General features: G+C 35.8%; 46 protein-coding genes, 3 other RNA genes and 1 riboswitch. Of the genes, 40 read left to right on the top strand and 9 right to left on the bottom strand.

The window, feature by feature from the left end:
* The first annotated feature begins 180 nt into the window (after nucleotides 1-180).
* The gene (locus tag G9F74_RS25535) at nucleotides 181-822 is read left to right on the top strand and encodes a uracil-DNA glycosylase (RefSeq protein ID WP_000456302.1); all 642 of its coding nucleotides are present in this window, start codon (nucleotides 181-183) and stop codon (nucleotides 820-822) included.
* A gap of 28 nt (nucleotides 823-850) precedes the next feature.
* On the opposite strand, the gene G9F74_RS25530 is transcribed toward G9F74_RS25535, so the two are convergent.
* Complete coding sequence (locus G9F74_RS25530) at nucleotides 851-1,732, bottom strand: YitT family protein (RefSeq protein WP_000204285.1); 882 nt, start codon at nucleotides 1,730-1,732, stop codon at nucleotides 851-853.
* A 270-nt stretch (nucleotides 1,733-2,002) separates the two neighbouring features.
* On the opposite strand from G9F74_RS25530, the gene G9F74_RS25525 reads away from it, so the two are divergent.
* From G9F74_RS25525 to G9F74_RS25495, 7 genes are read left to right on the top strand one after another with little or no spacing between them, the layout of a single operon-like run.
* A complete protein-coding gene (locus G9F74_RS25525; protein WP_044810165.1) occupies nucleotides 2,003-2,344 on the top strand; it encodes a nucleotide pyrophosphohydrolase in 342 nt (113 codons plus the stop codon).
* Complete coding sequence (dapB, locus tag G9F74_RS25520; protein WP_000658795.1) at nucleotides 2,344-3,144, top strand: dihydrodipicolinate reductase; 801 nt, start codon at nucleotides 2,344-2,346, stop codon at nucleotides 3,142-3,144. Before G9F74_RS25525 ends, dapB begins: the two co-directional genes overlap by 1 nt.
* A 15-nt stretch (nucleotides 3,145-3,159) precedes the next feature.
* On the top strand, nucleotides 3,160-3,555 hold the full coding sequence (locus G9F74_RS25515) for a methylglyoxal synthase (RefSeq protein ID WP_000684758.1): 396 nt from the start codon (nucleotides 3,160-3,162) through the stop codon (nucleotides 3,553-3,555).
* Nucleotides 3,556-3,566: 11 nt separating this feature from the next.
* Nucleotides 3,567-4,271, top strand: coding sequence for a bacillithiol biosynthesis deacetylase BshB1 (gene bshB1 / locus G9F74_RS25510; protein ID WP_000015658.1), 705 nt, complete (start codon nucleotides 3,567-3,569; stop codon nucleotides 4,269-4,271).
* A complete protein-coding gene (bshA, locus tag G9F74_RS25505) occupies nucleotides 4,268-5,413 on the top strand; it encodes an N-acetyl-alpha-D-glucosaminyl L-malate synthase BshA (protein WP_016108083.1) in 1,146 nt (381 codons plus the stop codon). Before bshB1 ends, bshA begins: the two co-directional genes overlap by 4 nt.
* Nucleotides 5,400-6,593, top strand: a complete 1,194-nt coding sequence (locus G9F74_RS25500) for a CCA tRNA nucleotidyltransferase (protein WP_131202358.1) — start codon at nucleotides 5,400-5,402, stop codon at nucleotides 6,591-6,593. Before bshA ends, G9F74_RS25500 begins: the two co-directional genes overlap by 14 nt.
* On the top strand, nucleotides 6,578-7,558 hold the full coding sequence (locus tag G9F74_RS25495) for a biotin--[acetyl-CoA-carboxylase] ligase (protein ID WP_016108085.1): 981 nt from the start codon (nucleotides 6,578-6,580) through the stop codon (nucleotides 7,556-7,558). The genes G9F74_RS25500 and G9F74_RS25495 overlap by 16 nt, the downstream gene beginning before the upstream one ends.
* Nucleotides 7,559-7,680: 122 nt before the next feature.
* Here the strand turns inward: G9F74_RS25495 and G9F74_RS25490 are convergent, their stop codons facing one another.
* Entirely contained in the window at nucleotides 7,681-8,070 is a 390-nt protein-coding gene (locus tag G9F74_RS25490) for a cupredoxin domain-containing protein (protein WP_000062349.1), read from the bottom strand.
* Nucleotides 8,071-8,596: 526 nt separating this feature from the next.
* Here G9F74_RS25490 and panB point away from each other — a divergent pair.
* The 10 genes from panB (at nucleotide 8,597) to G9F74_RS25440 (ending at nucleotide 17,784) form a co-directional block, all read left to right on the top strand.
* Nucleotides 8,597-9,433 (top strand): 3-methyl-2-oxobutanoate hydroxymethyltransferase, encoded by an 837-nt coding sequence (gene panB / locus G9F74_RS25485; protein ID WP_000851101.1) that lies wholly within the window; start codon nucleotides 8,597-8,599, stop codon nucleotides 9,431-9,433.
* Complete coding sequence (gene panC / locus G9F74_RS25480) at nucleotides 9,433-10,281, top strand: pantoate--beta-alanine ligase (RefSeq protein ID WP_000692376.1); 849 nt, start codon at nucleotides 9,433-9,435, stop codon at nucleotides 10,279-10,281. The genes panB and panC overlap by 1 nt, the downstream gene beginning before the upstream one ends.
* A gap of 12 nt (nucleotides 10,282-10,293) precedes the next feature.
* Nucleotides 10,294-10,677: an aspartate 1-decarboxylase gene (gene panD / locus G9F74_RS25475; protein WP_000490175.1), complete on the top strand. Its 384-nt coding sequence runs from the start codon at nucleotides 10,294-10,296 to the stop codon at nucleotides 10,675-10,677.
* 133 nt (nucleotides 10,678-10,810) lie between these two features.
* Nucleotides 10,811-13,615, top strand: coding sequence for an ATP-dependent DNA helicase DinG (gene dinG / locus G9F74_RS25470; RefSeq protein ID WP_016108086.1), 2,805 nt, complete (start codon nucleotides 10,811-10,813; stop codon nucleotides 13,613-13,615).
* Nucleotides 13,616-13,866: 251 nt separating this feature from the next.
* Nucleotides 13,867-14,037 carry a YpmA family protein gene (locus G9F74_RS25465; RefSeq protein ID WP_000412179.1) on the top strand — a complete coding sequence of 57 codons (171 nt, stop codon included), beginning with the start codon at nucleotides 13,867-13,869 and terminating at the stop codon, nucleotides 14,035-14,037.
* 7 nt (nucleotides 14,038-14,044) lie between these two features.
* Entirely contained in the window at nucleotides 14,045-14,566 is a 522-nt protein-coding gene (locus tag G9F74_RS25460; protein WP_000758736.1) for a cell wall elongation regulator TseB-like domain-containing protein, read from the top strand.
* Nucleotides 14,567-14,584: 18 nt separating this feature from the next.
* Entirely contained in the window at nucleotides 14,585-15,772 is a 1,188-nt protein-coding gene (gene aspB, locus G9F74_RS25455; RefSeq protein WP_000761566.1) for an aspartate transaminase AspB, read from the top strand.
* A 119-nt stretch (nucleotides 15,773-15,891) separates the two neighbouring features.
* Nucleotides 15,892-16,599 (top strand): DNA replication protein DnaD, encoded by a 708-nt coding sequence (gene dnaD / locus G9F74_RS25450; protein ID WP_000728536.1) that lies wholly within the window; start codon nucleotides 15,892-15,894, stop codon nucleotides 16,597-16,599.
* Between the two features lie 15 nt (nucleotides 16,600-16,614).
* Complete coding sequence (gene nth, locus G9F74_RS25445) at nucleotides 16,615-17,262, top strand: endonuclease III (RefSeq protein WP_016108087.1); 648 nt, start codon at nucleotides 16,615-16,617, stop codon at nucleotides 17,260-17,262.
* Nucleotides 17,263-17,265: 3 nt separating this feature from the next.
* Entirely contained in the window at nucleotides 17,266-17,784 is a 519-nt protein-coding gene (locus tag G9F74_RS25440) for a YpoC family protein (protein ID WP_000442696.1), read from the top strand.
* 23 nt (nucleotides 17,785-17,807) lie between these two features.
* On the opposite strand, the gene G9F74_RS25435 is transcribed toward G9F74_RS25440, so the two are convergent.
* Both G9F74_RS25435 and recU read right to left on the bottom strand, forming a co-directional pair.
* Nucleotides 17,808-20,483, bottom strand: a complete 2,676-nt coding sequence (locus tag G9F74_RS25435) for a PBP1A family penicillin-binding protein (RefSeq protein ID WP_016108088.1) — start codon at nucleotides 20,481-20,483, stop codon at nucleotides 17,808-17,810.
* 66 nt (nucleotides 20,484-20,549) lie between these two features.
* Nucleotides 20,550-21,152: a Holliday junction resolvase RecU gene (recU, locus tag G9F74_RS25430; protein WP_000155587.1), complete on the bottom strand. Its 603-nt coding sequence runs from the start codon at nucleotides 21,150-21,152 to the stop codon at nucleotides 20,550-20,552.
* A gap of 103 nt (nucleotides 21,153-21,255) precedes the next feature.
* Here recU and G9F74_RS25425 point away from each other — a divergent pair, with 103 nt between their 5' ends.
* The 3 genes from G9F74_RS25425 (at nucleotide 21,256) to G9F74_RS25415 (ending at nucleotide 23,313) form a co-directional block, all read left to right on the top strand.
* Nucleotides 21,256-22,281: a DUF2515 domain-containing protein gene (locus G9F74_RS25425; RefSeq protein ID WP_016108089.1), complete on the top strand. Its 1,026-nt coding sequence runs from the start codon at nucleotides 21,256-21,258 to the stop codon at nucleotides 22,279-22,281.
* 429 nt (nucleotides 22,282-22,710) lie between these two features.
* Nucleotides 22,711-22,953, top strand: a complete 243-nt coding sequence (locus G9F74_RS25420) for a hypothetical protein (RefSeq protein ID WP_001252045.1) — start codon at nucleotides 22,711-22,713, stop codon at nucleotides 22,951-22,953.
* 15 nt (nucleotides 22,954-22,968) lie between these two features.
* Nucleotides 22,969-23,313 carry a YppE family protein gene (locus G9F74_RS25415; RefSeq protein WP_000455491.1) on the top strand — a complete coding sequence of 115 codons (345 nt, stop codon included), beginning with the start codon at nucleotides 22,969-22,971 and terminating at the stop codon, nucleotides 23,311-23,313.
* A 25-nt stretch (nucleotides 23,314-23,338) separates the two neighbouring features.
* Here G9F74_RS25415 and G9F74_RS25410 read toward each other — a convergent pair whose 3' ends face one another.
* Nucleotides 23,339-23,530: a YppF family protein gene (locus G9F74_RS25410; protein WP_000242658.1), complete on the bottom strand. Its 192-nt coding sequence runs from the start codon at nucleotides 23,528-23,530 to the stop codon at nucleotides 23,339-23,341.
* 177 nt (nucleotides 23,531-23,707) lie between these two features.
* On the opposite strand from G9F74_RS25410, the gene G9F74_RS25405 reads away from it, so the two are divergent.
* The 10 genes from G9F74_RS25405 to G9F74_RS25360 all read left to right on the top strand — a co-directional run bounded on the left by G9F74_RS25405 (nucleotide 23,708) and on the right by G9F74_RS25360 (nucleotide 32,150).
* Nucleotides 23,708-24,220 carry a YppG family protein gene (locus G9F74_RS25405; protein ID WP_016108090.1) on the top strand — a complete coding sequence of 171 codons (513 nt, stop codon included), beginning with the start codon at nucleotides 23,708-23,710 and terminating at the stop codon, nucleotides 24,218-24,220.
* Nucleotides 24,221-24,377: 157 nt separating this feature from the next.
* Nucleotides 24,378-24,848 (top strand): spore coat protein, encoded by a 471-nt coding sequence (locus tag G9F74_RS25400; RefSeq protein ID WP_016108091.1) that lies wholly within the window; start codon nucleotides 24,378-24,380, stop codon nucleotides 24,846-24,848.
* A gap of 56 nt (nucleotides 24,849-24,904) precedes the next feature.
* Entirely contained in the window at nucleotides 24,905-25,459 is a 555-nt protein-coding gene (locus tag G9F74_RS25395) for an SLOG family protein (RefSeq protein ID WP_000869384.1), read from the top strand.
* Between the two features lie 97 nt (nucleotides 25,460-25,556).
* A complete protein-coding gene (gene gpsB / locus G9F74_RS25390) occupies nucleotides 25,557-25,892 on the top strand; it encodes a cell division regulator GpsB (protein ID WP_000622427.1) in 336 nt (111 codons plus the stop codon).
* Between the two features lie 87 nt (nucleotides 25,893-25,979).
* An RNA gene (gene rnpB / locus G9F74_RS25385) (RNase P RNA component class B) lies at nucleotides 25,980-26,371 on the top strand.
* Between the two features lie 180 nt (nucleotides 26,372-26,551).
* Nucleotides 26,552-27,691 carry a THUMP domain-containing class I SAM-dependent RNA methyltransferase gene (locus G9F74_RS25380; protein ID WP_000521231.1) on the top strand — a complete coding sequence of 380 codons (1,140 nt, stop codon included), beginning with the start codon at nucleotides 26,552-26,554 and terminating at the stop codon, nucleotides 27,689-27,691.
* Between the two features lie 61 nt (nucleotides 27,692-27,752).
* Nucleotides 27,753-27,935 carry a DUF3921 domain-containing protein gene (locus G9F74_RS25375; RefSeq protein WP_000376898.1) on the top strand — a complete coding sequence of 61 codons (183 nt, stop codon included), beginning with the start codon at nucleotides 27,753-27,755 and terminating at the stop codon, nucleotides 27,933-27,935.
* Between the two features lie 138 nt (nucleotides 27,936-28,073).
* Nucleotides 28,074-30,011, top strand: coding sequence for an ATP-dependent DNA helicase (locus G9F74_RS25370; protein ID WP_016108092.1), 1,938 nt, complete (start codon nucleotides 28,074-28,076; stop codon nucleotides 30,009-30,011).
* 101 nt (nucleotides 30,012-30,112) lie between these two features.
* The gene (gene ypwA, locus G9F74_RS25365) at nucleotides 30,113-31,630 is read left to right on the top strand and encodes a carboxypeptidase (protein ID WP_000215061.1); all 1,518 of its coding nucleotides are present in this window, start codon (nucleotides 30,113-30,115) and stop codon (nucleotides 31,628-31,630) included.
* Between the two features lie 46 nt (nucleotides 31,631-31,676).
* On the top strand, nucleotides 31,677-32,150 hold the full coding sequence (locus tag G9F74_RS25360; protein ID WP_000386699.1) for a GNAT family N-acetyltransferase: 474 nt from the start codon (nucleotides 31,677-31,679) through the stop codon (nucleotides 32,148-32,150).
* 54 nt (nucleotides 32,151-32,204) lie between these two features.
* Here the strand turns inward: G9F74_RS25360 and mphL are convergent, their stop codons facing one another.
* A complete protein-coding gene (mphL, locus tag G9F74_RS25355; protein WP_016108093.1) occupies nucleotides 32,205-33,101 on the bottom strand; it encodes a macrolide 2'-phosphotransferase MphL in 897 nt (298 codons plus the stop codon).
* 597 nt (nucleotides 33,102-33,698) lie between these two features.
* On the opposite strand from mphL, the gene G9F74_RS25350 reads away from it, so the two are divergent.
* From G9F74_RS25350 to pbuX, 3 genes are all read left to right on the top strand, one after another.
* The gene (locus G9F74_RS25350; RefSeq protein ID WP_016108094.1) at nucleotides 33,699-34,445 is read left to right on the top strand and encodes a type I methionyl aminopeptidase; all 747 of its coding nucleotides are present in this window, start codon (nucleotides 33,699-33,701) and stop codon (nucleotides 34,443-34,445) included.
* Nucleotides 34,446-34,561: 116 nt separating this feature from the next.
* Nucleotides 34,562-34,663, top strand: a riboswitch (purine riboswitch).
* 107 nt (nucleotides 34,664-34,770) lie between these two features.
* Nucleotides 34,771-35,364: a xanthine phosphoribosyltransferase gene (locus G9F74_RS25340; RefSeq protein ID WP_000866492.1), complete on the top strand. Its 594-nt coding sequence runs from the start codon at nucleotides 34,771-34,773 to the stop codon at nucleotides 35,362-35,364.
* A gap of 3 nt (nucleotides 35,365-35,367) precedes the next feature.
* Nucleotides 35,368-36,690: a xanthine permease PbuX gene (pbuX, locus tag G9F74_RS25335; RefSeq protein ID WP_000809217.1), complete on the top strand. Its 1,323-nt coding sequence runs from the start codon at nucleotides 35,368-35,370 to the stop codon at nucleotides 36,688-36,690.
* Nucleotides 36,691-36,705: 15 nt separating this feature from the next.
* Here pbuX and G9F74_RS25330 read toward each other — a convergent pair whose 3' ends face one another.
* Nucleotides 36,706-37,869 carry a DUF418 domain-containing protein gene (locus G9F74_RS25330; RefSeq protein ID WP_016108095.1) on the bottom strand — a complete coding sequence of 388 codons (1,164 nt, stop codon included), beginning with the start codon at nucleotides 37,867-37,869 and terminating at the stop codon, nucleotides 36,706-36,708.
* A 553-nt stretch (nucleotides 37,870-38,422) separates the two neighbouring features.
* On the opposite strand from G9F74_RS25330, the gene G9F74_RS25325 reads away from it, so the two are divergent.
* Nucleotides 38,423-42,082: a dynamin family protein gene (locus G9F74_RS25325; RefSeq protein ID WP_016108096.1), complete on the top strand. Its 3,660-nt coding sequence runs from the start codon at nucleotides 38,423-38,425 to the stop codon at nucleotides 42,080-42,082.
* Nucleotides 42,083-42,085: 3 nt separating this feature from the next.
* Here the strand turns inward: G9F74_RS25325 and G9F74_RS25320 are convergent, their stop codons facing one another.
* Entirely contained in the window at nucleotides 42,086-42,340 is a 255-nt protein-coding gene (locus tag G9F74_RS25320; protein ID WP_000369740.1) for a DUF3931 domain-containing protein, read from the bottom strand.
* A gap of 72 nt (nucleotides 42,341-42,412) precedes the next feature.
* On the opposite strand from G9F74_RS25320, the gene G9F74_RS25315 reads away from it, so the two are divergent.
* From G9F74_RS25315 to ssrS (G9F74_RS25295), 5 genes are all read left to right on the top strand, one after another.
* Nucleotides 42,413-42,871, top strand: a complete 459-nt coding sequence (locus G9F74_RS25315; RefSeq protein ID WP_000011414.1) for a GNAT family N-acetyltransferase — start codon at nucleotides 42,413-42,415, stop codon at nucleotides 42,869-42,871.
* A 30-nt stretch (nucleotides 42,872-42,901) separates the two neighbouring features.
* Nucleotides 42,902-43,174 carry a YpbS family protein gene (locus G9F74_RS25310; protein WP_000451820.1) on the top strand — a complete coding sequence of 91 codons (273 nt, stop codon included), beginning with the start codon at nucleotides 42,902-42,904 and terminating at the stop codon, nucleotides 43,172-43,174.
* A 2-nt stretch (nucleotides 43,175-43,176) separates the two neighbouring features.
* Nucleotides 43,177-44,010, top strand: a complete 834-nt coding sequence (locus G9F74_RS25305) for a sulfurtransferase (protein ID WP_016108097.1) — start codon at nucleotides 43,177-43,179, stop codon at nucleotides 44,008-44,010.
* Nucleotides 44,011-44,126: 116 nt separating this feature from the next.
* A non-coding RNA gene (gene ssrS / locus G9F74_RS25300) (6S RNA) lies at nucleotides 44,127-44,309 on the top strand.
* Between the two features lie 21 nt (nucleotides 44,310-44,330).
* Nucleotides 44,331-44,514, top strand: a non-coding RNA gene (gene ssrS / locus G9F74_RS25295) — 6S RNA.
* Nucleotides 44,515-44,568: 54 nt separating this feature from the next.
* Here ssrS (G9F74_RS25295) and G9F74_RS25290 read toward each other — a convergent pair.
* Entirely contained in the window at nucleotides 44,569-45,018 is a 450-nt protein-coding gene (locus G9F74_RS25290) for a hypothetical protein (RefSeq protein WP_001235522.1), read from the bottom strand.
* Nucleotides 45,019-45,100: the final 82 nt, after the last annotated feature.

The raw sequence follows: 45,100 nt of genomic DNA, 5'->3' as shown, positions 1-45,100 counted from the left end.
TTGTCCCCTGTGCAATACAGAGTTCAATCCTTAGTAGCTGCTTAATATATTTGTCTAATTTTTTGGGTTCAGTTCAATTTTGATAGTCTTTTTTTATTATCTGTAATAAATGGACAGGATAAAATGAAAGAAATATTGTAGGGAAATCATCATTAAGTAGCATACGATGAGGGGGAGATAATGGAATATCCAGACCATATAGTAAAGCAAGTGAAAGAGCGTAGTACTTCGTATCAGCTAGAAGGTTTTCTAAGTGGACAAGGCCCTGGAAACCCAAAAATTATGCTCGTTGGTGAAGCACCTGGTGAAACAGAAATTCATAATGGGATTCCGTTTAGCGGTAGAGCTGGAAAACATTTAATGGAGTTTTTAGAACGTATTCATGTTACAAGGGAAGAAGTATATATTACGAGTGCGGTCCGGAGTAGGCCATATAAATGGCGAGAGAAAAAAGAACGAAATGGCGAAAAAATACAGAAAAAGTATAATAGAACACCAAATCAAGGAGAAATACTTGCTCATGCACCTTTATTAGATTATGAGTTGGAACATATAGACCCTCCTGTTATCGTTACGCTTGGTAATATTGCATTACAGCGTTTAGTCGGTAAAAATCATAAAATTACAGATGTTCATGGAGAATTGTTAAAACAACCCGTGCAACAATTGAAAGATAGTTGCTGTACAGAATTTGTATGGACAGAAAAAGAATATTCTATTTTTCCGACCTTTCATCCAGCTTCTATTTTTTATAATCGGAGTTTGTTGGAGCTTATTTATGAGGATTGGGAGAAGCTTAAAAGATATGTAATAAAAAACTAGAAAAGCTAAAGAGCTTTTCTAGTTGAATTTAATTATGTAACGGATTTTTATTTTCATCTAATGTAAAACCTTCACCAACTACATCATGTACGTCACTTACAGCAACAAAGGCATGAGGATCTACAGAAGTAATAATATTTTTTAATTTCACGATTTCATTTTTAGCGACAACGCAATACAATACGTTCCGTTCCACTTTCGTATACGATCCAACAGCTTTTAAAAAGGTTGCTCCGCGCTCCATGTCAGATAAAATTTGGGCAGCAATTTCATCGTTTTTATCTGAGATAATAGTTGCTCCTTTTGCCGCATAGGCTCCTTCTTGCATAAAGTCAATGACTTTCGCTCCGATAAAAACAGCAACTAACGTATACATGCCTTCGCGGTATGATAAATAGGTAAGAATAGAGACGATAATGACGATAGCATCAAACATAAACATTGTTTTCCCCATACTCCAGCCAACATATTTATGAGCGAGTCTTGCGATAATATCTACACCGCCAGTAGTCCCCCCATATTTAAATATTATGCCAAGACCGATACCGATAAATGCCCCGGCGAATAAAGCCGCGAGTGTCATATCATTTTGTAAGTTTAAATGTAAGTTAAGAACGTCGTAACGCTGAAAAATCCATAGAAATAAAGATACGCTGAATGTGCCGATTAGTGTATAGATAAATGTCGTTCTTCCAAGTAACTTCCAACCAATAAAAAATATAGGGATATTTAAAATTAAGTTTGAATAAGAAGGGTCAAACTTAAATAGAAAATACAATAATAGTGTAATACCGGTAAATCCACCTTCTGCAAGGTGATTTTCAATATTGATATTCACAATACCGAAAGAAAAAATAGCGGAACCGATTAAAATGAAAATGATATTTCGAATCTTCAAACTTGATGTCATATAGAAATCCCCCTAATTATGTAGATTGCATTGCTCCGCTGAAACGGTAAAACATAATGATAAGTAATTTCTAGTTGTTAATAAAAATAGTGAAGGCTATAAAAAAACAATTGATTTTAGCTGATCTTTTGCCAAAACCGCAAAAGAAAGTTTCACTTCATTATAGTCTATCCAAAAAAGGGTCGCAAATAGGTGTTTGGCGGGGAATAATATTTGTCAAATCGCGATGAATTGGCTAACATGAAAGAGGAAGGATTAGAGGTGATTAGTATGGAAGCAAAAACGATGAAAGATATGCAGAAAGAAGTAGATGCATATATTGGTCAGTTTAAAGAAGGTTATTTCAGTCCGCTTGCAATGATGGCTCGTTTAACGGAAGAAATGGGAGAGCTTGCGAGGGAAGTAAACCATTACTATGGTGAGAAACCGAAGAAAACAACTGAAACAGAACGTAGTATTGAAGAAGAGCTTGGAGATGTATTGTTTGTTATGATTTGTATGGCAAATAGTTTAAATATTGATTTAGAAACAGCGCATAACATTGTAATGGAAAAATTTAATACACGTGATAAAGATCGCTGGACACGCATTGATGAGGGAGAGAAAGAATAATGAAAGAAATTAAAGTAATTATCGCTGGACCAAGAGGACGTATGGGACATGAAGCAGTCCTTCTTATGGAAAGAACAGAACATTTCAATTTAGTAGCAGCAGTAGACTATAAGCACGCTGGAGAAAAGATTTCAGACTTACCTGGTATGCCGATGTTAGATACACCGATTTACGCAGATTTACATACTTGTTTAGATGAAGTGGAAGCAGATGTATTATTAGATTTAACAACACCAGAAGTTGGAAAGAAACATGTGACACTTGCAGTTGAACGTGGACTTCGATCTGTTATTGGTACAACTGGATTTACGGAAGAAGAACTAAAGCAATTAACAGAAAATGCAAAAGAAAATAAAGTAGGAACAATTATCGCTCCAAACTTTGCAATTGGTGCAGTTCTTATGATGAAATTTTCACAAATGGCAGCGAAGTACTTCCAAGACGTTGAAGTAATTGAATTACACCATGATCAAAAATTAGATGCACCATCTGGTACAGCTGTCAAAACAGTAGAATTAATTCGTCAAAATCGTGAATCAAAGCAGCAAGGTCATCCAAACGAAGTAGAGCAACTAGAAGGTGCTCGTGGTGCAAATGTAGACGGTATTCACATTCATAGTGTACGTTTACCAGGACTTATTGCACACCAAGAAGTAATGTTCGGCGGGGATGGACAAATGTTAACGGTTCGCCACGATTCATTCAATCGTGCATCATTTATGTCAGGTGTAAAACTATCAATTGAAACAGTAATGAACATTGATCATCTTGTGTACGGTTTAGAAAACATTATCGACTAAAGGGGAGAAAAACGGATGAAAATTGCCTTAATCGCACATGACAAAAAGAAAAATGACATGGTTTCGTTTGCGTACGCATATAAACCGATTTTTGAAAAACATGAATTATTTGCAACAGGAACGACAGGACTTCGCATTATGGAGGCAACTGGCTTAGATGTAACAAGATATCAGTCGGGTCCTCTTGGTGGCGATCAAGAAATCGGTGCCATGATTGCAAAAAACGATATGGATATGGTGATTTTTTTCCGAGATCCACTAACTGCTCAGCCGCATGAACCAGATGTAAATGCATTACTTCGTTTATGTGATGTATATGCGATTCCACTTGCAACGAACATGGCAAGTGCTGAAATGTTAATGCACGCATTAGAACGAGGGGATTTAGATTATCGCAAGTTAAGAAAATGAGGGGAACAATTATGAGTGGATTACATATATTAGCGTTTGGTGCTCATGCCGATGATGTTGAAATCGGTATGGCGGGTACCATTGCAAAATATACGAAGCAAGGGTTTGAAGTAGGTATTTGTGATTTAACAGAAGCTGACCTTTCTTCAAATGGAACGATAGAGTTGAGAAAAGAAGAAGCAAAGACCGCAGCTCGTATAATGGGAGTAAAAACGAGACTGAATTTAGCGATGCCAGATCGTGGCTTGTATATGAAAGAAGAGTTTATACGTGAAATTGTAAAGGTAATCCGTACATATAAACCAAAACTCGTTTTTGCACCATATTATGAAGATCGTCATCCAGATCATGCAAATTGTGCAAAGCTTGTGGAAGAGGCTATTTTTTCAGCAGGAATCCGTAAATATATGCCAGAACTTCCACCACATCGTGTGGAGTCTTTTTATAATTATATGATTAATGGTTTTCATAAACCGAATTTTTGTATAGATATTAGTGAGTACCTATCGCAAAAAGTGGAAGCATTAGAAGCGTATGAAAGTCAGTTTTCAACAGGGAGTGATGGTGTTAAGACGCCGTTAACAGAGGGTTACGTTGAAACTGTGGTCGCTCGTGAGAAGATGTTTGGGAAAGAAGTTGGAGTCTTGTATGCCGAAGGATTTATGAGTAAGAAACCGGTTTTATTACATGCTGATTTAATAGGGGGATGTAAATGAAATTAAAAATAGGTATTACATGTTATCCTTCTGTAGGTGGTTCTGGAGTTGTTGGAACAGAATTAGGAAAGCAATTGGCGGAACGCGGGCATGAAATTCATTTTATTACATCGGGTTTACCATTTCGATTAAATAAAGTGTATCCAAACATTTATTTTCATGAAGTGACGGTGAATCAATACTCTGTATTTCAATATCCACCATATGATTTAGCATTAGCGAGTAAAATGGCAGAGGTTGCACAAAGAGAAAGTCTTGATATTTTACATGTGCATTACGCAATACCACATGCAATTTGTGCTTATTTAGCGAAACAAATGATTGGAGAGCGTATTAAAATTGTTACAACCTTGCATGGAACAGATATTACTGTGTTAGGTTCCGACCCTTCGTTAAATAATTTAATTCGTTTTGGTATTGAGCAGTCTGATGTTGTTACTGCTGTCTCGCATTCATTAATTGACGAAACGCATGAGCTTGTAAAACCAAATAAAGACATTCAAACGGTATATAACTTTATAGACGAACGTGTATATTTCAAGCGTAATATGTCTCAATTAAAGAAAGAATACGGTATAAGTGAGAGTGAAAAGGTACTTATTCACATTTCAAATTTCCGTAAAGTGAAACGTGTGCAGGATGTTGTTCAGGCATTTGCTAAAGTTGCTAAAGAAGTTGATGCGAAATTGCTTCTTGTTGGAGACGGACCAGAATTTTGTACAATTTTACAGATAGTGAAGAATTTACATATTGAAGATCGCGTTTTATTCCTAGGGAAGCAAGATAATGTTGCAGAACTGCTTGCGATGAGTGATTTAATGTTGCTTCTATCAGAGAAGGAAAGTTTTGGTCTTGTTTTATTAGAAGCGATGGCGTGTGGTGTACCTTGTATCGGAACAAGGGTTGGAGGTATTCCAGAAGTCATTCAACATGGTGAAACAGGATATTTATGTGAAGTTGGCGATACAACAGGTGTGGCCAATCAAGCCATTCAGCTATTAAAGAATGAAGAGCTTCACCGTAATATGGGAGAGCGAGCAAGAGAAAGTGTTTATGAGCAGTTCCGCTCAGAAAAAATCGTCTCACAATATGAAGCAATTTACTATGACATACTAAGGGATGAAAAAAATGGAAAGATTTAAAAAAGCTAGTTCTATTATTGAGATATTAAAACAACAAGGACATGAGGCTTATTTTGTTGGTGGGAGCGTACGAGATCTTATTATCAATAGGCCGATTGGAGATATTGATATTGCGACATCTGCTTTACCAGAAGAAGTAATGGATATATTCCCAAGACATGTTCCTGTTGGTCTTGAGCATGGAACTGTAATTGTTGTAGAAAATGGTGAACCTTATGAGGTAACCACTTTTCGAACAGAAAGCGAATATGAAGATTTTCGAAGACCTAGTAGTGTTCAATTTGTTCGTTCATTAGAAGAGGATTTAAAACGTCGTGATTTCACAATGAATGCGATTGCCATGACAGAAGAAGGCGAAATGGTGGATTTATTTGCTGGGCAGGAAGCGATTCAAAAGAGAGAAATTGTGACAGTTGGAAATGCAGCGAATCGTTTTCAAGAAGACGCACTAAGAATGATGCGTGGCATTCGGTTTGTAAGTACGTTAGGGTTTTCTTTAGAAACGAAAACGAAGCAAGCGATTGAAACGTATGGACACTTGCTAGAACATATAGCAATTGAGCGCATCACAGTAGAGTTTGAGAAACTGTTAACTGGTACCTATTGTGTGAAGGGCCTCAAAGAATTAGTAGAGACGAAGTTATTTTCTCATTTGCCCTATTTACAAATGTCAGAAGAGAGACTGTTAAAAGCTACGCAGTATAAATGGGATTCTTTTGAAACAGACATTGAGGCATGGGCATTTTTCTTATATTGTATCGGAGAAGAGCATCCATCTGTATTTTTACGTCAATGGAAGTTTTCGAATAAAAAAATAAAAGATATTGTCGCAGTTTTATTAACAATTCGTACGAGAAAGGAGAAGGATTGGGATACAGTCCTTCTTTATAAAACGGGAATTCATATCGCTGAAATGGCAGAGAGAGTATATGAAGCGATGATTGAAAACTATAACCCTACATCTGTTAAACGAGTACAATCAATATTTCATGCATTGCCAATCAAGGGTCGTCAAGAAATGAATGTAAGTGGGAATGATCTATTAAACTGGGCGAATAAAAAGCCTGGTCCGTGGGTTGCTGAAATGCTTCAAAAAATCGAAGAAGCGATCGTACAAGGAAATGTAGTTAATGAGAAAGAGAGTATAAGGGAGTGGCTGCAAAGATGCAATCTACTATAAGAAAGCAGTTGTTGCAAGTTTTTTCTGAAGCGGATGGAGAGTTTGTATCTGGCCAAACGATTAGTGATAAACTTGGTTGTTCAAGAACCGCTGTGTGGAAACATATGGAGGACCTTCGGAATGAGGGATATGAACTTGAAGCTGTGCGTCGATTAGGTTACCGCATTGCGGGTAAGCCAGACAAAGTAACTGCTAATGAAATTCAGTTAGGATTACAAACAGAGCGTATCGGTAGAACGGTTTATTTTGAAGAATCAGTTGAATCTACTCAGTATATTGCAGCAAAACTTGCTTATGAAGGAGTAGAAGAGGGAACAATTGTCGTTGCGGAAGAGCAAACTGCAGGTAGAGGCCGTTTAAGTAGAAAGTGGCATTCGCCAAAAGGAACAGGAATTTGGATGAGTATTATTTTGCGTCCATCGATCCCGGTTCATCATGCCCCGCAGCTCACTCTGCTAGCGGCTGTTAGCGTTGCACAAGCAATTGAAAAATGCACAGGTGTAAATGTAGGAATTAAATGGCCGAATGATATTTTAATTCAAGGTAAAAAGGCTGTAGGTATATTAACAGAAATGCAAGCGGATCCTGATAAAATCAATGCTGTCATTATGGGAATTGGTATTAATGCGAATCAAAAACAAGAACATTTTGATGAGGAAATTCAGCAAATTGCCACTTCTTTAGCGATTGAATCAGGTAAGCCAATTGTTCGTGCGGAACTTATGCAACAAATCTTTTTACAACTAGAAAAACTATATGAAGAGTATTTACAAAATGGTTTCTCTGTAATTAAAATTCTTTGGGAAAGTTACGCTGTGAGCATCGGGAAAGAAATTACTGCCCGAACGATGAGACAGACGATTACGGGGCTAGCAAAAGGGATTACAGAAGAGGGTGTATTGCTTCTGGAGGACCATGAAGGGAAAATACATCATATTCATTCTGCGGATATCGAAATGAAGTAAAAGAAGTTCCTTTTTTGGAACTTCTTTTTTATTTCAACATTTTTGAGTAGGCTTTGTAATGTGACAATACACTTTTTACAACTTAAGTTGTATGTAGAGTAACGTTCGATTAGCGCTGCTTATTATTTGATTATTACTTTTCCTTCCATTCCTTTAAGGAGATGGTATCTACATATTAATTCATATGTACCAGTATTTTTAGGTTTTACGGTAATGTTTTTTTCTTTTCCTGACTCAACTACGACGTCAATTCCGAGTTTTTTCACTGTAAAGGTGTGCTCGTTCTTACCTTTATTTTTTAATAACAATGTTGTTGTTTCTTCAATCGGAATAGTGATGACATTCGGATTAAAGTAATCATCGTTAAGTTCGACTTCAATCACTTTCGTTGACTCAATAGGTTGTGTTACGACGTTAGCTGAGGCAACTACGTTGATGGAATCTAAAGTTATCACACTCACAATCATTACAAACAAACCGAGTAATGGAAATAACCACTTGTTCATAGACATTCGCAATTCTCCTTTTCTAAGTGCTTTTCTTCAATTAACCTGCATCATTAGTTTTAGGCTTATACTATACAGTCAAATAAAATATCAGTATCTTTAAATCAATTTTTTGCATTTAAATGGATTACAAAAGAAATTAACTTGGAGTTGTAAGGTATGTAGGGGAAACACACCCACTTATTTTTTAGGACTGAATTCTCTGTAAAAACTATATAGCATATACACTATCTAGTTAAATTTCACATACCGTAATGGAAATAAAAAATTATTTTTTCAAAAAAATGTAGTAATTTCTTTTTGTACTTTGCTATAATTAGTTCGAATGTGGGCAGTATCAGAGCGAACTGCACCATGATTCGAAGCAGTACAAAAAATAATAACTTGGATTCTGCCTTGATCCAATAACGGACTGGGACAGAGGGATGAATAATGCCGACTAACACACAACCCTTCTGCCCTTTTATGGCCAGAGGGGTTTTTTATATGATTTCGGCCATCGCCTCTCTCCTGTATAAAGGAGGAGTAGTTTTTGAAAACAAAAACAGATTTTTTGAAGATGAAAGAGCAAGGTGAGCCGATTACGATGCTAACGGCGTATGATTATCCTTCTGCTAAATTAGCAGAAGAAGCTGAAGTCGATATGATTTTAGTTGGAGATTCTCTTGGGATGGTTGTACTCGGATATGATTCAACAGTACCTGTAACAGTAGAGGATATGATTCATCATACGAAAGCTGTACGCCGCGGAGCGAAAGAAACATTTATTGTAACTGATATGCCGTTTATGTCTTATCACATATCGTTACAAGAAACGATGGTGAATGCACGCCGCATCGTTCAAGAGAGCGGAGCACATGCACTAAAAGTAGAAGGTGCTGGAGAAGTTATATCAACGATTCATTATTTAACGAATGCAGGAATTCCTGTCGTAGCGCATTTAGGTTTAACTCCTCAATCTGTGGGAGTATTGGGTGGATATAAAGTGCAAGGAAAAGATGCTGAAAGTGCAAAGAAATTAATAGACGATGCAAAGAAATGTGAGGAAGCTGGTGCGATAGCACTTGTGTTAGAATGTGTGCCAATGCAGTTAGCAGAATTAATTTCGAAGCAATTAACAATTCCAATAATAGGGATTGGAGCGGGACAAAAAGTAGATGGGCAAGTTCTTGTATATCATGATCTCATCTCATATGGGGTAAATCGTGTTCCGAAATTCGTAAAACAGTATACGTCTGTTCAAGAGGAAATTGTACGTGGGATTTCTCAATATGTTGCTGAAGTGAAGACAGGGCAATTTCCTGAAGAGAAACATTCGTTCACAATGAAAGAAGAAGAATGCTTAGCGTTATACGGGGGAAAACAGTAATGAAAATCATAACTACAGTGCAAGAGATGCAGCAAATTACGAGCGAACTTCGTACAAGTGGAAAGAATATTGGTTTTGTTCCAACGATGGGGTATTTACATGAAGGGCATGCTACTTTATTACGCAAGGCAAGAGAAGAAAATGAAATTGTAGTTTTAAGTGTGTTTGTAAACCCACTACAGTTTGGGCCGAACGAAGATTTAGAGCGATACCCTCGTGATATTGAGAGAGATGAAAGTGTAGCAAAAGAAAACGGTGTGGATTATTTATTTTATCCGAGTGTAGAAGAAATGTATCCGGCAGAACAAACAACAACAGTAGAAGTTGTAAAGCGTACTGACGTATTATGTGGAAAACAAAGACCTGGTCACTTTTCTGGAGTTGCGACTGTACTAATGAAATTATTTAATATTGTAATGCCAAATCGTGCTTATTTCGGTATGAAAGATGCACAACAAGTTGCTGTAATTGAAGGATTTGTAACTGATTTCAATATTCCAGTAACGATCGTACCAGTTGATATTGTAAGAGAAGAAGATGGATTAGCAAAAAGTTCTCGTAATGTGTATTTATCACAAGAAGAACGTGAAGAGGCTTCTCATTTATACCGCAGTCTATGTATAGCGAAAGAAAGAATTGAGGCAGGCGAACGTAATTCAGAAATCATTACAAATCTTGTGAAAGAACATATTGAGACGTATACGAAAGGTACTGTAGATTATGCGGATTTATATGCATATCCGTCATTGGCAATAGTAGGGGAAATGGAAGGAAGAATCATTTTAGCTATTGCAGTTAAGTTTGAAAATGTAAGATTAATTGACAATATAACATTAACGGTTAAATAAGGGGGAGCATCTATGTTTCGCACAATGATGAGAGCAAAGTTACATCGTGCAACTGTAACGGAGGCAAATTTAAACTATGTAGGTAGTATTACAATAGATGAAGATTTAATGGATGCAGTAAATATTGTAGAGAACGAAAAAGTTCAAATTGTAAATAATAATAACGGTGCGCGCTTAGAGACATATGTTATTAAAGGCGAACGCGGTAGCGGTGTTATTTGTTTAAACGGTGCTGCAGCAAGGCTTGTACAACCGGGAGATAAAGTAATTATAATTTGTTATGGCTTAGTTACGGAAGAAGAGGTTCATAAACAAGAACCAAAAATTGCAGTGTTAGACGATCAAAATCAAATTGTTGAAATGTTAGGTGCTGAAAAGGCTGGTACAATATTATAAAAGAGGAAAGCTATCTCTATATCAGGAGATAGCTTTTTTGTGCATCTTTTCATTAAGATGAGATAAAACGTGGTATAGTAACATTATATGAATTATTGTTGTTTGAAAGGTAAGAAATTGAGGTGTTACATATATGAGTAAACGTTATGTCGTTGTTGATTTAGAGACGACAGGAAACTCCTGGAAAGACGGGAAAGATAAAATTACCCAAATTGCAGCTGTTGTAGTAGAAGATGGAGAGATATTGGAAATTTTTTCATCTTTTGTTAACCCAAAGAGAGAGATTCCCGTATTTATTACAGAATTAACAGGGATTGATGAAAGTCTTGTAAAACAAGCCCCGTTATTTCAAGATGTAGCCCCGATGATTGTTGAGCTATTACAAGGTGCCGCTTTCGTTGCGCATAATGTTCACTTTGATTGGAATTTTTTAAACGAAGAATTAAGGCAGGCTGGATATACAGAAATACATTGTCCTAAAATCGATACGGTTGAATTGGCACAAATTCTTTTGCCAACAGCCGATAGTTATAAATTACGTGATTTAGCTAAGAAACATGAACTCGAACACGATCAACCACATCGTGCGGATAGTGATGCTCTTGCGACAGCAGAGTTGTTTTTACAATTTTTAAATGAAATTGAAAAATTACCACTTGTTACATTACAATCACTTTATGAATTGAGTGATGTTTTCCAAAGTGATATAGCTGATGTGCTTTCTGAAAATATTTTAAAGAAAGTAATGCATGGTAAAGAAATAAAAGCGGAATATGAAGTGTATCGCAATATTGCACTGAGAAAACGGAACTATTCCTTAAGTCTTGGAGAAACATATTCATTAAAATTTGATGCTTTCTTGAATAAAACGATGGATAAACTGGAATTACATATGCCGAAGTTTGAAAGAAGAGAAAGTCAGCAAATGATGATGAAAGAGATATATACGGCGTTAAGAGATTCTCGTTTTTCTCTTATTGAAGCAGGTACAGGGACGGGAAAGACTCTTGCTTATTTACTTCCTAGTCTTTATTTTGCGAATAAAAAAGAAGAACCTGTCGTTATCAGTACACAAACGGTACAACTTCAACAACAAATACTTGAAAAAGAAATTCCGTTATTGCAAAAAATAATGCCATTTTCATTTGAGACAGCTCTTCTAAAAGGGAGAAAGCATTATCTTTGCTTACATAAATTTGAATATGCTTTGCAAGAGGAAGAAAAAAATTACGATATGGCACTTACGAAGGCGAAAATTTTAGTTTGGTTATTAAAAACTGAAACAGGTGACCGAGATGAATTAAATATTCCAGAGGGCGGAAAGTTACTTTGGAATCGTATTTGTAGTGATGCGTATAGTCCGGGCGGTATGCAAAGTAATTGGTTTAGTCGATGCTTTTATCAGCGAGTGAAAAATAAAGCTTTATTTGCAGATATCGTTATTACAAATCATGCATTATTATTTCAAGATTTTTCAAGTGAAGAACCACTGTTTTCTTCATGTGAACATATAATTTTTGATGAAGCTCATCATATTGAAGAAGCTGCGAGTAGAACACTAGGTGAGCAGTTCTCTTGTATGTATTTTCAATTGATTTTATCTCGACTTGGTACACTAGAAACGGATGATGTGCTTTCTAAAGTATATAAAATGATGAAAAAATCAGAGCAAGCATCTCGTTCTACTTTCCGTATGATAAGCCATAGTTTGAAGGAACTTAAATTTGATGCGGATGAACTATTCCAAATGTTACGTACTTTTATATTTAAACAAACAAAGCAAGAACAAGGAACAAACAATATGCCGCTCATTTATCGATATAACACGGAAGTAGAGCAAGGTAAGTTGTGGGATAGTATTGTTGAGTTAACAAATCGTTTTGTATATGAATTAAGAAGAATAGTGACCATATTTGAGAAACAAGTAGATATATTGCAAAGTAAGTTAGAGTGGGAAATGCATGTTGTTACGGGTGAATTTATGCATTTAAGTGGGTTACTGAGAAAGATGGCAGAATCATTACAGTTGCTCATATTGGAAAAAAATGCATATGTAACTTGGATGGAGACGGAGACGAAAGGAACGATTCATTCAACCATTTTATACGCGCAACCAGTTCATATTGGAGAAAGGTTTGCTGATGAATTTTTAACAGAAAAAAAGAGTGTTATCTTTACATCTGCAACATTAACAGTTAACGATACATTTGACTATATAAAAGAAGAGCTTGGCTTACATGATTTTGCTCCAAATACTTTACAGGTTCAATCGCCATTCCATTATGAGAAACAAATGAAATTAATGGTTTCAACGGATGTACCGTTTATTAAGCGAGTAAGTAATGAGGAATATATTGAATCTGTATCGGAACATATTGCCAAGATAGCAAAAGTTACAAAAGGGAGAATGCTCGTTTTATTCACTTCGTATGAAATGCTGAAAGAAGCGTATGCGAATTTGAAAAGTAATGATGAATTAGAAGGCTATCTATTATTAACACAAAGTGTAAACAATAGGAGTCGAAGTCGCTTAATTCGAAAGTTTCAAGAGTTCGACAAGTCAATATTGTTAGGCACGAGCAGTTTTTGGGAAGGAATCGATATTCCAGGAGATGCCTTGAGTTGCCTTGTCATTGTCCGTCTTCCTTTTACACCTCCTCATCAGCCGATGATGGAAGCGAAAGGTGAATGGCTAAAAAATCAAGGTGAGGACGTATTCGCAAAATTAGCGCTCCCGCAAGCAATATTACGTTTCAAACAAGGATTTGGGCGTTTAATTCGAACGAATACTGATACGGGGACGGTAGTAGTGTTAGACCGTCGATTGACGAGTTCTTCCTATGGAAAAAGATTTTTACAATCAATTCCTAATGTACCTCTTTATGAAGGACCGTTAGAAGAGTTGTTGGTGCAATTAGAAGAACCGTCAAATGAATAAAAATTGGAAGAAAAATACGCCTGGAGTACTTATGAACTTCAGGCGTAAAAAATGTGGGTAGGAGGAATTTTATTTTTCTTACTTCTTGTATACAAAATGTATTGGTTTTCGACTTGAAACCTTTTTTTGCTGTACATGTCCTGCTATAATAGATGGGTGATGAAGCAGGGGTTGTAAAGAATGTACTCTTATTGTAACCGCATTGCGTTCTTCTATAATTAGAAATTTTTGTGTAACGGAGGAGTTTTTTCATGGAGAAGAAAATCGAAGTACTATCAACGACGCGTATTAAATATTCGTCAGATTTGTATAAAATTGTTGATAGTTTGAATCGTACGTTAAAAGAGCAGGACCTCATGTTCGGATTAGCATTAGACGAAAAAGACAAAGAAACAGCTGTATTTACGATTTACAGAACGTAGTGATACAATGAAAAAGTGGATCTTTGCAATCATTATCGTTATCGTTGCTAGCGGAATATATGGGGCGTATGTTTATAATAAAGCGATGGATAAGAAAATTCCCAAAGAGTCGAAATCTGTAGAAATTGCTAAAGAAAAAGCAAAGCTTACAAAAGTGACATCTGTTGATTATTACAACGGAAAAGCTGCATATACAGTCGTACAGGGTACAGATGAAAAGGGAGAACATCTTATCGTTTGGGTGCCTGAGAAAAAAGGGGATACCGTAGTAAGGAAAAAGAGTGAAGGTATTTCCGAAAAAGAGGCTATACAAAGAACAATAGAACAAGTCGGCGATAAAGAATCAAAAAGAAAGCCGAAAGAAATTCTGAAAGTGAAATTAGGCTTTGAAAAAGGTATTAGAGATGGTGTACCAGTAGAAGTACCATTATGGGAAGTTACATATATTGATTATGACAATCGTTATAATTACTACTATCTTGAATTTAAAGATGGGTCGTTTTTAAGACGATATAGCGCTCAAAAATAGATGTAGGGGGAACTACAAATGAAATTAGCAAAGCGAGTAGCTGCTTTAACACCGTCTTCAACTTTAGAAATTACAGCAAAGGCACAAGCGTTAAAGGCAGAAGGTCATGATGTAATTGCATTAGGGGCAGGAGAACCTGACTTTAATACACCAGAGCATATTATGGAAGCTGCGCATAAAGCGATGTTAGAAGGACATACGAAATATACGCCAACAGGTGGATTACAATCGTTAAAACAAGAAATTGTGAAGAAATTTACGCGCGATCAAGGAATTCAGTATGATCCATCTGAAATTATTGTATGTAATGGTGCAAAACATGCATTATATACATTATTCCAAGTGTTGCTTGATGAAGGAGATGAAGTTATCATCCCAACTCCTTACTGGGTAAGCTATCCAGAACAAGTAAAGCTTGCTGGCGGTAATCCGGTTTATGTAGAAGGTTTAGAAGACAATGAGTACAAAATTACAGCAAAGCAGTTGCGTGAGGCAATTACAGAGAAAACGAAAGCAGTTATTATTAATTCACCGAGCAATCCAACAGGAATGATTTATAGCAAAGAAGAATTACAACAGCTTGGAGAAGTATGTTTAGAACATAACATTTTAATCGTTTCAGATGAAATTTATGAGAAGTTAATTTATGGTGGTGCGGAATATACTTCAATTGCCCAGCTTTCTAATGCATTAAAAGAACAAACCCTAATTATTAATGGTGTATCTAAATCTCATTCTATGACAGGATGGCGTATTGGATATGCAGCTGGAAATAAGCAGCTGATTAAAGCGATGACGAACTTAGCGAGTCATAGTACGTCAAACCCTACTTCAATTGCTCAATACGGCGCAATCGCGGCATATGCAGGCTCACAACAACCTGTAGAAACAATGCGCCAAGCATTTGAAGAGAGATTAAACATTATTTATGATAAATTAATTCAAATCCCTGGGTTTACTTGTATTAAACCGCAAGGCGCCTTTTACTTATTTCCTAATGTAAAAGAGGCTGTAGCTTTATCAGGATATGATACAGTTGATGAGTGGGCGAAAGCTTTATTAGAAGAGGAAAAAGTTGCTCTTGTGCCGGGTACAGGATTTGGGGCTCCAAATAACGTTCGTTTATCATATGCGACATCTCTTGAACAAGTAGAGAAAGCATTAGAACGCATTCATACGTTTATGAAAAGTAAAGTGAAAGCTTAATTGTATATTTCGTTAATAGAATAAAAAACCTCTCTATATAATAGGGAGGTTTTTTTGACGAATTGTGGCAAAAAGAAATAGCGAAAGGTGTGTTATACTAGAGAACGAGGTGTTTGGTGATGAAAAAGAAAATGATGTTACAGTGGTTTGAACAGGGAAGCATTGCGATTCCAAAATTACTTATGATGCATTATAAAAAATTAGGGTTAAATGAAACGGAATTTATGGTTTTACTTCATGTGCATACATTTTTAGAATCGGGAAATTCGTTTCCGACTCCGTCGGAGATTTCCGAACGAATGACAATAGCGGAAATGAAATGTATGGAAGTAATTCAAACATTGATTCAAAAAGGTTTTTTATCACTAGAAGGTGGACAAAGATCAGAAGCGATGATGTGTGAAAGTTATTCTTTACAACCGCTATGGGAAAAAATATTGCATTTCTTAATGAATGAATCAATAGAGGAAGAACAAAAAGAAAAAAAACAACTGCAAGTAAATTTATATACAGTATTTGAAAAAGAATTCGGAAGACCACTTTCTCCATTTGAATGTGAAACATTAGGAATGTGGGAGGATCAAGATCAACATCATCCGAATTTAATTCAAGCGGCTCTACGAGAAGCTGTGATGAGCGGTAAGCTGAACTTCCGATATATTGATCGTATTTTATTTGAGTGGAAAAAGAATGGAATTAAAACAGTAGATCAAGCTCAAAATCAAGGACGGAAATTTAGAGCAAATCAGCAACGAGCGCAACAAGTAACAACACAAGAGACGAAATTTACTGGGAAAGTGCCTTTTTATAATTGGTTGGAGCAGTAATGTAGGAGGAAGTATATGTTAAATAAAACGCAAATTCGTTATTGTTTAGACACAATGGCGGATATGTATCCAGAAGCACATTGTGAATTGATTCATGATAATCCATTCGAACTTGTAATTGCAGTGGCATTATCTGCACAATGTACAGATGCACTTGTAAATAAAGTGACGAAAAATTTATTTCAAAAATATAAAACACCAGAAGATTATTTAAGTGTTTCTCTAGAAGAGTTACAACAAGATATACGTTCTATTGGATTGTATAGAAATAAAGCAAAAAATATTCAAAAATTGTGCCGAATGTTATTAGATGATTACAATGGAGAAGTGCCGAAAGATCGAGATGAGCTTACGAAGTTACCTGGTGTAGGACGGAAGACAGCAAATGTTGTAGTATCGGTAGCATTTGGGATACCGGCAATTGCTGTCGATACGCATGTAGAGCGGGTGAGCAAACGATTAGCGATTTGTAGATGGAAAGACTCTGTATTAGAAGTCGAAAAAACATTAATGAAGAAAATTCCGATGGATGAATGGGGCGTTACACATCACCTTTTGATTTTCTTTGGACGTTATCACTGTAAAGCGCAGCGACCACAATGTGAAGAGTGTCGATTGCTAGAAGTGTGTCGCGAAGGAAAGAAGCGAATGAAGGGGAAATAAAGGATGGAGCGAGTTATAGGAGTACCGAAAGAATTTCGGTACTTACCATTTTTTCAAAAAAACGCAAATTCGATTAAGTATCATACAGACCAATCTTTTGAAGAAATCATACAAAATACTTACTTTATATTTGATATAGAAAGACAATATGAGCCGTGGAATGAAATTGAAAACAGTATTCCGGTAATGTTGAATGTATGGAAAAATAAGCATGAAGACATTGCCACATTATTTCGAAACAGAAAGAAACAAGAAGCTGAAGGCCCGATGATTCTTTTTGCAGCACATTTATTATCAATTGTATATTGGCTAAATGAGCAACCTGTTCATAGTTTGAATGAAATGGAAGATTACACGAGTGAATTGGAAGTACAACCAGTTAATTTTATGGAGCGATATTCGTTCATTATAAAGAAACCAAATAATTATCATTCTTATATTCAGTTAGCACAGTTGTATATTGAAATAGAAAAGTTATATGTAAAGAAAATGATAACAAAAAAGAAGTCCTTTCCTCGTTAAGAGAAAGGACTTCTTTTTTTGTATTAAGACTCTGTTGTAACAACATTTCCGTCTGCGTGAGGTGTATCTTCACCTGTATTTTGTTGTTTCTTAGCCTCTTCTTCAGCTTTCTTTTGAGCCTCTTCTTCAGCTTTTTTCTTAGCTTCTTCTTCGGCTTTTTTCTTAGCTTCTTCTTCGGCTTTTTTCTTAGCTTCTTCTTCAGCTTTCTTTTGAGCCTCTTCTTGTTGTTTACGTTGTTGTTCTTGCTCTTGTTGTTTACGCTGTTCTTCAGCAGCCTTTTTCTGAGCTTCTTCTTGTTTTAGTTTATCTTCATTAGCTTTTTTCTGAGCTTCCTCATCAGCTTTTTTCTGAGCTTCTTCTTCGGCTTTCTTTTGGGCTGCCTCTTCCTCAGCTTTCTTAGCGTCTGGAGTTCCACCAGGGGCAGTGAAGGATGCACCAACTGCAGGACTTGTTCCAGTACCTTTTTTCGCTACTACAGAGAAGCTGTAAGTAACACCAGGCTTAATACCACCAAGAGTAGCTGTTGTACCGCTAACTGATAAGCTACCGCTAGAACCGTCTGTAGCTTTATAAGTTGCCGCATAAGCATCAACTGCTGTTGGGCCAGACCAGTTTAGTGTAACTGTACTAGCGCCATCGAAAGCGACATTAAGGCCACTAGGTGGATCTACTTTAATTTCTTTAATTGCATCTTTTTTCGCACCTTTTACGTATAACTCGCCGTTTATTTCTTGTACAGAAGAAGGGCGTTCGAAACGAGATTTATCTGTAGCGAATTTGCTCATCATTACTTGGAACATTTGTTGCGCAATTTTAGTATAACGATCGCTAATGTAATTTTCTGGCCCATTCTTTTCGTAACCAGTCCACACAGCCATCGTATATTGTGGTGTATATCCAGCGAACCAGCTATCTCTGTTAGCATCAGCTGGGATGCCATATTTTTTTATATCTTTTGCATCAAAGTTTTGTGTTCCTGTTTTACCAGCAACGTCAAAGCCAGAAACATATGCTGTTGGCCCCGTACCGCCGGAACCAGGTTTTACTACGTCACGAAGAACGTCAGTAACCATGTAAGCTGTATGGTCGTGCATTGCACGTTGTTCTTTCGGTTTAAAGCTTTTCTTTTTTCCGTCTGGGAAAATAACTTCTTTAACGAAATGAGGTTTATTGTATACACCGTCATTTCCAAATGCTGCATAAGCCCCAGCGACATCTAACGGAGAGCTTTCATTACTACCGATTGCAGTAGATTCATGTGCTATCCCATCTTTAAACGTCATGCCTAAACCTTCAGCAAACTCTTTTGCCTTAGGAATACCGACTGCTTGAGCTGTTTTTAAAGCCGGGATGTTTAATGACTTCTTCAATGCTTCACGAAGTGAAACGTCACCTTTAAAATTACCGGTAGCATTTTTAATCTTTGTGCCATCAGAGTAAGTATATTCAGAGTCATTTAATTGATGATAAGTAGACCATTGAAGGTTTTCAATTGCAGGACCATAATCGAAAATTGGTTTCATTGTTGAACCAACTTGGCGTTTTAAATCAACAGCCATATTATGACCTTTGAAAGTAGACTTACTTTCTTTACGCCCAGCACCAATTGCTCGAACTTCTCCAGACTGTGTATCCATAAATACAAATGATCCTTGGAACTGATCGTTTGGATACTTAATGAGGTTGCCATCCATAATTTGTTCAGCGTACTCTTGAGCATCTCGATCAAGGGTTGTATGAATCGTTAAACCATCTGAACCGATATTTACATCAGGGTATTCTTTTTCAACTTCTTTTACGACAGCATCTAAAAATGCTTGAAACTTCATTTCAGTTAGTTCTGATTTTTTTAGACCCTCAGTTACAGGAATCTTTATTGCGTTATTCATTTCTTCTTTTGTTATATAGCCGTGTCGATTCATTAATGTTAATACAATATTACGACGATTTGTTGCTCGTTCAACATTTTCTGGTTTTGTTGGATCATAAATGTTAGGACCTTGAGGTAAGCCAGCGAGCATCGCAGCTTCATGTAATTGTAAGTCCTTTAAATCTTTTTGATAATATTTTTGAGCCGCTGTTGCAATACCGTAAGAGCGATTACCTAGATTAATCTTATTTAAGTACATTTCTAAAATCTCATGTTTAGAGTATTGTTGCTCTAATTTGTAAGATAAGTACCATTCTTGCACTTTTCGTTTTGCGGTTTTTTCCATCGTTAGAAAATAGTTTTTTACTACTTGTTGTGTAATCGTACTACCACCTTGGGAACCGAAACCACCAGTGACATTTTCCATAACTGCTTTTGTGGTTCGTTTAAAATCAATTCCATTATGGTCATAGAAACGTGAATCCTCAGTTGCAAGGAATGCATTTTCAACTACTTTTGGAATTTGATCGTAAGTAACATGGGTTCGTTTTTCCGCACCGTATTCATAGAAAAACTTCCCATCCTTATCAAGAAACTTTGTTGATAAAGGATTGACAAGTTTTGATTTGTCTAATTTTGGAGCATCCTTTACCATAACAAAGAAAGCGGAAACGCCAGCTACGAGACCAACGATACCAAGAAGTAGACAACCTATAAGGAACTTCTTGAAAAAGGAGCCTTTTTTCTTTGGTTTTTTTTCTTTATTTGTTTCTTCCGTTTGATTTTTCGCATGATTTCGTTCTGTACGAGAACGATAATTATCTGACATTATACTTTCTCCTACCTTTCATTCTCTCCCTCAAAAGTCGAAAAAAGAGCCTTAGTGATGACTCTATCACGAAAAATAAACCGTGTCTAGTACACGGATATAATCAATCCGAGGGTGATAACCGCATGATAACAATGATCCATGCGCTTCTATTTCTTCTTTAGTAATTGACTTACGCCCACCATTATTTTGACGGTTCCAAAATGCAATAATATGTTTCGCATCGAGTAAATAAAATTCATCAAAAAGTGTAAATTTAATAATAACAAATGCAACTCCATTATGAGCAATTACTTGCTTCATATGTTCAATTTGATGAAGGTGGAAGTTTTGAAGTGGGAAACTAGTTTTGTTTTTTGTTTCCTTCGCTTCAAAATCGATGTATTTCCCTTTGTATACACCGTTGTAATCCGTTGTAGAAGGTTGTTTAAAATACGCTTCTTTTACCACTGCAGCACTTCGAGCGGGGTAATCTACTTTTACAATTTGAAGAGGTGTAGGTTTTTTATGTACACATGCAATATTATGGGTTAAGTAATATTGATTTGTTTCATTTAATTCCTCTTCAAGGGACATACCTCTATTACTATAAGTATGTTTTTTTATTGGTGTTTTAGGAGGTAGTGAAGCTTGATTGTACCTTTTTCCATTTGGGTAACGAATGGTCATAGTGTGTCCACTCCCAACTTGTTAAGAATTACTTACAAAGGTGATTATATCAAAAAATGAAAAAAGATGTGACCTTTTTGAAGAAAGGCATGATGATTTATTTATGTTTACATGGAATGATTACGAAAAAATAAAACAATATCGTAAAAATATGGTTTGTACAAAGGAAGAAAAAGCAATCATTCACACTATTAAAAAGAAAACAGAAATAGCTAATATGGACAACATTTCTCGGACACAATCGTATCAAAAATTTTATGTAAGAAATAGTGAAATCAGGTGGTCTTTTTTAGCGAGTATGGTTTCGAGAAATGCAGGCTGGAATATGACTGATTTAGAAGGAAGATATTATGCTACTGTTTTGCCTCGATTAGTAAAAAAACATTTGTTTCTCATATATGAACAGGCTAATTGGATTATTTTCTTAGATGCATTTCCTCAGTTACTACTATATGAAGAAAGCAAGAGGAGACGTATACCTCTCTTTCATTTGTTGCAATTTTTCAACGTATCACTTTTCATGGAAAAAGAATGGACATTTTTCTGGGAGAAAAAAGATATGAATAGGCTTATGACAGCGCTTATTATAAATGAGCAAAATAAAATTCAAAAACCAGTTATTGAGAATAGCTACTTTAAAAAACATGTATTTCATACGGCGCTTTTTAAAGTTCAAGACATGTTGCATATTAGTGCAGTTATTTTTCCAACCATTGAAGGGGGGATGTATGGGTTTTCAGTTTATCAATTTGAAACGTTGCAAAAGCGTATAGAGCTTGGGAAAAAATTAGCGTGGTTATTGTTTCATCCGACTTATAAACGTTTATTTTATAATTTTGCACTACAAACTACACATACTGGCTCTAGAGAAGATTATGAATATTACTTAAGGGGAACTAGAAAATCCTATACACCTGCACTAAGAGATGTGTATTCTCTTGTTGCACATGAGGAAATAACAATGAGGGATTGGTTTTGTGAAGATTCGAAAATGAATGCATTGTTTTTATTTGAAGAACCGAAGGATGAAGTTAATATAAAGGAATGGTATAGAAGAAAGAGGGAGCAGATCTATGCTGTTTCTATCGTGAATCGTTTTGTTAAAAGAATAGACGAGTTCATGATATAATAAAAAAGAAGTCCCATCTTTATAAATGAAGATGGGACTTCTTAATGTGAAGAAATCCTGCTAAGTGTGTTAAGATTTTAATCTCAAAACTGAATGAAAGTAGAAGATTAAGGGGGATTTAGAAATTAGTAGTTTGGAAAAGCCCCATTAATTAAACTTTCACTTTATGTAGCAGGGAAGTTTGGGCCATCAAGCTTTGGATTACCAGTCTCGGGTTTATTTTGTTGTTTGTTTTGTTTTTTCTTTTTTTCGTTTTTGTTCTTTGCCATCTTCATACACCTCCTTTTTGTATTGTTACCATTTCTATAAATGACATTCAAAATGATTTCTTTGACGAATAACAACTAGTTTTGTCATGTGTGCAGGAGTGAAGAATTATCCGGCGAAATTACATGACAAAGGAAAAGCAAAGAAGGGGGCGTTTTGTATATGGCGATGGTTCAGAAAGTAGATGTAATGAAAAAAATGGATCAAATGTTAAGTTCTCTCGATTTGCTGGAAATGAATATAGGAATTAGAATAAATCATGCATTGAAGGATAAGAGCGAAAAAATATGTAATAAGATAGAAATAACAGAAATGCATATTGAGCATATGGAAAATAAATTAGTGCATCACGAAGAAAAAGGGAATTGGGTGAAGACGTTTCAAAACATCGTAGTGAGTGCATAATAAGGTGGGAATGAAATGGAGTATGAAGCATTAATACAGTCTTCAGAAAAACTCATGCAGTATAATAATGAAGCGAATGTAAAAAAAAGAGAAATAATTGAATATGACTTTTATAAGGATATGAAGCCGTTTGTAGACATAGTAGATGAGGAATTAAAGGTGTGGAAAGAATTAGCTTATACGTGGATTAAGGAAGAAAAACCGAAGTATATACATGTACAGCAAATTGATCAAGTGTACGATAATTTACAAACGAATGTGTTACAATGTTTTGTAAATAAAGGAAAAGGTAAACGTTTTTTTGAAACACATCAAGCCATTTCGTATACTTTGCAAAATATAGTTGAGCAATGTAAATAACAAGAGGGGAAACCCTCTTGTTTTTTTAAGCTTCTGTCATTGTTGTAGGTTTTGTTGCACCGTTTATTTCTAATTCTTTTATTAATGTTCGGTAATCCGATATACATATTTTTCCTTCGAGATAACAATGTCTCGCAAAGTCTAATAATTCATTTACATTCTCTGTGTAATACCCCTTCTTTTGAGAAAACGCTTGTTTTAAATCCCCTAATACCATGTTGATTCCTCCCCCATGAGAATCTTCTTCTTAATTATCATAGCATGGAAGGGTTTTCTTTTTTAATTTTTTAAAAATTTAAACTTCCGACAAAAATAGACAGATACTCCGTCACACAAATTATTTTACAAGTACATATTATATATGTAGAAACTTATGTGAAGGAGGAGAGAATGCATGTTTCAACAATCTAACGTATATCAGCAACCAAATCCATATGCACAGCAAAATATGTACCAATATAATAAGGATACATATTTACGGTATAATATGTATCCTTTCGAGCCTCATTATGGAAATCAAAATTATTACCAGCCATTTGAAGTATCGTTTATGAATCAACAGCAACAACAGCAGCAACCCTATATGAATCAATCGCAACAAGAGCAACAATCCTATATGAATCAGCAGCAAACTTATATGAACTCACAATATTATATGCCACCATCACCATCTCCCTATGGAAATCAACAAGCGATGTTTTATCCGCCAAAACAACCGTATCCGACGATGAATAAACAAAAGCAACAACAGCAACCAAGTCAGTTTTCGAGCTTTGTTTCCCAATTTAAAAATTCAGATGGTAACTATGATGTGAATAAAATGATGAATACAGCTGGACAAATGATGAATGCGATGAATCAAGTGACGGGGATTGTTAAGCAGGTTGGAGGGTTCTTTGGTAAGTGATGATGGATTGTTGTCCATAATGAAATAGCATGAATGAAGTGTAGCACTAGACAAATTTCCATGAAACAAATGGGTATATATAACAAACGGCTTCACCTCTTTTCTCATATTGTAAAGTGTAATCAGATTTTCTTAACGAGAGAGGAGAGAAAAAACTATGCATCATTGTCATCCTTGTTTTGGAGGGCATAAGCCTGTAGGACCTATTTGTACGACTGCTCCTGTCATTCATCCGACGAAACAGTGTGTAACACATTCTTTTTCAACAACGGTGGTGCCACACATTTTCCCAACGCATACGACACATGTACACCATCAACAAATTAAAAACCAAAACTTCTTCCCGCAAACAAACTCAAATGTAAATGTTGTAGATCCAATCGATCCAGGATTTGGCGGTGGATGTGGACCATGTGGTCATGGTCACCATCACCACGGTCATCAAATATCTCCATTTGGACCAGGGCCGAATGTATCTCCATTTGGACCAGGACCGAATGTATCTCCATTTGGACCAGGACCGAATGTATCTCCATTTGGACCAGGACCGAATGTATCCCCATTTGGACCAGGACCGAATGTAGGACCAAATGTTGGACCAAACGTTGGTGGAATATTTAAAAAGTAAATGATATGTTAGAACTAGCAAAATGCTAGTTCTTTTTTTGTAATTGGAGTGTTGATATGAAAGTTGTTGCTGTAACAGGATATAAGCCATTTGAACTTGGAATATTTAAAAAGGATCATCCAGGAGTAGACTGCATAAAAAAAGCGCTGCATCGTAAATTAACTGCTTTTGTAGAAGATGGTTTGGAGTGGGTTATTATAAGCGGCCAGCTAGGTGTAGAATTGTGGGCTGCTGAAGTTGTTTTTGAAATTCAAGTAGAATATCCAGATTTAAAATTAGCGGTATTTACTCCTTTTTTAGAACAAGAAGAAAATTGGAAAGAAGATAACCGTGAATATTACGAATTTATTCTTTCACAAGCAGATCACATTGATAGTATTACGAAACGGAAGTACGAAAGCCCAGAGCAATTTAAATTAAAGAATCAATTTTTTATTGAAAAAAGTGATGCTCTTTTAGCTGTATATGATGAAGAAAAGCCTGGGAGTCCTAAATATATTGTAGAAGTAGCTAAGAAAAAAGGAGAAATAGAAAATTATCACAGTTATTTCATTCTTTTTTCTGATTTACAAGATATAATAGAAGAGGAACAGTGGAATAATGCAGAGTAATATGTAATATTGTACTCGTATATATGATTGACAAAAGGCATTGTTTCTGAAAAAATTTAGTTAATGAAAGTTTTGGCAAAAATTTGAGGTGAAGAAAATGATTTCGGATAAAATTAAATTAACGGCGAAAGATATTTTGGAAAAAGAATTTAAAACAGGTATGAGAGGTTATCAACAAGAAGAAGTAGACAAGTTTCTTGATATGATTATTAAAGACTATGAAGCTTTCCACAAAGAATTTGATCAATTGAAGCAACAAAATGTTCGTTTAAAACGAGAATTAGAAGAACAAAAACTAGCTGCAACACAAGCTCCACAACAACCTGTACAAACACCAGTTGCACAACCGGTATATAACAACACGAATACGGATATTTTAAAACGTTTATCCAACTTAGAAAAAGCTGTATTTGGAAGTAAGTTATACGAATAAAATAAGGTGGAAACAAGGTTGAGGCATTGTACATAGAAAAAAACATTGCAAAATCTTTTTGTTTCCACTATACTAATGGATGTCATAACGTTTGGGCAATCGCTGCAACGCCAACGTTGTAGAGGAAAGTCCATGCTCGCACGGCCTGAGATGGCTGTAGTGTTCGTGCCTAGCCAATTCATAAGCTAGGGTATTCTGGCTGTAAGGCTGGTTTAACGGCAGGGAAAAAACCTAAGTCCTTTCGGATATGGTTTGACTACCTTTAAAGTGCCACAGTGACGAAGTCCTTGAAGAAATGATAGGAGTGGAACGAGGTAAACCCCACGAGCGAGAAACCCAAATAATGGTAGGGGAATCTTTTCCAAGGAAATGAACGACGGAAAAGGACAGGTTTTCATAACCTGTAGATAGATGATTGCTACCGGAGTACGAGGCGTGGGCCGTTTGCAGTACAAAGGAACAGAACATGGCTTACAGAACGTTATGAACCAACTATGAAATAACTCAGCTCTCCTTTGTTAGAGGAGGGCTTTTTATTTGTATGAAGTTATAAATTATGAGTTACAATGGTTAATGAGAAAAATTTTCGTAAAATGTAATGATTAATAGGACAAATTGCTATTAATTATTGTTTGAATATACATAAGAGGTGAATGCAAATGGGAAAAGTTACTTTAATTGCAACAGCGGCAATGGGTATTGAAGCGTTAGTTGCCCGAGAAGTTCGCGATCTTGGTTATGAATGTCAAGTAGAAAACAGCAAAGTAACATTTGAAGCAGATGAAAAGGCGATTTGTCGCACGAATTTATGGTTACGTACTGCGGACCGTGTGAAAATTAAAGTTGGTGAATTTAAAGCAACAACATTTGATGAGCTATTTGAAAAAACGAAAGCATTAAACTGGGGAGATTATATTCCAGAGAACGGAGAATTCCCTGTTATCGGTAAATCTCTAAAATCTGAGTTATTCAGTGTTTCGGATTGCCAACGTATCGTTAAAAAAGCTGTCGTTGAAAAATTAAAAACAACATATAAACGTACAACTTGGTTTGAAGAAGATGGTCCGTTATTCCGTATTGAGATTGCAATGTTGAAAGACATTGCAACATTAACAATCGATGCGAGTGGTGTTGGACTTCATAAACGTGGGTACCGCATGGATCAAGGGGAAGCTCCTTTAAAAGAAACATTAGCTGCGTCTCTAATTAAGTTAACGAACTGGAAGCCAGATCGTCCTTTCGTGGATCCTTTCTGTGGATCTGGAACAATTCCGATTGAAGCTGCATTAATTGGACAAAATATCGCACCAGGATTTAACCGAGGCTTTGCATCGGATGAATGGGGCTGGGTTGGTAAACAAAATTGGCGCGAAGCTCGTCAAGAAGCTGAAGATTTAGCAAATTATAATCAACCATTACAAATCATTGGATCTGATATTGACCATCGTATGATTCGAGTTGCACAAGAAAACGCAGAAGAAGTAGGTTTAGGTGATTTAATCACATTTAAGCAAATGCAAGTAAAAGATTTCACAACAAAAGAGGATTATGGCTACGTCGTAACGAATCCTCCATACGGAGAACGTTTAAGTGAAAAAGCACTCGTTGAACAACTGTATAAAGAAATGGGACAAGTATTTCGCCCATTAGATACGTGGTCAGCGTATGTATTAACAAGTTACGAAGCATTTGAGAAGTGTTATGGAAAAGATGCATCGAAGAAACGTAAACTATTTAACGGATTTATCCGTACAGATTACTACCAATACTTCGGAAAACGTCCACCGCGTAATTCATAGTATAAAACTCCTCCAGCACGCATATACTGGCTATTATGTAATGCGTAAAGGAGGCAGTGATATGGATAGTTTTCAATTATCGATGATTCAAAAAGCTATTCACCGTACGTATGATGAGCTCGGAAAAGAAGTGGATAGTCAAGGCGTAATTGTAGATGAAATACAAAAAGCGCAAGAAGAATATTTATCAGCTCTTTCACATGAAACAGCGATTGATAAACGGTATTTAAAGTCATTAATATAGAAGAAAATTTTCCTTTTTCGAAAGGAAAATTTTTTTTCGTGTATTTCTAAGTATTGCAACAGGGGAAAGTGGCTGCACACATATGAGTAGCAGTTACTATATCGTTTTATAGAAAAACTTTTTGGTTGGAGGCTAAGGATGTTTACAGAGAAGAGATTACCATTTGAAGTAGGAAAACAAGATAATTTTTATGATAAGTTGAATGAGTGGATTGGAGATGTATTTTACGACATCCTTCCGGAAAAAGGCTTTGAAGAGCGTGATGAACAAATCTTTATGGCGTTTCAATTAGAGCGTGCTTTCCAAGAGAAAAAAGTTATGTTTGCAGAAGCGGGTGTAGGAACAGGGAAAACGATTGTATACCTTTTATATGCAATTTGTTATGCGCGTTATACAGGAAAACCTGCTATTATCGCCTGTGCAGATGAAACATTAATTGAGCAGCTTGTGAAAGAAGAAGGGGACATTGCTAAGTTATCAGAAGCATTAGGACTATCTGTTGACGTAAGACTTGCGAAATCGATGGATAACTATTTATGTTTACGTAAACTTGAAGATGTTATGAGTGGACGAGCTCCAGAAGTAATTGAAGACGTATATTATGAATTACCACAGTTTGTATTTGATCATGGTACGATGCAAAACTTTACTCACTATGGTGACAGAAAAGAATTTCCACTTTTAAATGATGAGGAATGGTCAAAAGTAAACTGGGATTACTTCCAAGATTGCTTCACTTGTGATTCACGTCATCGTTGTGGACAAACTCTTTCTCGTGAACATTATCGTAAAGCGGCAGATTTAATCATTTGTTCTCAAGATTTTTATATGGATCATATTTGGACGTACGATGCTCGTAAACGTGAAGGACAAATTCCGTTATTACCTGAAAGTAGCTGCGTTGTATTCGATGAAGGACATCTTGTAGAATATGCAGCTCAAAAAGCTTTAACGTACCGTTTAAAGCAAACGATGATGGAGCAGCTTTTAACGAGATTGTTACAGAACGATATTCGTGAAGAGTTTGCACATTTAGTAGAAGAAACAATTTGGCAAACAGAGCGATTCTTTGATGTGTTACAAGAGAATAAAAAGGAAATTGAAGGTTCTGATCGTTTAGAAATTACTGTGACAGAAAAAGTAACCGCAGAAGCGAAAAGACTTTATGCAAAAATCGGTGAAGTCGGTGATGCACTAGTATTTGAAAGTGAAATGCATACAGTAAACACATACGATTTAAATATCGTTGATGAACATTTAGATGTGTTAGAACATTCACTTCGTCTTTTCATGCATGAGAAAAATGTAATTACGTGGGGTGAAGAAGGTGATGGTGCCTTCACGTTAGTTATTATGCCGCGTGCAGTTGAAGAAGTGTTACAAGAAAAAGTATTCTCGAAGAAAATTCCATACATTTTCTCTTCTGCGACATTATCGGACAACGATTCGTTCGCATTTACTGCAAATAGCTTAGGGGTAAAAGATTACTTATCATTCTCAGTTGCCTCACCGTTTAATTATGAAGAGCAAATGGCAGTAAACTTACTATCGCATACGAAAGAAAATGAATGGGAAAGAAAGTGTCAATATACACTTGAAAATATACAGAAAACGAATGGACGTACGCTTGTATTATTCCGTACAACGCAAGAACTTGCAGCGTTCAAAGAATATGTAAGTAAAGAGCAAATGTCAGTTCCGTTCTTATATGAAGGGGATCAAGAAATTAGTCAGCTCGTTTCTCGTTTCCAAAATGAAGAAGAGACTGTACTTTGTGCCGTTCATTTATGGGAAGGTTTAGATATTCCGGGTTCATCATTATCACATGTAATAATTTGGTCATTACCATTCCCTCCAAACGATCCTGTGTTTGAAGCGAAACGTAAGCACGTAAATAATCCATTCTGGGATGTAGATGTGCCATATATGATTTTACGTCTTCGTCAAGGGATTGGACGTTTAATTCGTACGAGCGACGATAAAGGTGCTATATCAATCTTCTTATCAGATACGGAAGATGAAAAAGTGATAGAAGCAGTGAAAAAGGTACTTCCGGTAGAAGGTAAAGTATTGTAAGGAAAAGCTTGGCGCTTGCCAAGCTTTTTTTCTATTATAAAAGGAATTTATGTTTCCGTGTCGAAATAAGTTTGAGGTAGAAAAAGGAGGTCTTTTATACGATGACAGTTGCTACATATGAAGTAGAAAAACAATTTTTAACATATGTGAAGAAGATAGAAAATTACGGAGAAGCATTAAGCTTAATGTTTTGGGATTTAAGAACGGGTGCACCAAAAAAAGGTGTGGATCAGCGTTCAGAAGTCATAGGGATGCTTTCGTCAGAAGTGTTTGCTATGTCGACTTCAGATGAGATGGGGAACTACTTAACTGAGCTTGAAGCTTTAATATCTGAAGATAAACTTTCTGAAACGACGAAGAAAATGGTTGAAGAGTGTCGTAAAGAATATGATAGAAATAAGAAAATTCCACAAGCTGAATACGAAGCGTATGTGAAATTAGAAGCGAAAGCGGAAAGTGTGTGGGAAGAAGCACGCGAAAAATCTGATTTCGAAATGTTCCGTCCGTACTTAGAAAAAATTGTTGAATTCAAAAAGAAATTTATTACATATTGGGGTTACGAAACATATAAATATAATACATTATTAGACATGTATGAGCCTGGTATTACAGTAGAAGTGTTAGATCACGTATTTGGTCAACTTCGTGAGCGTATCGTGCCGCTTGTAAAAGAAATCTCAGAGTCTAAAAAGGGATTAAAAACAAGTGCTTTATCGGAACACTTTTCGAAAGAAAAACAAAAGAACTTTACATTAGAGTTATTAAAGCAATTGAATTATGACTTTGAAGCAGGGCGTCTTGATGAAACGGTACATCCTTTCGAAATTACATTAAATAGAGGGGATGTTCGTATTACAACACGCTATGATGAGAAAGATTTCCGTATGGCTGTGTTTGGAACAATTCATGAATGTGGTCATGCTGTATATGAACAAAATATTGCAGAAAAGTTTGAGGGTACACCGCTATGTAGTGGAACATCTATGGGTATTCATGAATCGCAATCATTATTCTTTGAAAACTTTATCGGTCGTAATAAATCATTCTGGAAGAAAAATTATGATTTATTAAAAGAGTATAGTGACGGTCAATTTAACGATATATCAGTCGATGAGTTTTATGATGCGATTAACGAATCGAAGCCTTCATTCATTCGTATAGAAGCAGATGAGCTTACATATCCGCTTCATGTTATGGTTCGTTATGAGCTTGAGAAAGAATTATTTGATGGTACACTACAAGTGAAGGACTTACCAGCGGCTTGGAATGATAAGATGGAAGCATATTTAGGAATTCGTCCAGAAAATGATGCACAAGGTGTATTACAAGATGTTCACTGGGCTGGTGGCTCATTTGGATACTTCCCATCTTATGCGCTTGGTTACATGTATGCAGCGCAATTTCAGCAAAGAATGCTAAAAGATATTCCGAACTTTGATGCATTATTAGAAGAAGGTAACGTGACGCCAATTCGTGAGTGGTTAACAGAAAACATTCATCAATATGGCAAAACGAAAAAGCCACTTGAAATTTTAGAAGATGTAACAGGTGAAGGGCTAAATGCAAACTACTTAGCTGATTATTTAGAAGCGAAGTATAGAGAGATTTACGAGTTATAAAAAAGAGCTGCTTAATTGCAGCTCTTTTTTTAAAGGGGATGGGAGAATGGATTATACATTTACAGTAATGAACCAAAAGGAAGCAGAGGAAATTGCATACAACTGGCATTATGAAGGGAAATATTCCTTTTATGATATAGAGGCAGATCAAGAAGATTTAGCAGAGTTTTTAAGTACTGAAATGAGAGGAGACGATACGTTTGCTGTGAAGGAAAATGGTACTCTCATTGGTTACTTGAGTTTTTCTAAAATGAATAATCAAACGGTTGATATAGGACTTGGAATGAGACCCGATATAGCTGGCAATGGATTAGGGTTAAAGTTCGTGAAGGCTGGACTAGATTTTAGTGAAGAAAAATACGGCTGCAACTATATAACACTATCAGTAGCGACATTTAATGAGAGAGCGATTAAAGTATATAAAAGGGCAGGATTTGAAGCAGTTGGAACGTTTATCCAGGAGACGAACGGTAGTTGTTTTGAGTTTTTGAAAATGAATTATATATGTAAAAATGACTAAAAAACAGAAGAGAGTTCTTCTGTTTTTTAGTTTAAAGTTTTTTTTGTAACTACATTAACTTTCAGTTGCTAGCATGTGTACAGCTGCTTCATGCATCTCTTTCAAACCTGACACTTGAGCATATTCAGCAACAGTGATACTACTTGTTGTTAGAAGTTCGATAATATGTTCATCCATTCTTGGCCAAGTTTTACCACCAGCATTGTCATAAGAGCTAATTAACTTTGTTAGTCCATCTTTCCCAAAGAGCAGATAATGTGATGTGAAATCTATAGAAACATCAGCTATCCCTACTTCTGTCCAATCGATTAAGCCAGTTACATTATTTTTCTTATCAATCAGGATATGACCTGGATGTATATCCCCATGCGTTACTCCTACATGAGATGGCCAAAAAGAATCTTCAGTTAGCCATGCTTGCCAACGATCCCATAATTTTTGATTGACATAGTATTGTTCCTTCACTCGATTCATCCTTTGTTCCATAGAAGCTCTTAATTCATTAGCAGTAAGAATTTCAATACCGATATTATTAAATTCTTGTTGAGGTAATGAGTGTAAATTCGCTAGAACTTTTCCTAATGAAATATGGTATTCAGATGGTGCGTTTTTTTCATTAAAGCTCCATATATATCCTTGTTGTTCTATATCAATAGTGGCGGCAGGAACGCCACTTAGTTGCTTATAGGCAATTAAGTCTTCAGTGAATATAGACCAATCAGGAACTTGGAATCCTGCATGGTTTTTTATGATTTCCAATGCCTTTTTTTCTTGTAGGACATGTCTCATAGATTCTGGTCTACGAGGAATTCTTAGTATCCATTTATCTCCGTTTTGTTCTTTAGCGTGTGCTACTTGAAAGTCAACACCAGATTCATTGATTTTTATTGAATCTTCTAAGATATTTAGGCCTTCCTTAGTTGCTAATTGTTTAATTTTAAGTGTGTTCATTTTTATTTCCTCCAAATGCTTATTTTAATCTTAATGCTTGAGTACGTTTTCTGTTACCATTTTCCCCTAACTACACCAATAGGATCAAATTAGTGAGATATAAGAAGATGTAATCATAAAAAAACCACAGACGGGCTTCTGTCTGTGGTTAAGAGTAAACGAGGATATAAGAAATAGAGGTCTCTCTTTGTATGAAAAAACATACGACAAAAAGACAGATGTATATCTGCCTTTCTCCATGTAGAAAGTGTACTTTTCCGTTGAAGATTATTAAAAATGTGCAGACTAATCCTGTTTACTCTGCTTTATGAAAACAGAGCCTTTGAACATATTAAGTTACTTAGTGTTCAAAGTTTGCTGACGTAGTCTTCCTGCATGCATCATTTTTAAAAACCCTCCTTTTAATAGTATAGTAACACTATACGTTGTTTATAAGTGAATATCAATAAAAAACACTAAATGAACATCCAAAAAAATGCATATTAAAAAATAAAAATAAAAATAAATGATGTTTGCTTTTGTAATTGGAATTTTTGCTAGAGGGTGTGTATGATTGAACTTTAGTAGCAAATAGCAAGCTTAGCAAGGAGAGGTAGAATGATTACAATTAAAACGAAAAGTGAAATAGATTTGATGCATGAATCTGGGAAATTACTTGCTTCATGTCATAGAGAAATTGGAAAAATGATAAAACCGGGAATAACAACACAAGAAATTGAGACGTTTGTTGAAGTGTATTTAGAAAAGCATGGCGCAACATCTGAGCAGAAAGGTTATAACGGGTATCCATATGCGATATGTGCGTCTGTAAACGATGAAATGTGTCATGGGTTTCCGGCCGATGTTCCTTTAAATGAGGGAGATGTTGTCACAATTGATATGGTAGTAAACTTAAATGGTGCGCTATCAGATTCTGCATGGACATATATAGTAGGGGATGTTTCTGACGAAACAAAAAGGTTATTGCTAGTGGCTGAGAGTGCTTTATATAAAGGAATTGATCAGGCGATAATCGGTAATCATGTAGGGGATATTGGTTTTGCAATTGAAAGTTATGCAAATGCTGAAGGTTTTTCTGTTGCAAGAGATTTTACGGGGCATGGGATTGGTAAAGAGATTCATGAAGAACCAGCAATTTTTCATTTTGGTAAACCGGGACAAGGACCTAAGCTGCAAGAAGGCATGGTAATTACAATTGAGCCGATTGTAAATGTAGGTATGCGCTATTCTAAAGTTGATTTAAATGGATGGACTGCAAGAACGATGGATGGGAAATTATCTGCTCAATACGAGCATACAATTGCGATTACAAAAGATGGGCCAGTCATTTTAACGAAGTTGTAATAGAGAATGTAAGAGTTTGCAAAAATCGAACGAAAATAGTGTTTTTATAAAATTTGTACGTGTTTTATTAATAAATACTTTTCAAAGTATAAAAATTGCGTTATAATCCTTCTATAAAATAAATAGTTAGCTACACTCATATAATCGCGGGGATATGGCCTGCAAGTTTCTACCGAAGTACCGTAAATACTTTGACTATGAGTGAGGACGAATATATTTGCTTGTTAAGCATTCTTTTTTGCGAAACTCCAAAAGCACGTCTCTCACTTGTAACGAGTGGTGGCGGCTTTTGGAGTTTTTTTATTGCATAAGAGGAGGAACAAACATGAAAGTATTACAAGAAAAGATTTTGAACGAAGGAAAGGTTTTATCTGGTGACGTATTAAAGGTAGATGCATTTTTAAATCACCAAATTGATCCGGTACTTATGCAAGAGATTGGAAAAGAATTTGCTAAACGTTTTAAAGAAGAGAACATTACAAAAATCGTGACGATTGAATCTTCTGGCATTGCACCAGCAGTTATGGCTGCATTAGAGCTGGGTGTAAAAGTAATTTTTGCAAGAAAACGTAAATCGTTAACGTTACAAGATAATATGTATGTTGCAAACGTATATTCATTTACAAAACAAGAAACAAATGAAATTTCACTATCTCGCACTCATATTGATGAAAATGATCGTGTATTAATCATTGATGACTTTTTAGCAAACGGTCAGGCTGCTTTGGGTTTAATGAGTTTAGTAGAGCAAGCTGGAGCAAGCATTGCGGGAATTGGAATTGTTATTGAAAAAGCATTTCAAGATGGAGGAAAGAAGCTTCGTGAACAAGGCGTTCGTGTTGAGTCACTAGCAGAAATTGCATCACTTGATAACGGCACAGTTACATTTGTACAGCAAGAAACTGCGGAGGTGAAATAAGCGATGAAGCAACATCCATTTAAAATCGCATCGCTAGGTATGCAGCATATGCTTGCTATGTATGCCGGTGCAATTATCGTTCCACTTATTGTGGGAGGCGGACTTGGCTTAAATCAAAAAGAGTTAACATATTTAGTCTCAATTGATTTATTAATGTGCGGCGTTGCAACAATTTTACAAGCATTATCAAATCGCTTTTTCGGTATTGGACTTCCAGTTGTACTAGGTTGTACATTTACAGCGGTTGGGCCGATGATTGCAATTGGAAAACAATACGGCGTGTCTTCTATTTATGGAGCAATTATTGCTGCCGGTTTGTTTGTTGTTATTTTTGCGAAATTATTTGGAAAGCTTGTAAAATTATTTCCCCCTGTCGTAACAGGGTCTGTTGTTACTGTAATTGGAGTTACACTTGTTCCAGCAGCGATTAATGATATGGCTGGCGGAGTAGGAAGCAAAGATTTCGGAAGTCTTGAAAACTTAGCGTTAGCATTTGGCGTATTATTATTTATCATCATTATGTATCGTTTCTTTGATGGATTTATCCGTTCTATTTCTATTTTATTAGGTCTTTTGTTCGGTACAATCGTTGCAGCGTTTATGGGGAAAGTAAGCTTGCAAGCTGTTGGAGAAGCAGATTGGTTCCACGGTATTCAGCCGTTTTACTTCGGTACACCGACATTTGAATTAACGCCAATTATTACGATGATTCTCGTTGCTTGTGTAGGGATTGTAGAAGCAACAGGTGTATACTTTGCGTTATCTGATATTTGTAATAAAAAGATCGGTGAAAAAGAATTAACAAAAGGCTATCGCGCAGAAGGGTTAGCGATGGTGTTAGGTGGTATTTTTAACGCATTTCCATATACAACTTACTCTCAAAACGTAGGACTTGTTCAATTAACAGGAGTAAGAAATCGCGTTATTATTTATACTTGTGGTGGTATGTTAATCGTTCTTGGGTTCATTCCAAAAATCGCAGCTATTACAACAATCATTCCGAAATCAGTACTTGGTGGTGCGATGTTAGCGATGTTCGGTATGGTTATGGCATATGGTATTAAAATGTTAAGTAGCGTTGATTTTGGAAAGCAAGAAAACTTATTAATTGTTGCATGCTCTGTCGGAATTGGGCTTGGGGTTACAGTCGTTCCTACATTATTCTCACAACTTCCAGAAAATATTCGTATTTTAACAGATAACGGAATTGTGCTAGGAAGTGCATCAGCAGTACTTTTAAATATTGTATTTAATATGGTGCCGCAGCGAAAAGGGAAAGTAAAAGAAGAGCCAGTTTCGATGCAAAATGCAGTAAGAGAAGCATAGAAAAGCAAGGTCTCATTATGAGACCTTGCTTTTCTTTTTAAGTGGCATCATTTTCCCATACGTACCAAGCCGCCAAATGTACTCAAGTGGCCCGTATTGATAATGTGAAAGCCACCAGCGGCTAATAAAGATTTGTAACGTATAAAAACTGATGCAAAATAGAGGTCCTACCCATAATGGAGCAAGATAATCGTTTTTGAACAATAGTCCGAATACAAGTAATGTAACAATTGTATGTGAGATGTAATTTGTTAACGCCATTCGTCCAACGTATTGGAATGGGCGTAATAATGTTTGCCATTTTTCTTTTTGTAATAAACGCATTAGCGTGAAAATGTAGAAGATGAATAATGTTTTTCCACTGAACATTGTAAAGGCCTGCATATAAATTGGTTCATAAAATGGTTTTGATAAGAAGTAACGAACCATGAAGAACCACATTGGTAATGTTAAAATGAACGTAATAATTTGCCATTTTTTAAGTTTTGTATCTACCTCTTTCGTGCGGCGGAAAATATCCTTTTTACCGGCGTATAAACCAAGTAAAAATAGCCCAACTGTTTCTGGGAGCATTGTAATATTTAATACTATTCCATCAGCATAAAATGCATGGAAACGATTTTGTATTTGTGACACCCAGTCTTCAAGTGGCATGACTGGTAAGGAGAATCCAAGTTCAGCCTTTGACATTAAGGCAACACTAATACTAGCAATTAGTATAAGAAATTGAAAAATACTTAATAAAGCAATTGCCCATATTAAAATGGTACGAGGTTCTCTCTTATAAAATAAAAATAAGAAAAATCCAGCGATTGCATAAGTATGTAAAATGTCTCCGTCCCATAAAAGCACATAATGTAAGAAACCAAATAATAATAAAATAAGTAAGCGACGAACAAATAAAGTTTTTGGTCGATCTGTTTTCGCTTCAGCACGAGTCATAAAAATATAAAAGCCTAGTCCGAATAAAAACGAAAAGATAGTATAAAACTTTGTTTGAATAAACATATCGTAAATTAGACGGATATAACTATCTAGTCCCTCATAAACTCCTGAAAGATCACGTGAGTCAATTCCAGCAATAATAGGCCAGTTAACAAGAAAAATACCTAGTACAGCTATTCCCCTAATGATATCAATTGAGTGTATCCTCTCGCCTTGCGTGAGATTTTGTGTCATTATTTTCCTCCTTAATAAGTAATTCCCTTTTATTATACAAAATGTAAGGGGGAGGGGATAGAGGGGATTTCCAATTTTTAAAACTGTTAAGATGTGTATTATGAGATATAATAAGAGTGCACAGCAAGTTTTAAACTTCTTTAAAACAGGCAGTAAAGCTCCTTTTCCCGAAGGAGCTTTCTTTTTTAGAAATTTGTTGATAATGATTCTCTTTAATGATAAAATGTATTCAAAAGTGATAATCATTATCAAAAAAAGGTTGGTGCGCGAGTATGGTATATGCATTAGTAGCAGGTACAGTCGCTGTATATGCAGTTATTGCGAAATATGTTTTAAATGGAGTAGGAACAGCAAAATGAATAAAATGACATAAAATCCCTTTCATTTTTAAAAAGAATGAAAGGGATTTTTTATTTTTAATGAGAATATGCTGAAAATTTAGTATGATAGTAAAGTGAAACTGTAATCAATGGGGAGATGCATCTCTCACTGATTAAGAGCTCGCAAATAGCGGGAAAAAGTATATACATCTTGGATAAAGGGGAACAAGGGGATGACAAACATAGTACAGACAAACGGTATGAAAAAACTTGTTTGTTTTTATGAAGAGTGGCAAAAACACGGCGATGCAGAGAATAGCTTAAAGTTGTTTGAAGTGATTCAAAAATATAAACAAGAGCAGCTTATGATAGCATTCTGCGGCCACTTTTCGGCAGGGAAATCAACGATGATGAATCATCTATATAAAGCGCAGTTGTTACCAACAAGTCCGATTCCGACAAGCGCTAACGTCGTCAAAATTGAAAAGGGATTAGATCGTGTTGTTGTAACGGTCAAATCTGGAGAACAGTACGAATATGACGGTGCATATTCAGCAGAAGAATTAAAACAGATTTGTAAAGATGGCGATGAGGTAATTGGTGTTCATATTTATCGAAATGATGCGCCAATTCCTGAGGGAGTTATGTTAGTTGATACACCAGGAATTGATTCGACAGATGATGCCCATCAACTAGCGACAGAATCGACACTTCATCTAGCAGACGTAATTTTTTATATGATGGATTATAATCACGTCCAATCGGAAGTGAATTTGCAATTTGTTAAAGAATTGAAACAACGTAATAAAACGGTTTATCTCGTTGTAAATCAAATAGATAAACATAAAGAAAATGAATTATCATTTGAGGATTATAAAGATAGTGTGAAACAATCGTTCTCTAACTGGGATATTGAAGTAGATGGAGTTTATTATACGTCATTACGAATGATGAACCATCAACATAATGAAATTGGAAGTTTAGAAACATTAATTACTTCTATTATGAAAGAAAAAGAGCAGTATGTAAGAGAGGGAATGGAGCGAGAAACAGAATATTTAATGGGAGAACATTTCTCGTTTATTGTTTCTGAAAATGAAAAAGCTCTTTTGACATATGAGGAAGAGTTAGCATCACCGCTTTCGATTTCAGAAATAGTTGAAAAGAAAGAAGAGCTAACGGAAACTAAACATCGCGAGGCTAGTAAAGAATCTCATGTGAGAAACGAATTTATAAAAGGTTTACAAGCTATATTAGATAACGCGTATTTAATGCCATTTGAAATGAGAGAATTGGCAAATGCATATTTAGAAACGAAATTAACAAAGTTTAAAGTTGGTTTGCTATTTGCGAAAGGAAAGACGGAGCAAGAAAAACAAAGACGTGTAGAGGCGTTTTATTCTGCCCTTCAAAAGACTGTTGAAACGCAACTTGATTTTCATGTGAAAGAATTTATTGTAGCCTTCTTAAAAGAAGAAGGATTGTTCACGGAGGAAATTGGGAAAGACATATATGCTTTAGAAATTGCTTTTGGACCAGAAATGTTAGCTGAAGTCATTAAACAAGGTGCAGGTTTCACAGGTGATTACTTACTTCTTTATACAGCGGATGTAGCGAATGAACTGAAGAAACGTTATTTTACAAAAGCACAGCAAATTTTTGATAAAAGTGCAGTCGTTTTAAAGCAAAAAGTGAAGGAAGCAGTTGCTCGTATGGAAGAAGAGATTGAAAAATATACGATGTTGCAAACGGCAAAAGAGACGGAATTACAATACAGTAACAATTTAGAGACATATGAAAGTTATTTACAAAATGTTTGGCACGAGCGTGTTGCTACACCAGACGGATTGCAAATAGAGGAGATATTGCAACGTGAAAAACAAATTGTTAGTGAGAAATTCACACTACAAGAGCAGGAAATTGTAAATGATAATGTAGCGGCTCATGAAGAAGAGATAAAAGGAACGGCAGCTTTAAATATTCAGCGTATATTAGAGAAAGTGAAGAAAGCTGAAATGATATTAGAGCCATTGCCAGCGCTGAAACATGTACAGCAAGAGGTGATAGAAAAAAGGCGTCGTGTGGAAACGAAACAATTTACAGTAGCGTTATTCGGAGCTTTTAGTGCTGGGAAATCATCATTTGCCAATGCCTTACTTGGTGAGAAGGTACTTCCTGTATCACCAAATCCGACGACGGCAACGATTAATCAAATTTTGCCGGTTACAGAGGAAAAACCACACGGAACAGTAATGGTTCAATTCAAATCAAAGCAAGCTCTATTAGAAGATATGAAAGCTGTTTATAAGCTGTTTCATTATGAGATTACTACGTTAGATGAGGCGTTAGCACAAATTGATAAAGTTATGAAATATCCTTCACCGACTGGGAAGCAAAAAACAACATTTAGCTTTTTACGAGCGGTACAAAAAGGGTATGATGCAGTTTCTACTTATTTAGGAGAACAAGTACAAGTCACATTAGAAGAGTTCTCTGATTATGTAGCGAATGAAGAAAAATCATGCTTCGTTGAGTATATGGAGCTTTATTATGATTGTGCTTTAACAAGGCAGGGAGTAGCGCTTGTAGACACACCTGGAGCGGATTCTATTAATGCTCGCCATACTGATGTTGCATTCCAGTATATTAAAAACGCAGATGCTATTTTATTTGTAACATATTATAACCATGTATTCTCTCGTGCTGATCGTGAATTTTTAATTCAGCTTGGTCGTGTAAAGGATACTTTTGCTCTTGATAAAATGTTCTTCTTAATTAATGCGGCGGATTTAGCAGAGTCTGAAGAAGAACTTGAAATGGTAAAAGGTTATATCGCAGATCAGCTACTGCAATACGGTATTAGAAATCCGCGTTTATTTGCAATTTCAAGTTTATGTGCGCTTGAAGAGAAACAAGGAAAGAATGTTAAAAAAGAGAAGTATGGTATTTTACAAAACTCTGGAATTACTAAGTTTGAGGAATCATTTACGTCCTTTATGATGAGAGATTTAATGCTTGTTTCTGTGCATGCTCTATATGGTGCGTTGAAAGGGGCAGATCAGCTTTTAGTAAACATGATAAATGGTGCAAAGCAGGGGAATGAAGAGAAAGAGAAGCAAACGAAAAAATATGAAGCAGAGCGTGATCAACTACTTCATATCATTTCATCATATAGTGTACTTGCTGAAGAACAGGCGATGCAAAATGAAGTGAAAGAGTTGCTTTATTACGTGCAACAGCGTCTATTCCTACGTTATAACGATGTGTTTACTGAATTTATTAATCCGGCGTCACTTCGAACGGATGGAAATGTGAAAACACAATTGCAACAGTGTGTTATGGAATTAGTAGCATTTATTCAGCATGATTTATTACAAGAAATGCGTGCGACATCATTACGTCTTGAAAAATGGATAGACGAAGCGATGAAGCGTGCAAAGGACGAAATTGTAGTGAACTGTAAAGTAGAAAATCAATCAATTTCTATGAATGGAACAGTGGAGTATGAATATAAAGATATTACACATAAAGAACCGTTCCCTTCAGTTGAAATAAAAGATTTCAAAAAAGCACTGGCACATTTTAAAAATGAGAAAAGCTTTTTTGAAAAGAATGACAAAGCTTTTATGCAAGAAGACGCTAAATCTGTATTAGAACCGCTTGTATCAAACTATGTAGCCGATGAAAAAGATTTATTTGTTCATCATTATAAGCAAGAATGGGATATGAAGTGGAACTTATTCCAAAAAGTGATGCAACAAGATGTGATGAACTATTATGAAAGTATATTGTTTGCATTGGCTGAAACGATCGATGTATTTCTATATGAACAAAGTAAAGAACAATTGCACAAGCAGTTAGTAGAGATTGAAAAAGAAATTTATGTTATATAGTCGTTATGAGAAAAAGATTCGTTCAATTTTCTTTTGCAGTACAGTATCTAAAGATTTGACAAATCCAGCAAATTCATCGGTAGAAATCATATGAGTAAGAACGAGTCGTCTACCATCTGGTGTTTCACCGCATAAGACGAATGAAGAAAATTCGTATGTTTTATTTTCAACTACTAATTTTGGATAGGAATACGTGTCGCTTTTCTTCTTCTTTCCATCAATAGAGATGACGTTGCATTTTTTCTCATTGTTGTCCATGGTGAATCCCTCCTTTCTATTATTTATGGTAGACAAGGAGGGTTTAGAACAATAGAGATGGGGGGATTTTTTATGTCTTTTGTAATAGAACGTATTTTAAAAGAGGCTATACCGAAGTCTTTATTGCTACTTGCTGATCCAAGTGAACGTCAAATAGCTATATATGTACAAAGAGGGTTAACATACGTAGCAAAGCAAGGGGGCAGTGTCATCGGTGTGTATGTTCTTTTGGAAACAAGGCCGAAGACGATGGAAATCATGAATATTGCGGTTGCAGAGCATTTGCAAGGAAAAGGGATTGGGAAGAAGCTATTAAGGCATGCCGTAGAAACTGCTAAAGGATATGGTATGTCAAAACTTGAAATTGGTACAGGCAATTCTAGTGTTTCACAACTTGCTTTATATCAAAAATGTGGATTTCGTATTTTTTCTATTGATTTTGATTACTTTTCGAAGCATTATGAAGAAGAGATTATTGAAAATGGCATTGTATGCCGTGATATGATTCGGCTTGCAATGGAATTGAATTAGAACGTATAACTTATTTAGGGGGAAGAGAAGATGGAAGTACATAAAGCAATTACAGCACATTCTCGTAAACAAAATGAAAGTGTAAAAGCATGTTTACAATTAGATGCGCAGCGTGAAGCAGCTATTGAAGCAGCCGTATCTCTTGCGTCAAATGGGAAAGAATTTTCGGTTGATGTCATTAATGTTGTAACAAAGCAAATTAATGATCTTGCAAAAAATGGTGTTACCTTACAGCGTAAATATGTTACAGAAGAAATGGTTATGGAGTATGTAAGTCGTTTACAAGAGAAAGAAGGTCGTTAAAGATGATAGTTACAGTCGAATGGTTACGTGAGCATATAGAAGATGAGAACGTCCGTGTAATCGATTGTCGTTTTGATTTAGCGAATCCTAATTGGGGTAGAGAAAAGTATGAAGAAGAACATATTCCTCATGCGTTATATTTTGATTTGAATTTAGATTTATCAAGTCCTATAGCAGAACATGGTGGCCGCCATCCGTTGCCAAGCATTGAAGAGTTTGCGGACAAGCTTTCGGAGGTTGGTATTGATGAACATACGACAGTAATTGCGTATGACAGTCAAGCTGGTGCAAATGCTGCTCGTTTATGGTGGTTATGTAACTATGTAGGACATGAGAAAGTATATATATTAGATGGTGGTTTCCCGGTTTGGAAAGAGAATGGACTACTGACAACAACGGAAATTCCTGTTGTTATACGAAAAACATTCAAAACAAACATACAAGATCATATGCTTGTATCGATGGAAACAGTAAGAGAGAATATCCAGGCAGGTGCAGATGTTACGTTAATTGATTCAAGAGAGCCGAAACGTTATGCTGGTGTAGAGGAACTTGTCGATCATAAAGCAGGACATATTCCGACAGCAGCAAACTATTTTTGGAAGGATGGAATGTTGCAATCAGGACAATTTAAGAATGAAGCTGAGCAACAAGAACGATTCCAAAATCTGTCGAAAGATAAGGAAACCATTGTATATTGTGGTTCTGGTGTTACGGCATGTCCAAATATCATTGCGTTAAAATTGGCTGGATTCCAAAATGTTAAATTGTATGCAGGTAGCTGGAGTGATTGGATTTCTTATCCAGAAAATCAAATTGCAAAAGAAGAAGATTAATCACTTGCATGCAAAAATAATTTGTATTAAAATAAGGTCACAAGCAAGAGATTGCTCGAAAAACTTTGTATTTTACACATTGGAAACAATGTGATAATATAACGACAAGTAAATAATACATCCTGCGGTGTACGTAACTTATTTATGTCTAAAACCGATGTTAGTTATACGGAAGCTCAATATTTAGCGACCATCATCAAGCCTTCCTTGTGGAGGAAGATGTACGGTAACTGTGAGGGCATCCACCTGCGAGTAGCGGGTTTTTGGACATTTACGAGGAGCGGCACGTGCGGGGGTCTTATTTCAACTAACCTTATATAAAATTCCTACGGTGTACGTAGCTTATGCATGTCTTAAACCAATAAGTTTAATATGGAAGTTCAATATTTAAATGTAGCTAACATGCCATCTTTTTAAGAAGGAAGTTACAAACATTTGTGAGAGCATCCACCTGTGAGAGCAGGTTTATGGACATCTAGAGAGAACGGCATATGTGGGGCTATATAAAAACCTTACGTTTTATACGTAAGGTTTTTTTGTTGCATAGATATATCAATATTATCTTGATTCACCTGTGAAGTTTCCGTAATAAATGTAGCACTTTCTGTCTTCATCAATCTCTCTTGAATCCAAGGAGAATTCCATAGACATGCCGTCTCGCTGAATATATATAATATCTGAATGAAGAGATGGTAAAATTTCTTCGTAGTTCCATACATCTTGACTATCTACTAAGCTTGAACTCGTTTCACTTAGTTCTCTAATTTCAAAACCGATGTGGGAGTATGTAGGGTCTGAAGGGTCATTGGCGAAAACTTCTTTTTGAATATAAATAACTGCTGTTCCGTCTGGATCAACCGAAGTTGCAGTAACAACATAAGTATTTTTCTCTTTAATAAAATATTCACAAGTCATGCGTGCGATAATTTCAGAATTAGAAATATTGGCGTAGTTCCATAAAGCAGGATACCCTTTCGTTTCATCATTAAGTCGATATTCTAAGCGCATTTTATCCGATACGATAAACTTAACTAAATCTATATAATTCAATCAAATTTACACAAGTTAGTGCTTCATCGTGTTCTCGCAA

Origin of the sequence: Bacillus sp. EKM202B (assembly GCF_011066025.1) — a bacterium.
In the GTDB taxonomy this organism is placed as follows: domain Bacteria; phylum Bacillota; class Bacilli; order Bacillales; family Bacillaceae_G; genus Bacillus_A; species Bacillus_A toyonensis.
This window is presented reverse-complemented; position numbering and strand designations above follow the sequence as displayed.

Bases quoted from the DNA above. Each gene is read 5' to 3' on its own strand.
- panD (WP_000490175.1), top strand. From the start codon at position 10,294: ATGTTTCGCACAATGATGAGAGCAAAGTTACATCGTGCAACTGTAACG.
- bshB1 (WP_000015658.1), top strand. From the start codon at position 3,567: ATGAGTGGATTACATATATTAGCGTTTGGTGCTCATGCCGATGATGTT.
- G9F74_RS25465 (WP_000412179.1), top strand. From the start codon at position 13,867: ATGGAGAAGAAAATCGAAGTACTATCAACGACGCGTATTAAATATTCG.
- nth (WP_016108087.1), top strand. From the start codon at position 16,615: ATGTTAAATAAAACGCAAATTCGTTATTGTTTAGACACAATGGCGGAT.
- G9F74_RS25400 (WP_016108091.1), top strand. From the start codon at position 24,378: ATGCATCATTGTCATCCTTGTTTTGGAGGGCATAAGCCTGTAGGACCT.
- G9F74_RS25515 (WP_000684758.1), top strand. From the start codon at position 3,160: ATGAAAATTGCCTTAATCGCACATGACAAAAAGAAAAATGACATGGTT.
- G9F74_RS25530 (WP_000204285.1), bottom strand. From the start codon at position 1,732: ATGACATCAAGTTTGAAGATTCGAAATATCATTTTCATTTTAATCGGT.
- G9F74_RS25380 (WP_000521231.1), top strand. From the start codon at position 26,552: ATGGGAAAAGTTACTTTAATTGCAACAGCGGCAATGGGTATTGAAGCG.
- G9F74_RS25460 (WP_000758736.1), top strand. From the start codon at position 14,045: ATGAAAAAGTGGATCTTTGCAATCATTATCGTTATCGTTGCTAGCGGA.
- G9F74_RS25495 (WP_016108085.1), top strand. From the start codon at position 6,578: ATGCAATCTACTATAAGAAAGCAGTTGTTGCAAGTTTTTTCTGAAGCG.
- G9F74_RS25360 (WP_000386699.1), top strand. From the start codon at position 31,677: ATGGATTATACATTTACAGTAATGAACCAAAAGGAAGCAGAGGAAATT.
- G9F74_RS25435 (WP_016108088.1), bottom strand. From the start codon at position 20,483: ATGTCAGATAATTATCGTTCTCGTACAGAACGAAATCATGCGAAAAAT.
- G9F74_RS25415 (WP_000455491.1), top strand. From the start codon at position 22,969: ATGGAGTATGAAGCATTAATACAGTCTTCAGAAAAACTCATGCAGTAT.
- G9F74_RS25395 (WP_000869384.1), top strand. From the start codon at position 24,905: ATGAAAGTTGTTGCTGTAACAGGATATAAGCCATTTGAACTTGGAATA.
- G9F74_RS25490 (WP_000062349.1), bottom strand. From the start codon at position 8,070: ATGTCTATGAACAAGTGGTTATTTCCATTACTCGGTTTGTTTGTAATG.
- dnaD (WP_000728536.1), top strand. From the start codon at position 15,892: ATGAAAAAGAAAATGATGTTACAGTGGTTTGAACAGGGAAGCATTGCG.
- G9F74_RS25535 (WP_000456302.1), top strand. From the start codon at position 181: ATGGAATATCCAGACCATATAGTAAAGCAAGTGAAAGAGCGTAGTACT.
- recU (WP_000155587.1), bottom strand. From the start codon at position 21,152: ATGACCATTCGTTACCCAAATGGAAAAAGGTACAATCAAGCTTCACTA.
- G9F74_RS25320 (WP_000369740.1), bottom strand. From the start codon at position 42,340: ATGGACAACAATGAGAAAAAATGCAACGTCATCTCTATTGATGGAAAG.
- mphL (WP_016108093.1), bottom strand. From the start codon at position 33,101: ATGAACACACTTAAAATTAAACAATTAGCAACTAAGGAAGGCCTAAAT.
- G9F74_RS25370 (WP_016108092.1), top strand. From the start codon at position 28,074: ATGTTTACAGAGAAGAGATTACCATTTGAAGTAGGAAAACAAGATAAT.
- dapB (WP_000658795.1), top strand. From the start codon at position 2,344: ATGAAAGAAATTAAAGTAATTATCGCTGGACCAAGAGGACGTATGGGA.
- G9F74_RS25310 (WP_000451820.1), top strand. From the start codon at position 42,902: ATGGAAGTACATAAAGCAATTACAGCACATTCTCGTAAACAAAATGAA.
- bshA (WP_016108083.1), top strand. From the start codon at position 4,268: ATGAAATTAAAAATAGGTATTACATGTTATCCTTCTGTAGGTGGTTCT.
- G9F74_RS25440 (WP_000442696.1), top strand. From the start codon at position 17,266: ATGGAGCGAGTTATAGGAGTACCGAAAGAATTTCGGTACTTACCATTT.
- aspB (WP_000761566.1), top strand. From the start codon at position 14,585: ATGAAATTAGCAAAGCGAGTAGCTGCTTTAACACCGTCTTCAACTTTA.
- G9F74_RS25350 (WP_016108094.1), top strand. From the start codon at position 33,699: ATGATTACAATTAAAACGAAAAGTGAAATAGATTTGATGCATGAATCT.
- panC (WP_000692376.1), top strand. From the start codon at position 9,433: ATGAAAATCATAACTACAGTGCAAGAGATGCAGCAAATTACGAGCGAA.
- G9F74_RS25500 (WP_131202358.1), top strand. From the start codon at position 5,400: ATGGAAAGATTTAAAAAAGCTAGTTCTATTATTGAGATATTAAAACAA.
- G9F74_RS25375 (WP_000376898.1), top strand. From the start codon at position 27,753: ATGGATAGTTTTCAATTATCGATGATTCAAAAAGCTATTCACCGTACG.
- dinG (WP_016108086.1), top strand. From the start codon at position 10,811: ATGAGTAAACGTTATGTCGTTGTTGATTTAGAGACGACAGGAAACTCC.
- ypwA (WP_000215061.1), top strand. From the start codon at position 30,113: ATGACAGTTGCTACATATGAAGTAGAAAAACAATTTTTAACATATGTG.
- G9F74_RS25290 (WP_001235522.1), bottom strand. From the start codon at position 45,018: ATGCGCTTAGAATATCGACTTAATGATGAAACGAAAGGGTATCCTGCT.
- pbuX (WP_000809217.1), top strand. From the start codon at position 35,368: ATGAAGCAACATCCATTTAAAATCGCATCGCTAGGTATGCAGCATATG.
- G9F74_RS25410 (WP_000242658.1), bottom strand. From the start codon at position 23,530: ATGGTATTAGGGGATTTAAAACAAGCGTTTTCTCAAAAGAAGGGGTAT.
- G9F74_RS25325 (WP_016108096.1), top strand. From the start codon at position 38,423: ATGACAAACATAGTACAGACAAACGGTATGAAAAAACTTGTTTGTTTT.
- G9F74_RS25305 (WP_016108097.1), top strand. From the start codon at position 43,177: ATGATAGTTACAGTCGAATGGTTACGTGAGCATATAGAAGATGAGAAC.
- gpsB (WP_000622427.1), top strand. From the start codon at position 25,557: ATGATTTCGGATAAAATTAAATTAACGGCGAAAGATATTTTGGAAAAA.
- G9F74_RS25340 (WP_000866492.1), top strand. From the start codon at position 34,771: ATGAAAGTATTACAAGAAAAGATTTTGAACGAAGGAAAGGTTTTATCT.
- G9F74_RS25330 (WP_016108095.1), bottom strand. From the start codon at position 37,869: ATGACACAAAATCTCACGCAAGGCGAGAGGATACACTCAATTGATATC.
- G9F74_RS25405 (WP_016108090.1), top strand. From the start codon at position 23,708: ATGTTTCAACAATCTAACGTATATCAGCAACCAAATCCATATGCACAG.
- G9F74_RS25315 (WP_000011414.1), top strand. From the start codon at position 42,413: ATGTCTTTTGTAATAGAACGTATTTTAAAAGAGGCTATACCGAAGTCT.
- G9F74_RS25525 (WP_044810165.1), top strand. From the start codon at position 2,003: ATGGAAGCAAAAACGATGAAAGATATGCAGAAAGAAGTAGATGCATAT.
- G9F74_RS25425 (WP_016108089.1), top strand. From the start codon at position 21,256: ATGTTTACATGGAATGATTACGAAAAAATAAAACAATATCGTAAAAAT.
- G9F74_RS25420 (WP_001252045.1), top strand. From the start codon at position 22,711: ATGGCGATGGTTCAGAAAGTAGATGTAATGAAAAAAATGGATCAAATG.